Origin of the sequence: Methylorubrum podarium (assembly GCF_040270385.1) — a bacterium.
GTDB lineage: Bacteria > Pseudomonadota > Alphaproteobacteria > Rhizobiales > Beijerinckiaceae > Methylobacterium > Methylobacterium podarium.
This window is the reverse complement of record NZ_JBELQE010000084.1, coordinates 111577-165579: the sequence shown is the minus strand read 5'-3', so window position 1 is coordinate 165579 and position 54003 is coordinate 111577. Positions and strand designations below refer to the sequence as shown.

The following is a 54003-nucleotide window of genomic DNA, read 5'->3' as shown; positions in this document are numbered from 1 at the left end:
CCACGGCGGCGATCAGGGTGGCGCGCCAGTCCCGCAGGAACAGGAACACGACGATGACGGCGAGCGCCGCGCCCTCCATCAGGGTGTGCATCGCCGAGGCGTAGCTGCCCCGGGTCGCCGCGACCGAGGAATCGATCTCTTGGAATTGGATGTCGGGATAGCTCTCGGCGAACTCGGCGATCTTCTTCTCGACGCCGGCGGCGACCTCGGCGTCGCTCGCGCCCGAACCGCGGGAGACGGAGAAGGCGACCACCGACTCGCCGTTGAAGCGGGCGAAGGTGCGCGGCTCCTCGATCGAATCCTCGACCGTGGCGAGGTCGTCGAGCCGCACCTTGCGGCCGCCGGGCAGGACGATGGAGGTGGCCTTCAAATCGCGGATGGTGCGTGAGGCGGCGAGCGTCCGGATCGACTGCTCGCGTCCGCCGACCTCGCCGCGCCCGCCCGCCAGGTCGGCGGAGGTGACGCGCACCTGCCGGTTCACGTCCGCGGCGGTGATGCCGAGGGCGAGCAGCCGGTCGGGCAGCGGCGTGATGCGGATCTCGCGGGCGACGCCGCCGACGCGCTCGACGCCGCCGACGCCCTTCACCCCCTGGAGGGTACGGGCGACCTTGTCCTCGACGAACCAGGACAGGTCGGCGGGCGTCATGGCCGGCGACTTCACCCCGTAGATAAGGATCGGCAGGCCGGTGATCTCGACGCGCTGGATGATCGGCTCGTCGATGGTGCGGGGCAGGTTGATGCGGATCTTCGAGACCGCATCCTTCACGTCGTTGACGGCCCGGTCGGTATTCACCTCGAGCCGGAACTCGACGGTGGTGACAGAGGACCCTTCGGTGATCGCCGAGGTGATGTGCTTGACGCCGCGCACGCCCGCGATCGAGTCCTCGACCCATTTCGTGACCTGGGTCTGCAACTCGGACGGGGCGGCACCGCCCTGGGTGATCGTGACCGAGACGATCGGCACGTCCACGTTCGGCATGCGGGTGACCGCGAGCCCCCGGAAGCTGACGAGGCCGAGCACCACAAGCACGAGGAACAGGACGAGGGGCGCGATCGGATTCCGGATCGCCCAGGCGGAGATGTTCAGGCGCATCGGGGCAACCCGTCAGAGAAGCAATTCGATGGGGCGGAGGCGGAGACCGCCTCAGCGCAGCGCGGCGTCGGCGGTGGCCCCCGGCGAGGGCGCGGACGAGATCGCGGCCGGATTCCGGCCCTGGCGGGCGAGCGCCACGGGCCGGACGCGGTCGCCGTCGCGGAGGAAGCTGCCGGCGCGAGCCACGACCCGCTCGCCCTCCGACAGGCCGGAGCGGATCTCGATGTCGTCGTCGTCGGACAGGCCGGTGCGGACCTCGCGGGCCTCGACCTTGTCGTCCGCCACGACCAGCACGGAGCTGCGCTTGCCGCCGCCGTAGAGGACGGAGGCCTGGGGCACGGTGACGCCGCGGGTGCGGGCGAGTTCGACCGCGCCGCGGGCGAAGGTGCCGATGCGCAGGCGCGGATCGGGATCGAGGCGCACCCGGACCTTGCCGAGCCGGCTCGCCTTGTCGACCTCCGGATAGACCGCGCGGACGCTGCCCGCGACGCGCTCGCCCTCGCCGATCTCGATGAAGGCCGGGGCGCCCTCGCGCAGCAGCGGCAGCTTGGTCTCGATGACCTCCGCCTCCAGCTCGATCTCGCCGCGGGCGATCAGCCGGAACAGCGGCTCGGCCGACGAGGACGTCGCCATGCCGACCCGCGCCGTGCGGCGGCTGACGATGCCGGCTTCCGGCGCGCGGATCTCGGTGCGGGCGAGCCGCAGTTCGAGTTCGTCGCGCACGGCCCTGGCCTGCGCCAGCTCGGCGCGCGCCATGGCGAGTCCGTTGCGGGCGAAGGCCAGCTTGCCCTCCGCCTGCCGCAGGGCGGCGGTGCGGCCCTCCATGATCACGGCGGTGGTGTTGCCGGTCTGGATCAGCTGCTTGGCGCGGTCGTAGGCGAGGCGCGCTTCGAGTTCGGCGGCCTCCGCCTGCTCGATGTTGCTCTGGGCCTGCGGCACGGCGGCCGAGGCCTTGTCGATCAGCGCGTTCTGCTGGGCGAGCTGCCGGTCGATCAGGTCGCGGTTGAGGCGCGCGAGCACCTGCCCCTTCTCGACTCGCATGCCCTCCTCGGTCAGTAGCTCGACGAGGCGGTAGCCGTCGATCTCGGGGGTGACGAGGATCTCGTCGCGCGGCACCAGCGTGCCGGTGACGACGACGCTCTCGACGATCTCGCGCCGCTCGGCCTCGACCACGCTGACGGCGGGCGCCGGGGCGGTCTTCGCCGGGGGTGACGCGGTCTCGGCCCGAGCCGGAACGAATCCCGTCGCGGCGAGCAGGAAGGCAGGGAGGGCGAGGGTGCGTACGGCTCTCATCGGCCGGTCTCCTGGTCGAGCGGGGCCAGGGGAAGCGTGCCGGACAGGCCGGCATCGATCGCGGCCTGGAGCTGCGCCACGGCCGGGCCGGCGTCGTAATCGGCGTTCAGGGCCCGGCTCACGATCATCCCCTTCATCAGCGGTGCCACGGCATCGAACAGGGCGGCCGGGTCGCAGTCCGGCGAGGTCTTGATCGCGTCGAACATCGCGATGAGCCAGGTCCGGCCCTCCTCGTCGCCGCGCTCCACCATCGCCCCGATATCGGGATTGCGGGTCGATTCCGCCCAGACGTCGAGGCGCAGGATCGCCGCCTCGCGGGTGATGTCGTGGAAGAAGCGGGCGAGCACGCCCATGAGGACCGCCCGCTTGTCGCCGGCCCGCTCCATCGCCTCGACGAGGACGGCGCCGCGCTCGCGGTCGCGCTCGGCCAGACCGAGGACGACCGCCTCCTTGGAATCGAAGTAGCGGTAGATGTTGCCCGGGCTCATGGAAGCCTCGCGGGCGAGATCCTGCATCGTCGTGCGGTGGAATCCGTTGCGGACGAAACAGGCTTCGGCAGCATCCAGAATGTGCTCGCGCCGCACCGCCTGTCCGTTGCGGGCGTCGATGACGGCGCCGGCCGCTGCACTCATGACGAAGATCCTACGAAGCCGATGGACGCGGTGCGATCCGGCTCGCCGGTGAGCCGCACGGAGGCGCAGGCCCGCGGCTGGACATCGAGATCGGCGCAGAGACGAGCCTGCCAGCCGTCCGGGCCGGCGCCGGTCCAGCCGATCAGCGCGAACCAGCCGAGGGCCACGACGGCGCAGACGAGCAGGTTGGCCGGGGTGCAGACCGCGCGGACGAGACGAAGCGGGCCGAAGCCTTCCTGCGCCGCCGCGGAGCGATGTTCGACGCCGAGACCGATCGCGGGAGAGAGAGACGCCCGTTCACCGACAATCACGCTCATGGCCTGAACTCCGACGCTGCCGGGGCTTGATAGTGAACGTTCATTCTCGTGTCAATGAACGTTCATTCTCATGAGGTGCGGTCGCGCGCCTCGCGTCGTAGGTGAGGCATCGGCGCCACGCCTCCGGACGGGTCTCGCTCCATTAACGATCCGGTTACCACGCGAGCCTAGCGCATCGATCAAGACGGGCACGCTACTGCAGCCCGCCGACACTGCTTTCGCGAAGGTCCCGACGGACGGCGAGGGCAGAAGCAAGAACAGCCTCAGCGGAACGACCGTCGAAACGAGCAACGGACGCGTCGTTCGAGACCCAAATCATGTCCCCCGCAGATCTCGCCGCCTTTTCGTGGAATGCCGCGCGTGAACACCTCGACCTGTTCGGAAGCCTCGGGCTCTGCCTCGGCTTCGTCGGCGGGATGATGCCGCGGCGAAGTCTGATCCTTGTCACGTCGGCGGCCTGCTCAGCCTGCTTCGCGCTGCATTTCCTGCAACTCGGCGCGCAGACCGGGACGGCGATGTGCCTCGTCTCGGTGATGCAGAGCCTCGTCGCGGCGCGCTGGATCGGGCCGGACGCGCGCGCGGCCTGGGTCGCGCCGCTCTTCCTGGCGAGCAGCCTCGTCGCCCTCGGGCTGACCTTCGCGACGTGGAACGGCTGGCCGTCGGCCTGCGCCGGACTCGGATCGCTGCTCGCGACGACGGCGCGGCTTCAGGGGAATGCGCAGGCCATGCGCCGGGTCTTCCTCGGCGCGTCCTCGTGCTGGGTGATTCACAACACGCTGGTCGGCTCGGTCTTCGGCCTGACCTGCGACCTGCTCACGATCACGGCGCTGGTGATCGCGCTGGTGCGCGGCGGAGCGGCCAAGCCGGTCTCGCAGCCGGCTACCGCCGTCAGCCCGATCGGTCCGCTGCCGGGCGCCGCCTGAGGGGGAGGGGCGGCACCGCGTGGCGCCGCCCCCGTCGCGTTACTGCTGGAAGAACTTCGGATCGAGCGCCGAGAGCGCGAGCAGGGCCGGCGGCATGGCGACGCCGGCCACGCGCATGGAGCGGGCGGCCTCCCGGCAGGCGGCGAGATCGTTGGCGCCGGCCGCCGCCTCGATCTTCTCGACCGTCGCCGGGTCGGGCTTCGGCGACGGGGCGGGCGTCCCCGGAGCGGGGGGATTCTTCGCCTCGGCATTCGCCTTGGCGTGCGGGTTCACCGCCGGGTTGCCGGACTGATTGCCCGGAGCAGGCCCGCTGCCGCTCTCGCTGACGGCACCGCTGAGGCCCGACGTCTTCTGGGGTTCGCCGCCACCCGCGGGCTTGCCGCCCTCGGTCTTGCCGGACGGGTTCGAGACGGCGGTCGCCTGCTGCGGCGGCGTCGCGGCCGCCTTGTTGGCCGGCTCCGGCTGTTTCACGAAGGCGGCCAGTTCCTGGCAGAGATTGGCCGGCTTGCCCGCCGCGATCGGGGCAGCGGCGGGCGGAGCGGGCGGGGTCGCGTCCTGCGCCGCGGCGGCGCCGACGAGGAGCGCGTACGCCGCGAGGCCGCCGGCCAGATGCCGGGTGAGGGGCGAGGGCTTCATCGGGTCACTCCGTCGATCGTTTGCGCTCAGGAGCGCTTCGGCTGCGAGGCCGTTCCCTCGGCCTTGCCGTGCGGCTCGGCCTCCGAGCCGTACTCCTCCGGGGCCGGATCGCCGTTCCAGCGCGGACCGACGAGGTTGGTGCCCGGCTCCGAGACGCGGGCGCCGGAGGTCGCGAAGGCCTGGTAGGCGAATTTCTGGTTGCTCGTGAGCGCGAACATCGCCAGCACCCCGAGGGCGACGGCGGCGATGATGGCGGCGAGAAAGGCTTTCATGGTCGTGTCGTCCCCGGAGACCTCAGGCCTCGATGCGCGCGGGCCGTCGCCCGGTTCGGAGGCCGGCCCGCGCCGCCGGCCTCCCGTCCTGTCACTCGGCCGGAGCCGGATGCCCCTTGAACTGCGGGCCGCTGCCGGTGCGCGCCTGCTCCTGCTCGACCCAGAGGTCGTGGTGCGCGCGCGCCCAGGCGAGATCGACCTTGCCGCTGCCCATGGCGTCGTAGGCGCCCTCCATGCCGAGGGTGCCGATGTAGATGTGGGCGAGGATGCCGGCGATGAACACGATGCCGATCACCGAGTGGACCACCTGCATCACCTGCATCCCGTTGATGTCGGTGAGCGCGAAGGGGAACAGCATCATCAGGCCGGTGACGGCCATCGCCGCGCCGAAGCCGGCGACCATCCAGAACACGCCCTTCTGGCCGGCATTGAAGCGGCCCGCATGGGGGTGACCCTTGCCGATGAGGCCGCCGCCGGCCTTGATCCAGGCCCAATCGACCTTGCTCGGGATGTTGTCCCTGATCCAGAGGACGAACATGAAGGCGACGCCGAGCATGAACGGCCACGCGAGGTAGACGTGGCTGTACTTCGCCCATTGCGCGATGGCGCCGAACGCCTCCGGCCCGATCAGCGGCATCAGCAGCCGCTTGCCGAAGATGTAGTTCAGGCCCGACAGCGAGAGGATGATGAAGCAGACCGCCGTCATCCAGTGGGTGAAGCGCTCGAAGGCGTTGAAGCGCAGGATCTTCTTCCCCGATTCCTGGCTGTGCTCCATCATGATCCGGCCGCGGAACAGGAAGAAGGCGCCGAGCGCGACCAGCATGCCGAGGATGGCGATGGCGCCGATCCAGGGCAGCCAGCGCTCGCGGAAGTTCTGATATTCCCGGCCCTGCGGCTGGATCAGGTTGGCCGACTTGCCGTCGGGGATCGAGACGCGGCCGCGGATCTTGGAATCCTGCTTGAACAGGAATTCCTCGTTGACCGAGTCGGCGGTGGGCCGGGCGCCCATCGGGTTCTGGCCGTCGGCCTGGATCGGGTTCTGCGCGAACGCGGGCGCGAGCGCCGCCGGGGCCGCGACGAGCATCGCTGCCAGAAGAAGGGTGTTGAGGAAGGTCACTGCCCGCCGCATCGGCGTTCCTTTCCAAGTCCTTGTCGAGACGCCGCCGAGCCTGCGTGCGCCGCTTCCGTCCCATCGCTGCTGACCGGCAGCGTCCCATCCGACCCCCTCGTCCTGAGGTGCCGCGCAGCGGCCTCGAAGGAGGGCTCCAGAAGTCTCCGTCATCCCTGGAGCCCACCTTCGAAGCCGACGCTGGCGCGTCGGCACCTCAGGATGAGGTCGAGGTCGGAGAAGGGTCCGAGGGCGTTTGCCCTCGGACCGAGCGTCAGATCGCGACGGTCTCGCGGTAGGCCGTCTTCCAGCCCCAGGCGCCGGAGCCGTAGCCGCGCTTGATCACCCGCTGCTTGTAGATCTCGGCGATCATCTCGCCGTCACCGGCCAGCAGCGCTTTGGTCGAGCACATCTCGGCGCAGAGCGGCAGCTTGCCCTCCGCGAGGCGGTTCGAGCCGTACTTCTCGTACTCGGCGGTCGAGAAGTCCGCCTCCGGGCCGCCGGAGCAGTAGGTGCACTTGTCCATCTTGCCGCGCGAACCGAAGTTCCCGACCCGCGGGTATTGCGGCGCGCCGAACGGGCAGGCGTAGAAGCAGTAGCCGCAGCCGATGCAGATGTCCTTGGAGTGCAGCACCACCGCATCCGCCGTCGTGTAGAAGCAGTTCACCGGGCACACCGCCGCGCAGGGCGCGTCGGTGCAGTGCATGCAGGCCATCGAGACCGAGCGCTCGCCGGGCTTGCCGTCGTTGAGGGTGACGACGCGGCGGCGATTGATGCCCCACGGCACCTCGTGCTCGTTCTTGCAGGCCGTGACGCAGGCGTTGCACTCGATGCAGCGGTCCGCGTCGCAGAGGAACTTCATCCGGGCCATGGTTCGGTTCGCTCCTCTCAGGCCGCTGCGATCTGGCACAGGGTGCACTTCGTTTCCTGCATGCCCGTCACAGGATCGAAGCCGTAGGTGGTCACGGTGTTCACGCTCTCGCCGAGCACCACCGGGTCGGTGCCCTTCGGGTAGTAGTCGCGCATGTCCTTGCCCTGGTACCAACCGGAGAAGTGGAAGGGCATGAAGGCCACGCCCTTGCCGACTCGGTCGGTCACCAGCGCCTTGACCTTTGTCTTCGCGCCGTTCTCGGCGCCGCTCACCCAGACCCACTGACCGTCCTTGATGCCGCGGTCGGCGGCGTCCCCGGTGTTGATCTCGACGAACATGTCCTGCTGCAGCTCGGCGAGCCACGGGTTCGACCGGGTCTCCTCGCCGCCGCCCTCGTACTCGACGAGGCGGCCGGAGGTGAGGATGATCGGGAAGTCCTTGATGACGTTGCGATCGACCGCCGACTTCTGCACCGAGAAGCCGATATTCGGCATGCGCAGCTGCCGCTCGTCGGGCCGCGTCGGGTACTTCGCCACGAGGTCGGGCCGCGGCGAGTAGACCGGCTCGCGGTGGACCGGCACCGGGTCGGGCAGGTTCCAGGCGTTGGCCCGGGCCTTGCCGTTGCCGAAGGGCGAGACGCCGTGCTCGAGGCAGACGCGCTGGATGCCGCCCGACAGGTCGGTCGCCCAGCTCACCGTGTCCGGCTTCTCACCGCCGATCTTGAGGATCGTCGCGAGTTCCTCCGGCGTCAGGTCCCGGTCCCAGCCGAGCTTCTTGAACACCCCGAAGGTGAACTCGGGATAGCCGTCGGTCAGGTCCGAGCCCTTCGAGAAGGAGTTCTCGGCGAGCAGGGTTTGGCCGTTGCGCTCGGTGCCGAAGCGGGCGCGGAAGTTGCCGCCGCCCTCCTTCACGTGGAGGTTGGTGTTGTAGAGGATCGCCGAGCCCGGATGCCGGATCTCGGGCTTGCCCCAGCACGGCCAGGGCAGGCCGTAATAGTCGCCGCCGACCTCCGGATCGTCCTTCGGCGCGCGCAGCGTCACGAGGTCGAACTTGTGCTGGTTGCGCATATGCGCCTTCAGCCGCTCCGGCGACTGGCCGCAATACCCGGTCGACCAGCCGCCGCGGTTGATCTCGCGGAGGATGTCCTCGGCAACGGGAATCCCGTTCTCGACCTTGATGTTCTTGCAGAGCTTGTCGGCGAAGCCGAGTTTTTCCGCGAGGCGATAGAGGACTTCATAGTCGTTCTTCGACTCGAAGGCCGGCTTCACGATCTGCTCGCCCCACTGGATCGAGCGGTTCGAGGCCGTGCGCGAGCCGTCCATCTCCAGCGAGGTGCAGATCGGCAGCAGGTAGGTGTTGTCCTGCCGCGCATCGAGGGCCGCGAAGGTCGTCGGATGCGGGTCGGCGACGACCAGCAGCTCGAGATTGTTCATGCCCTCGATCGCCTCGGGCATGCGGGTGACGGTGTTGCCGCCGTGCCCGAACACCATGAACGCCTTGATCGGGCTGCGCTGGTCGATCTGCTCCGGCGGCAGGTTCACGGCATCGAACCAGCGGGTCGAGGTGATGCCGGGCGCCTCCATGTTCTCCTTGCGGGTGCGGGCCTTGCGGCCGCCCTTCGCCGGAACCTCATCGAAGCGCGACTGCAGCCACTCGTACTCGACCTCCCAGACGCGGGCCCAGTGCCGCCAGCCGCCCTCGACGAGGCCGTAATAGAGCGGCAGCGAGGTGACATCGAGGCCGAGATCGGTCGCGCCCTGCACGTTGGTGTGGCCGCGGAAGATGTTGGCGCCGGTGCCGGGCTTGCCAATATTGCCGGTGGCCAGGCACAGGATGCAGAGCGCGCGCACGTTGGCGGTGCCGACCGTGTGCTGGGTCGCGCCCATGCACCAGATCAGGGTCGCGGGCTTCTCCTTGGCGAATTTTTCCGCCACGCGCTTGAGCTGCTCGCCCGGCACGCCGGAGACGCGCTCGACCTCGTCGGGCGTCCACTTGGCGACTTCCTTGCGCACGTCGTCCATGGCGTAGACGCGCTGGGCGATGAACTCCTTGTCCTCCCAGCCATTCTGGAAGATGTGCCAGAGGATGCCCCACACCACCGGGATGTCGGTGCCGGAGCGGATGCGCACGTACTCGGTCGCGTGCGCCGCGGTGCGGGTGAAGCGCGGATCGATGACGATCATGTTCGCGCGGTTGATCTCCTTGCCCGACAGCACGTGCTGCAGGGAGACCGGATGCGCCTCGGCCGGATTGCCGCCGAGGATGATCATCGTCTTGGCGTTGCGGATGTCGTTGTAGGAGTTCGTCTGGGCGCCGTAGCCCCAGGTGTTGGCCACGCCCGCCACCGTGGTCGAGTGGCAGATACGCGCCTGATGGTCGATCGAGTTCGTGCCCCAGAGGGCAGCGAACTTGCGCATCAGGTAGGAGGCTTCGTTGGTGAACTTGGCCGAACCCAGCCAGTAGACCGAGTCGGCGCCGTTCTTCTCGCGGATCGCCAGCAGCTTGTCGCCGATCTCCTGATAGGCCTGATCCCAGGAGATCCGCTTCCACTGCCCGCCTTCGAGCTTCATCGGGTACTTGAGGCGGCGGTCGGAGGAGACGAGTTCGCGGATCGCCGCGCCCTTGGCGCAGTGCGTGCCGCGGTTGATCGGGCTGGCGTAGGACGGCTCCTGGCCGACCCAGACGCCGTTCACGACCTCGGCCGTCACCGTGCAGCCCACCGAGCAGTGGGTGCAGACGTTCTTCTTGATGACCGTGTCCGGCCCGACGGCCGAGGAGCCGGCGGCCTGCGCCTTGCGCACCGAGCCGAGCTGGATCGTGCCAGCGGCGGCGAGCGCGCCCGCGGTCAGCCCGGACTTGCGGAGGAAGGCGCGGCGGTCGAGCACGCCCGAGGCGAGGCCCGCGGCGACGGCCTGGTGCTTGGTGCGAGCAGCCTCGCCGCTCTTGCGCTTGATCAGCATGGCAGCCTCACTTCGGACCGGTCGACGCCGGATCGGTGTTCTTCTTGAGGGTCTCGTAGCCGTTGGTCCGGTAGAACGCCTTCACGTGGTCGCTCTCCCGATACCGGGCCTTGGTCTCGTCGTTGCCGGGATCGTAGGCCTGAGCCTCGGTTGCCCCCATTGGCGAGGCGACCGCCGCCGCCGCGGCCACGGTGCTCCCGCCGAGCGCCCGAAAGAATTGGCGACGACCGAGCGTCTTCGGATCCTGTCGCATCACCCTCGTCTCCTCCGGCGGCTGCCTGCTCTTAAGGCAACGCGCCTCGATCCCGTTTGTCACGATGCAGAAGCCCTTCAGCCTTCCATGGCGAAGGCTTCCGCCTCGATCTCGATGAAGGCGCGGCCGAGACCCCCGACCGCGCGATAGAAGTGCCCCGCCTTCGCGTTCTCCAGATCGGTGAAGAAGCGCTCGGCCCAGGGTTCGATGTGGCGGGCGAAGAAGCGGGCCTGCATGCCGGGCTCCGCCTCGAACCGATCCGCCGCGAGACCCGCCATCACCTCCAGGAGGATCGCGAGGTGATCCTCCGGCTCGCTCATCGCCTCGCTCCGCTCGATGCCGAGCGCGGCGAAATCCTCGCGCACCCGGGCAAGCGGGCGCTCGTTGAGGAAGCCAGTGAGATAGTAGGAGGCGTAAGGCAGGAGCTCGCCGCGGCCGACGCCGATGAACAGCGCGAAGTACTCGCGCTCCACCGCGTCCGTATCGGTCTCGGCCGCCGCGCGGCGCAGGGCCGCGATCTGCCGGCCGAGGACGCCGTCTCCGTCCTTCAGGGCGGCGAGCGCGGCGAGCAGCGAGGCCTCCGGCGCCCGCCCGAGCAGGGCGGCCAGAAGATCGTATTGCTGCGCACGCAGGTGATCGATGTCGTCCGGCACGCCGCCGACCCCAGACACCTCAACTCCCGGAAGTGCCATCACCGACGCAACCGAACCCATCATGTCCCTCGGGTCCTCACGGAGGACCGCCTTGTTTGGACCGATAATAAAAAGCGTTTGAGTTTGCCGCAATCGAAATGCGCGTGAATTACGAGGGCATCGCGCCTCCATGGCGCCGCAGCCGGGGTCGGGGGAGGGCGGGCTGCGCGACCTCAGGACGGTCACCTGCCAAGTCGGCAACCTGCGGATGCATATCTATGGACGGTACTGCCGGTACCGGTCCGGGAATAGCCTCGGGCTCGGGATCCGCTGCGCTGGCAGACGCAGCGGGATCGTCCTGAGAAGCCGCCGGAACACCTTGCGATTCGGGACCGGCCGCCTCGTCGACTCCGGTGGGGACGCCGTCGATGACCCTTTTCAGCATCGCCTTGACGTCGTCGATCGGCAGGAGCGGTCCGGTGCCCGGCACGCCCCCCGGCGTGTTCCAGTCGTAGGCATAGTCCCGCGCCTCGCTGACGAAGTCGCGGATCGCCGGATCGAGCGACCACATCCGCCGGAGGGCGGCGTTGCGCAGGGCCGTCGGGACGCCGGCCTGGAGGAAGGCGGTGAGGTCGGTGTCCGGCGTCAGGGCATCGAGGGACGGGAGCTTCGCCAGCAGGTCGTCCGATACCGCTTCCGACCGGTCGTCGGTTCGCGCTTCCGCCGGCTGCAGGTTGTCGGAGGCGCCGGGCGACGGCGTTCCGTCGAGCAGGTTCTCGGCCCCGGCCGTGTCCGCGACGGCGGGTGTCTCGGAGCGCTCCGCGGCGCGGACGGATTCCTTGCGGCGGGCCCAGCGCGAGAGGAAGTTCCCGCTCATTCCGGTTTCCCCTGGCTGCCGGGGGCGCGGTGCGCGAGGGCCTCGGGGTCGGCGCGGTCGCGCTTGCGCTTCTCGAACTTGCGCTCGATGTGGAACGCCTCGAAGAACGCGAGCAGCTTGGCCTGCACCTCGGGCGGCATCGGCACCGCCTCGACGATCTCGCCGATGCCCTCGGCCATCGACTCGCCCTCGTAGGGGTCGGCGGTCACGCTCGCGACCTCGTAGGTGTCCTCCGCCGTCGCGTGGAGCGTGACCCAGAGGGACGGGCGGCCGGAGACGAGGTTGTCGCGGTAATGCGCCGTCTCGGCGATGTGCAGCGTCACCTCGTGCGCCCCCGCGTAGAAGGTCGCCTCCTCCTCGGTCTCGGAGAGCTGGGTCCACGGCGCCGCCTGCGGCGCCGCGGGCAGAGCCGCGACGGGAAGCCAGGCGTGGCTCGCCCACGGCCCCTTCAGGCGACGGCGCGCCACGATGATGCCGACCTCGAACCGGTCTTCCGGTAGCTCCCGGGGCGTATCGTTCGGTGTCATGTCCGGCCTCACGCGGCGGCCCGGTCGGCGGCCAGCGGCAATCCGACGACGAGGTTCTGGGGCTTCAACTGCACGGTCTTGTCCGGGCTCATGGCGAGCAGGAGGTAGACGGGCCGGTCCCCGACCCGCGGATCGACGCGGGCCGGATCGGCGAAGGTGAGGCTGAACACGGCGATCACCCGCTCGCGGGCGTCGTCGTCCAGGGCCTCGCCGCGCCACAGCGTGTTGCCGATCCGCGTGCCCTCGGCGTCGAGCCCGACGAACCAGCGCCAATCGGGATCCTCCAGGCGGTCGAGGGGCGCGACCGTGACCTCCGCGTTGAGGAGATGGCGCACGAACGCCTCGATTGCCCGCGCCAGCCCCTCGCGGCTGCGCGTGCTGGAGCCGAGATTGAGCGCCATGGTGAAGGCGTCCGACCGGCTCCAGTAGGTCCAGGCGTTCTCCTCGTTGAGCACGTCGAGTTCGCTCGCCGCCTCCTTGCCGAGCATCGAGACCAGGGGCGAGAGCGGCGCGCCGCCCTCCCGCGCCTCGATCACCTCGGCATCGGCGAGCAGCACCGCGCCCTCGTGCAGACTGACGCGCTGCGAGCGAAAAAATAGCTCGGCGGCGCGCAGCACGAACGGGTCCTCGCACCCATCGAGCGCGTTGCGCAGGATCAGGTGCACCAATTGGGTCAGGAACAGGCCGGGCACGCCCTGCAGCCCGCCGCGCACGAGGGCGAGATAGGCCGCCTCGACGGAGCGGGCCGCGAGCAGGCGGTCGCGGAAGGCGAGCATCACCTCCCAGTTCTCCCGCGCATCCGCATCGGCGATCGCCTCGATATCCGCGCGCGTCACCGGCCGGCGCGGCTCGGCGAGCAGGCTCGCGTGCAGCCCGCGCTCGGCCTCGCAGGCCTCCTCCGGCGGCACCAGTTCGGGCCGCGCCAGATAGGCGAGGATCAGTTCGTCGGTGACGGCGAGGCCGCCGCCCTCCGTGCGCTGCGTCAGGTGATGGCCGCTCGATACCCAGAACTCGGTCATGCTCTCTCAGCCCCAGCGGAGGCGCCGTTCAGGAGTCCGACGAGGTCGGCCTGTTCCTCGGGCCCCTCCTCGTCGGTCTCGACGAAGTGGAAGGCGCGCCCGTGCAGCGGGTCCGCGCCGGCCGGGCGCTGGTGCAGGGTGCGGAACTCCTCCGCGATCTCGCCGCCGCGCTCGCTCCGATGCATCGCGATCACGCTGCCGACCGGCAGGTTGCACAGCGAGGCCGCGACCTCGATCTCTTCCCGCGCCGCGGCGCGGGCGGCGTCGCGGTCCGGTGCGCCGAAGCGCTCGTGAATGTGGCGGGCGAGGTCCTCGATCGCCGCCTCGCGCTCCGCCTCGCTCGCCTCGCTGACGACGACGAGGGTCGAGAAGCCGAGCGAGCCCACCCCGACGAATCCGGAGCGGAACGCCGCCCGGTCCTTTCCGGCGAGGGCCGAGAGGTCGGCATCGAAGAACAGGAACGAGCCGGTCACCGCCCACTCGCCGGGCTCCGCGGCCCGCGCGAAGACGAAGGTGTCGGACGGGTCGAGCCGCAGCGTCCGCGGCAGCTTGCCGGCGCTCACAGCCGCACCCTGCCGGTGCTTGGGTCGCGCCAGGAGGGGGCCGCCAGGGCCTGCAGGAGCGGGAGCGATTCGCTGCGGCCGTCGGCGTGGACGAGCCGGGCATCCCCGTTCGGCTCGATCGTCGCCCGCACGCCCGGCGGCAGCGCGAGGCGGGCGAGGTAGCGCCCCGTCGAGCGCGCGGCGCCGTCCTCGCTCCAGATCTCGAACGCCTTGGTGAGATGGCGGGCGAAGCTCTCGACCAGTGCCTCGCGCAGATCCTTCGGAAAACCTTCTTCCTCCAGGGAGGTCGAGTCGGGCGTCAGACCGGGATCGCCCGCATCGCGCTTCGAGGCGATCAGCATCGCCGAGAAGACGAGCCAGTCCGGCGTCTCGCCCTCGCCGCAGCCCTGCGGCCAGTGCAGCGCGCCGCCACCGAGGCGGGCGCTGTTGAAGCTCAGCGTGTCGGGCCACAGGAAGGTCACCGGGATCTCCGGCGGCCCGAAGGTGCCGACCGCATCCGCCAGCGCCTGCATCCCGACGAAGAAGGCCCGCCGCGCCGTGGCGAGCGGCTCGGTGGGCGCCAGCACGACGGCCAGCGCGATGACGTCGTCGCGCTCCTCCATCAGGAGAGTGCCGGCCTCGGCCTCGCCGGACTCGGCCAGCCGGCAGGCCTGTCCGGCCGCGCCCGGGGAGCCCGCGGTGACGAGCCCGGTGAAGGCCGGCGGCAGGACGAGGGGAGCGGGGCGCAAGCCCGGTGAGACGGTTTCGAGTCGGGAGGTCATGAGCCGTATCGGGCGGGGCGCCTGCGCCCGCATGTCCGTTCGTAGTTTTGAACGATACGAGTATATGGAAGGCAGGCCCCCGCGCGAAGGGGCCTCCCGCTTTCCCAATCGTCTCAGGTTCAATCGTGTCCGATCGTCTCGTGTTCGCCTGTTCCTGCGAGAAGACGATGCCGCTCGATGCCGCGGCCCTGGAAAAGGGCTGCGGCGGTCGCGTGCGCACCGCCGACCAGCTCTGCGGTCTCGAACTCGACCGCTACCGCGAGGCCCTGGCCACGGGCGTGCCGATCACCGTCTCCTGCACGCTCCAGGCGCCGCTCTTCGAGGAAGTCGCCGCCGAGATGGAGGCGGAGGAGCGCGTCGCCTTCGCCAAGATCCGCGAGACCGCCGGCTGGTCGTCGGAGGCCGACAAGGCCGGTCCGAAGATGGCGGCGCTGCTGGCCGCGGCGGCGGAGCCGGTTCCGGTGGCCGGAACCGTGCCGCTGGAGAGCCGCGGCGTCGCCCTGATCTACGGGCGCGACGAGGCCGCGATCGAGGCCGGGCGGCGTCTGGCCGAGCATCTCGACGTCACCGTACTCCTGAGCCGGCCGGGCGAGGTGGCGCCGCTTCACCGCAACGAATTCCCGGTGATCCGCGGCACGGTGCGGGGGGCGACGGGCCATCTCGGCGCGTTCGGGCTTCGCATCGACGACTACGCCCTGCCGGCGCCGTCCTCCCGCACCCGCCTCGTGTTCGGATCGGGGCGCGACGGAGCGGTCTCGACCTGCGACCTGATCCTCGACCTCACCGGCGGCACGCCGCTCTTTCCCGCGCACAAGCTGCGCAGCGGCTACCTGCGCGCCGACCCGCGCGACCCTGCGGCGGTCGAGCGGGCGGTGATGGCGGCCTCCCACCTCGTCGGCGAGTTCGACAAGACCCGTTTCATCGATTTCCGCGGCGAGCTCTGCGCCCATTCCCGCTCGCGCATCACCGGCTGCACCCGCTGCCTCGATGTCTGCCCGACCGGGGCCATCGCGCCCGCCGGCGACACGGTGGCGATCGACCCCTATGTCTGCGCCGGCTGCGGCAGCTGCGCCGCCGTCTGCCCCACGGGCGCGGCCAACTACGCCCTGCCGCCCGCCGACGCGCTGATGCGCCGCCTGCGCAGCCTGATGCGCGCCTACCGCGCGGCCGGCGGCGCGGACGCGGTGGTGCTGTTCCACGACGGCGACCACGGCGAGCCGCTGATCGACGCGCTCGGCCGCTACGGCGACGGGCTGCCGGCCCACGTCCTGCCGGTGCGGGTCAACGAGGCGGCGCAGCTCGGGCCGGAGATCCTGGCCGCCCTGTTCGCCTACGGCGCGGCCGGGGTCCGAGTGCTTGTGCGGGCCCGTCCGAAGCACGACCTCGACAGCCTGCACCGCACCGTCTCCCTCGGCCGGACGCTCGCCGACGCCCTCGGCTACGGCACGGGGACGGAGGCGCCGACGGTCGCCCTGATCGAGACCGACGATCCCGACGCCCTCGGCGCGGCGCTCCGCTCGGCAACGCCCGGCCTCGCGACGGCGGCGCCCGCCGGCTTCATGCCCGTCGGCGGCAAGCGGGAGATGCTGCGCCTCGCCTTCCGCGAGATGCACGCCGCCGCCCCGACCCCCGTCGCCGCCGTGCCGCTGGCCGCCGGGGCGCCGTTCGGCGGGCTCGATTTCCGCACCGAGGATTGCACCCTCTGCCTCTCCTGCGTCGGCGCCTGCCCGACCCATGCCCTGTCCGACAGTGCCGAGCGGCCGCTGCTGGCCTTCGAGGAGAGCCTCTGCGTGCAGTGCGGCCTGTGCGCGGCCACCTGCCCGGAGGACGTGATCAGCCTGAAGCCGCAGATCGACTTCGCGGCGTGGAGCGAGCCGCGCCGGGTCGTGAAGGAGGAGGAGCCGTTCTGCTGCATCACCTGCGCCAAGCCGTTCGGCACCCGCGCGACCATCGAGCGGGTGATCGGCAAGCTGCGGGAGCGGCACTGGATGTTCTCAGGCGAAGCCGGCGAGCAGCGCATCCGCTCGCTGATGATGTGCGACGATTGCCGGGTCGAGGCGGCGCTCAATCAGGGCTTCGACCCCCACGCCGCGCCGCCGGCCAAGCCGCGCACCACCGAGGATTACCTGCGCGAGCGTCAGGCCGCGGAACGGCTGCAGAGCTGACCACAAAAAACGACCCGCCATCGCGTCGAGGGCAGGTCGGGTCAGGGGTGTTTTGTCGCAGGAGAACATCTCGACAAGCTGCGGGGACAAACTCGGTTCCGCGAGGTGCGCCGGAACACGGGGGAGAAACGTCGGGAAATGTAACCGGCTACCGCCAGCTTCACCGCTTCGGCCGCCGTGCTATAGGGCGCGCCCCGCCCCCCATCCCCGAGCCCCGATGTCACCGATCGTTTCGATCGCGAACCTGTCGAAGGTCTACGCCTCGGGGCTGCACGCCCTGCGCGACGTGACCCTCGACATCGCCAAGGGCGAGATCTTCGCGCTGCTGGGGCCGAACGGCGCCGGCAAGTCGACCCTCATCAACGTCGTTTGCGGGATCGTCACGCCGAGCGCGGGCGAGATCCGCGTCGGCGGCCACGACATCCTCAGCCAGTACCGCGCCGCGCGGCGGATGATCGGCCTCGTGCCGCAGGAACTCACCACCGACGCCTTCGAGAAGGTGTGGGACACGGTGAGCTTCAGCCGCGGCCTGTTCGGGCTGGCGAAGGATCCGGCCCATATCGAGCGGGTGCTCAAGGATCTCTCCCTCTACGACAAGCGCGAGAGCCGCATCATGCAGCTCTCCGGAGGCATGAAGCGCCGGGTCCTGATCGCCAAGGCGCTCGCCCACGAGCCGCAGGTGCTGTTCCTCGACGAGCCGACGGCGGGCGTCGACGTCGAGCTGCGCCAGGACATGTGGCGCCTCGTGCGCCGCCTGCGCGAGCAGGGCGTCACGGTGATCCTCACCACCCACTACATCGAGGAGGCCGAGGAGATGGCCGACCGGGTGGGCGTGATCCGCAAGGGCGAGATCATCCTGGTCGAGGACAAGGTCGAGCTGATGCGCAAGCTCGGCAAGAAGCAGCTGATCCTGCACCTGCGCGAGCCGGTCGTGGCGCTTCCCGAGAACCTCGCGCGCCACGATCTCCAGATCGGCGAGGGTGGGCGCACCCTCGTCTACACCTACGACACCCGGCGGGAACGCACCGGCATCACCGGCCTGCTCGGCGAACTCGCCGCCGCCGGCATCGCCTTCACCGATCTCGATACCAGCCAGAGCTCGCTCGAAGACATCTTCGTCGATCTCGTCCGCGAGCGCGCATGAGGGCTGCGTCCATGCTGAACGTCCCGGCGATCCTCGCCATCTACCGCTTCGAGATGGCCCGGTTCTGGCGCACGGCGCTGCAGAGCATCGTCGCGCCGGTGATCTCCACCTCGCTCTACTTCGTGGTGTTCGGCGCCGCCATCGGCGCGCGGATGCAGACGATCGACGGCGTGGCCTACGGCGCCTTCATCGTGCCGGGGCTGATCATGCTCTCGCTCCTGACGCAGAGCGTCTCGAACGCCGCCTTCGGCATCTACTTCCCGCGTTTCGCCGGCACGATCTACGAGCTCCTTTCGGCGCCGATCTCGCCGTTCGAGGTGGTGCTCGGCTATGTCGGCGCGGCGGCGACGAAGTCGATCATCATCGGCCTCATCATCCTCGCCACGGCCTCGCTGTTCGTGCCGCTGCACATCGAGCACCCGATCTGGATGGTGTTCTTCCTGCTGCTCACGGCGCTGACCTTCAGCCTGTTCGGCTTCGTGATCGGTCTGTGGGCCGACGGGTTCGAGAAGCTGCAGCTGGTGCCGCTCCTCATCGTCACGCCGCTGACGTTCCTCGGCGGCAGCTTCTACTCCATCGACATGCTGCCCCCGTTCTGGCGGGCGGTCAGCCTGTTCAATCCGGTCGTCTACCTGGTGAGCGGATTCCGCTGGGCCTTCTTCGGCAAGGGCGACGTGGCGGTCGGCGTCAGCATCGTCGCGACCTTCGCCTTCCTGGCCCTCTGCCTCGGGCTCGTGACCTACATCTTCCGGACGGGATACCGGCTGAAGAGCTGACGGAACAGGAGGGGAGGGGCGGATGGCGCAGGATCCCTACATCGTCCGTCGGGAGAGTCTCGCGGCCGCCTTCCCGCCCGGCCACGAACCGCCCCGCCTGCTCCTCGACTTCGCGGATTGGCTCGACGGCCGGCCCTGGGGCAGCCTCAGCTGCTTCCGGCTGCAGGGAACGCTCAGCGACGAGGCGCCGATCGTCGACGGCAGCGCCCTGCGCAGGGAATTCTCGCTGTTCCTCTACCTGCCCGACGGCTCCCTGGTCGGCCTCTGGCACCCCGACGGCGTGCCGAGGGTGGCGAGCCCCGTCGTCGGTCTCGGCTCCGAGGGCGACGCGGCGGTGCTCGCGGGATCGCTCGAAGGCTTCCTGGCCAAGCTCGCCCGCGATGCGTTCTCTGAGTCGGCCTGGAGCGACCTCGCTGCCTACGAGGACGACGACGAGAAAGACGAGGCAGAGATCGCGGGGGACGATGCGCATTCGGCCCTCGCGGCGTGGCTCGGAGACCGGATCGGCGCGGCCCGCCTGGACGAACTGGCGGGCGAGGCCTGCGACCAGACCGCGTTCGCGGCGCGGATGGATTCCTGGATTCACGAGCGCGAAGCCCACTGGGCCGGGCATCCGATCCTGGCCGAGATCGGGCGCGCCCTTTCCGCCCATCGCCCTCGCGGCAAGTCGCCCTGGGATCGGACGCGCCTGCGGGCGACAATCGTCGGCGCGCTCTGCGAGGTGCAGGTCTATCGCAGCGGTCCGCAGCCGGGTCGCCGAGGCGGCCGTCGTCGAGCCGCTCCTGCGCGCGCTCCGCGACGAGCAGCACCGAGCCGACCCCGATCTCGGCCTGTGGTTCGAGGCGCAGCTGGCGCTCGATGCGCAGGGCCATATCCTGCCCCGCTTCGAGTATCAGGTCCGCCCGGTCATCGGCGGCGCGCCGGCCCCGGTCGCGGAGGCGCGATCCGACCTTTCACGGGCGCCGCGCCCGGCGCGGTGGATTCCGGATTGGCTCTCCGACGCGGCTGGGTGAGGCCGGGTCCGTTCAGAGCGGACGCACGGCGTCGAGCGTCAGCATCCGCGCCGCCGCCCCGCATCCGAGGACGCGCAGCGCGACCGGTCGGCCCACGGCCAGCATCGTTTCGAGGGACTGCTTGACCGAACCGTTGGTGGCGGCGTCGAGAGTGCGGTAGCCGTCCTCGACGTTGATGAAGGTCCGCTGCCCGGATTTCTCCTCAAGGACGACGGACTGGAGGTAGAGACCGTCGCGGCCGAATTCCCGCTTCACGACTCGGCCCGTCAGCTTGGCCGGCAGGCAGCCCTCGTCCGTGGACAGGTTGCTCAGGGCGGCGACCTTGCCCGCGGCGTAGGTGAGTTTCGGCCGTGCCAGGGCCGCGCTGCCGAAGACCAGCAACAGGATGGCGAGCGAGACGAGAGCGGTGGCGAACGCATCCGCCACGACCGAGCGAAGGACGCCGTTCGCGGCGCGCTGTGACGTCTGACTCGGCATGGCCCAAACTCGAAGCGGGCCCGCAGCTTAGAGACGGACCGGACTCCTGGGGCAGTCGGCCAAAGGATCTACTGCCAATAGGTCATGGGCTCGGCCGCATAGCTGCCGAGCCACGGGGCTAGGGGCGCTCTTTGAGGAACTCCAGCACGCCCTGGCGGTGCAGCCGGTCGCCCACGGCGGTGGAATGGTCGCGGTTCGGCAGGTCGAGGGCGCGGGCGTTCGGCATCAGCTTCGCCAGTTCTGGCCCGGAGCCGGCCACCGTGTCGAGCGTGCCGACGGAGATCAGCGTCGGCGTGTCGATCGCCGAGAGCTCGGCCCGCGAGAGCGTCTGGCGCGAGGCGCGGATGCAGGCGGCGAGCGCCCGCAGGTCGCTCTTGGTCTGTTCGGCGAAGAGGCGGAAGGTCGCCGCCGTCGGGTTCGGCGCCGGCGCGCCGGGGGGCGCCTCCAGCGCCTCGGCGATGCCCTGCGGCAGGCCGCGCCCGTCCACGAGGTTGAAGCCGAGGCCGCCGATCAGCAGCGAGCGGACTTCGGCGGAATAGTCGAGCGCCATGTGCGCGGCGATGCGCGCGCCCATCGAGTAGCCCATCACGTCCGCCCGCTCGATGCCGAGATGGCGCAGGAGCCGGACCGCGTCGCCCACCATCTCGCCGGAGGTGTAGGCGGCGGGATCGTAGAGCTTCTCGCTCTGCCCGTGGCCGCGGTTGTCGAGGGCGACGACCCGGTAGCCGGCCTCGGTCAGGAACCGGACCCACAGCGCATTGACCCAGTTCACCGCGTGGTTCGAGGCGAAGCCGTGGATCAACAAGATCGGCTCGCCGTTGCCCGGCGCGCCTTCCTTGCCCGGGACGTCGATATAGGCGATCTGCACGCCGTCGGAGTCGAAGCTCTGCATGGGCGTGTCTTCGGGTGCCGCGGCGCCGTTGTCAAAGGTCGTGTCGGGGCGACAGGCGACAACCGGCGGAATTTGGTGTCGGCCTTCTCCCAATCGCCCCGGATCGGGCTCTCGACTTGCCGCCGCCACAACGGGCTGGCATCACCCCGGCACGATGACCGACACCTCGCCCTACGGCACCTACGCCCCCACCGGCCTCGTCGCGCGGATCGCCGAGCGGACCCAGCGGCTGCCGGAGCAGTCCTGGCGCGCCCGGCGGATGGCGATGTTCCTGCGCCGCCTCGCCATCTCCATGCTGCGCGGACGTCCCCTCGACGTCGAGCGCTACGGGGCGCGGATGCGGCTGCACCCCTACAACAACAACTGCGAGAAGAAGGTGCTCTTCACCCCGCAGTTCTTCGACCCGCAGGAGCGCGCGCTCCTGAAGCAGCGCCTCGCCGACGACGCGGTGTTCCTCGACATCGGCGCCAATATCGGCGCCTACGCGCTGTTCGTGGCGGCCTTCACCGGACCGCGCGCCCGCATCCTCGCTGTGGAGCCGCAGCCCGACGTGTTCGACCGGCTGACGTTCAACATCGGCCAGAACCCGTTCGGCACGGTCAAGGCCATCGCCTGCGCGGTCGCCGACAAGGCGGGTGAACTCACCCTGTTCATTGATCCGCGCAACCGCGGCGAATCGAGCGTGAAGATCGTCGGCACCCACAAGAACGCGACCGTGCGCGTGCCGGCCGTGACGCTGGTGGATCTGTGCCGGTCTGAGCGGATCGAGCGCATCGACGCGATCAAGCTCGATGTCGAGGGCGCCGAGGATCTGATCCTTGAACCGTTCCTGCGCGATGCGCCGGCCTCGCTGCTCCCGTCGCTGCTCATCATCGAGAACGGCGCCGACCAGTGGCAGATCGACCTGCCGAGCCTGCTCCACAAGTACGGCTACCGCCAGATCGCCCGCACGCGGCTCAACCTGATGTTCGAGCGGGGGGAGGCGTCGCGCCCGGCGTGAGGATCGGCACGGGCGCGTCGATCGCGACGCCCTCCGGCCCGACCGCGCAGGTATAGGCGTAGGCCTCGACGCCCGCCGCCAGCGCGGCGCGAAGCGCCCGGTCGAAGGCCGGGTCGATGTCGCGGGCGACGTCGAAGGCCTCCGCCCGCATCTGGATCACGACGATCAGCATCGCCCGGCCGCCCGCTTCGACGACGCGGGCCAGCTCCTCCATGTGGCGGGCCGAGCGGGCGGCCTTGCAATCGGGGAACTCGGCGAGCCCGGCCCGCCGCATCAGGTGGCAGTTCTTCACCTCGACATGGCACGGCGGCAGACCGCCGCCGCTCGCCAGGAAATCGACGCGGCTCGCCTTGCCGTAGGCGACCTCCGGCCGGAGCGTCTCGTAGCCCGCGAGCGGCGCGAGCCGGCCCTCGCGAAACGCCTCCGCGACGAGGGCGTTGGGCCGGGCCGTGTTGATGCCGACCCATTGGGGGCCGCCGGGCAGATCCGCTTCGACCAGCTCCCACGAGAACCCGAGCTTTCGCGCCGGATTGGTCGAGGGCGAGAGCAGCACGCGGAACCCCTCCGCGTTGAGTCCCAGCATCGCGCCGGGATTGGCGCAATGCGCCGTGACCAGCGTGCCGTCGGCCAGCGTCACGTCGGCGAGGAAGCGCTTGTAGCGCCGCACGAGGCGCCCTTCGATCAGGGGAGTGGAAAAACGCATCGCGGCCGTGGGGAGCGGGACGGGCTTTCGCTTTCGCGCATCCGCGCCCTAGCTTCCACCCCGTTCCCCGCCCCCGAGGCTCCATGTCCCAAAGTCCCGACGTCACCGCCGCCATCCTCGTCATCGGCGACGAGATCCTCTCGGGCCGGACCAAGGACAAGAACATCGGCACGATCGCCGACATGCTGACCGAGATCGGCGTGGACCTGCGCGAGGTGCGCATCGTGCCGGACGTGAAGGCGGAGATCGTCGCCGCGGTGAACGCGCTGCGGGCGCGCTACACCTACCTGTTCACCTCCGGCGGCATCGGCCCGACCCACGACGACATCACCGCCGACAGCGTGGCGGAGGCCTTCGGCGTCGGCATCGACGTCGATCCGCGGGCGCGCGCCATGCTGCTGGAGCGGCACCGGCCGGAAGACCTCAACGAGGCCCGCCTGCGCATGGCCCGCATCCCCGACGGCGCCGACCTGATCGCGAACCCGGTCTCGAAGGCGCCGGGTTTCCGCATCGGCAACGTCTACGTCATGGCCGGCGTGCCGCAGATCATGCAGGCCATGCTCGACGAGATCCGCCCGACATTGACCTCGAACGCACCGGTCATTTCCGAGACGATCGAGGCCGGCGCGATCCCCGAGGGCAACTTCGCCGGCGGCCTCGGCGCGATCGCCGCGGCGCATGCCGACGTCTCGATCGGCTCCTATCCCTCGATGACGCCGGAGGGATTCCGCAATCGCATCGTCGTGCGCGGTCGCGACGCCGAGGCGGTGGCGGCGGCGCGCGCGGCGGTGGAGGCGTTGCTCCCGGGGCTTCGGGCGTAGGCACGCCGCAGTCGATCGACCCTTCACGATTTGGTGAAATAAATTTCCAGATGCCGGGAGCGCGCAAGCGCTGCCGTACGTTGGGCTGCGACCAGACGACCACCGAGGGCCGCATGTCCCAAGACACTCGCAGGCAGGAGGATTCCAAGACCCACGGCGCCCATACCCGGGAGAAGGACGACGCCCAAGTCGAGAAGGCGCATCGCCCGGACGCGCTGATCCTTCACGAGATCATCCGCCGCGAGGGCGAGGAGGAGATGCGGCGCACGACGCTGGCGCTCTCCCTGTCGGGCTTCGCCGCCGGGCTCACCATGGGCTTTTCGCTGATCGTGCCCGGCGTCCTCAAGGGACATCTGCCGCACGAGCCCTGGGCCGATCTCGTCGTGAGCATGGGCTACTCGATCGGCTTCCTCATCGTCGTTCTCGGTCGTCAGCAGCTCTTCACGGAGAACACCGTCACACCGATCCTGCCGCTCCTGACCGAACGCACCTTCGGCGCGCTGCTGCGGGTCGTGCGGCTGTGGACCATCGTGCTCGTCGCCAACATCCTGGCGACCATCGTCATCGCCTCGGTGCTTGCCCATACCGACGCGTTCAAGCCGGAGGTGCGGGAGGCGTTCGCCGCCATCAGCCGCCACACCATCGAGGACCCGTTCTGGACCACGGTGATCAAGGCCGTGTTCGCGGGCTGGCTGATCGCGCTGATGGTGTGGATCCTGCCGGCCTCGGGCTCGGCGGCGCCCTTCATCATCATCCTGATGACGTGGCTCGTCTCGATGTGCGGCCTCGCCCACATCGTCGCCGGATCGGCCGACGCCTATTACCTCGTCGCCACCGGCGAGATCGATATCGCGAAATACGTCACCGGCTTCTTCGTGCCGACGCTGCTCGGCAACGTGGTCGGCGGCGTGACCCTGGTCTCGGTGCTGAATTACGGGCAGGTCGCGCCGGATATGGAGGATCAGGGCCGTGCCGGCACCGGCGCCTGACCATGCCTCGACGTCAGCGCCTCACCGCTCGGCCGGCGGGACGGTGCGGTCCTTCCTGGCGACGGTCCGGGCCTTGCGCGCACGCGCCAGCAGGATCGCCGTCTGGACCGCCGCCCGCATCAGCAGCGGATGGGTGCCGGGATTGGCCGTGACCTGGCTCGCCCAGCCATGCCCCGCGACGGCGGCCGCGAGATCGACCGTGTAGCCGTCTGCGATCGGATGCGCCGAGGTCTCGGGCTCCGCGAGATACCGCTCGACCGCCGCGTTCACCTGCTCGTCGGTGACGGCCTTGGCCTTGAAGAGATCCCCGACGGTCAGTGAAGCAGCCATCCTTCGAAGATCCCGGCCGATGCCGATTCGATTTGAGAGAATCAGACGTGAAGGGGTTGCTCGAATGAACGGCGTTCGAGCCGCACGGCGTCGCATCCCGCCGCCAGGCACTTCTCGACCCTGGTCACCTGCGTCGGGTACCAGCGCTTTCCCCGTGCCGACGGGACACCGAGGGCGTTGAGCGCGTTGGCGACCTGTTCCAGCGTCAGCGTCCCCGCGGCGCGGATCTCGCTGAGGATCGGCGCGACATCCTCGGCCCGCTCCCGGCTGCGCTGCGCACTCCCGTTGCGGACCGGGCCTTCGGCCGGCAGGCGGGACCGCTCATGTCCGAAGGCCGCCATACCGGCCCGGCCGGAGGCCGGCCGTGCCCGCCACTCGGCCGTGAAGCGGGTGTAGAACTCGCGGCGGCGTGCCATCGCCTCCGGGGTGCATGGCACGCCCCATCTGTCCTCGGCCTCCGCCAAGGCTGCCATGATGCCGAGCGTGACCTCGCTCGCGTCCGGCCGATCGGCGGCGGCGAAGCGCAGGTCGAGTCGGCGCAGTTCGTCGCTCAAGTGGCGCAGAAACGCGGAATTCCCGCTGAAAGCGCCGAAGTCGGCCATCAACAGCGTTGCGCCGCCGCGGCGGCACAGGCTCAGCGCGTCCTGAAGGCGCGACCACCTCGAGCCCGGCCGATCCTGCCCGGTCTCGACGACCTCTGCGGCGAGGCGCCCGTGCCCGCGGACATGCCGATCCACCGCCGCGCGCTGGATTGCCAGCGCGTCCCCGGATCGGCCCGGACCGGGGAGGCCCGCATGGAGATAGGAGATAAAGACGGTTGAGGGCATCTGAGCGTGGCCGGGATGCATCTGCGTGGCATTGCGTGGGGACGTTGTCCGCCGAGCTACGACAGGTCTCGATGTTTCAGGGTATCTGGTTGTCTACGACAACTGGAGAGCCATCAATATGATCACGGCTGCCGATAGGTTGCCCGTCGCCGTCGACCTCAGGCTCGGCGGCACGGTGCAGATCGGTTCGAACGCGCTCGAGGTGATCGACCTGCTGGAGATGTTCGAAGCCATCGGACGGACCGGCTCGATCAAGGGCTTCGCCGAGAGCCTCGGCCTGTCCTACCGCGCGGCCTGGGCGCGGCTTCAGGCGTACGAAACCGTCCTGGGACAGCCGCTCGTGCGCAAGACCCGTGGCCAGGGCTCGGAACTCACGGAGTTCGGGGCCGCGCTCTCGGAGGCGTTCACCTCGGCGCTCTCGGGACTGGATGCGAGCCTCGGGCGCGAGACCCGCGCCATCGAGCATCGACTGCGGCGTCTGCTCACCGGCCGCGGCGGAGCGCTGCGGCTCGCGGCGAGCCACGATCCTCTCCTGATCGAGGTTCTGCGCGAGATTCCGGCTGAGCAGGGCGCGATCGAGCTGTCGGTGATGGGGAGCAGTGCGGCGGTGAAGCTGCTCCTCGACGGCGGGGTCGATGCCGCCGGCTTCCATTGCGGCGCGCAGGCAACGGAAGAACCGGACAGTCCCTTCTCCGGCGTCAAGGCGAGTGCCGGGCTCGTGCCGCATCCGCTGTTCGAGCGCGAGCAGGGTCTGCTGCTCGCCCCCGGCAATCCGCTCGGCATCCGCGCGCTCGCCGACCTGACCGGGGACGGGGTGCGCTACGTCAACCGCCAGCGCGGCTCGGGCACGCGCGACTGGTTCGACCGCATGCTGGCGGAGGCCGGCCTCTCGCCCTCCGAGATCCAGGGGTACGCCGTGGAGGAGTTCACGCACCAGGCGGTGGCGGCCGTGATCGCCTGCGGGGCGGCCGATGCCGGGCTCGGCGTGCGCGCGGCAGCCGAGCGGCTCGGCCTCGATTTTCTGTCGGTCGGCTGGGAGACCTACTATCTCGCCACGAGCCGCTCGCTCGCAGCCCCGGCGCTGGAGGCGCTGGTCGCCACCGTCAGGGCGCGTGCGGCCCGCACCTCCGGCTACCGCCCCGCCGGACCGGGCGTGGATTGAGTGCGGGACCGTCGAGCGTCTCCGAGCGGCCGCTTGAAATTCTTGGATCACGCGAGCCCGGGCCGTATCGGCGCGCTTTGCCGCGCCCCAGTTCGGGCGAGCCTCCGATGTTGTCGGCTCATACGGCTTCCGGTTGATCGCTTCGGTCTCTAGGCCGTCATTGCGAGGCGAAGCCGTGGCAATCCAGGGCGCGACCTTTCCGGAAAAGTCGAGCCCTGGATCGCTTCGGCTTCGCCTCGCGATGACGGAGTGAGGCCAAACCCGGGTTGATCAGCCGGAAGTCGGATCACGTAACGAATTCCGGTTTCCGGCGAACCGTAACGACCGCGTTCGTTCCGGAGCACACCATGTCCCAGCGCCTCATTCGTACCCTTGCCGTCCTGCTGCCAGCCTTGCTCTTGTCCGGCACGGCGCAGGCACGGCCCGTCGTCCTCGAACTGTTCACGTCGCAGGGGTGCTCGTCCTGCCCGCCGGCCGAGGCGCTGCTCGGCGAACTGGCCGGGAACGCCGACCTCCTGCCCCTCGGCTTCCACGTCACCTACTGGAACCATCTCGGCTGGAAGGACACCGCGTCGTTCGAAGGCGGGACCGAGCGGCAGGCCGCCTATGCCGAGCGTCTCGGTGAGGGCAACTTCACGCCCCAACTCGTGATCGACGGACGCCGGAGCGTCGTGGGGTCGAGGCGCGTGGACGTCGCCGCGGCCGTGGGGCAGGCCAGGGCCGAGATGGGCTCCGAAGTCGCGACGACGGTGTCGCGCCGGAACGGCCGGATCAGCGTCAGGGTCGGCTCCGGTGTGGGCGACGCCCGCGTGATCCTCGTCGGCTTCGATCGATCCGTGCGCACGCCGATCGCACGGGGCGAGAACAGCGGGCGGACCATCCAGCAGACCAACGTCGTGCGCTCGCTGCGCACCCTCGGCACGTGGTCGGGCAAACCCCTGGAGTTCAGCGAGGCTGCGCCTGCCGGGCAGGACGTCGCCGTGATCGTGCAGGAACCGGGCGGCCGGATCGTCGGCGCCGCCCGTCTCACGCCGGAGGGCTGAAACGCCGACGCACGGAAAGGGCTTTCGGCCTTGGCGACACCGGGCGGGATGCTAGCCGCCCGGGCACGAGCCGGATCGTCGGCCGGACGCGGAAAGAAAATCTCCGTGACGTGTAACCGCCGAGGACCTGCCGGCGAAACCGAGTGCAGTGCCACCCTCACGCTCGGCACGCACAGAAGGATGACCCCATGAGCACGTTCCTGCGCATCGCCTCCTCCCTTGTCCTCGCCACGACCCTCGCGGCGGCGCCCGCGGTCGCGGCCGAAACCATGTCGAAGGACAGCATGTCCAGGGATTCCATGGCCAAGGACAGCATGTCGAAGGACGGCATGGCCAAGGATTCGATGGCCAAGGACGGGATGGCCAAGGATTCCATGTCGAAGGACTCGATGTCGAAGGACGGCATGGCCAAGGATTCGATGAAGAAGTAGGCTCGCCCGCGACAGCACGGTGCGGGTGGCCCGGCCGGGCCGCCCGTTCCGCCGGCCCGTCCCCATGGCCTCCGGAACCTTCCTGCCCATGCCCGCTCGGCCGATGGCGTCATCGGGAGAGGCGTCGCTGTCCGCTGCCATGCAGGCGGCTCAGAACGGCGATGCCGCAGCCTATCGCGCCCTCCTGCGCGACTGCGTACCCGTGATCGCCGCCATGGTGCGGGCCAAGGGCGTGCGGGGGGCCGCGGTCGACGACGTCGTCCAGGAGACGCTTCTCACCGTCCATCGGGCGCGGGCCACCTACGATCCGGACCGGCCCTTCCTGCCGTGGCTGCGCGCCATCGCCCAGAGGCGGGCGATTGACGTCCTGCGACGGACCGGGCGACGCACGCGCGAGGTCCACGACCCGCTCGCCTACGAGGCGGGCGTCGACGACGGTCCCTTGCCCGGACATGCCCTCGATGTCGGCGAGCGCGACCGGATCCTGACGGCAGCCGTCGCGCGGCTGCCGGAGGGGCAGCGCCAGGCGATCGAACACATCGCCCTGCGCGAGCTGTCGCTCGACGAGGCCGCTGCCTCCACCGGACGGACGAAGGGAGCGCTGAAGGTCAACTTCCACAGGGCTCTCAAAGCCCTGCGCACATACCTCTCATCTGCCAAGGAGGGCACGGATGCCTGATCCGGCCAGCCACAAACAGCGCGTCACCGACCTCGTCGACGAACTGGCCCAGTCGCTCACGCCTGTCCGCCGGCTGCCTGGACCGGCGATGCGGACCCTGGCCTGGTGTTGCGCGGTGCTGGTCCTGAGTGCGATCCTCCTGCCTCTTGCCGATCTCGGCGGCATGTGGGCCCGCCTCGGCGTGCCGGATCTGCGCTACGCGGCCGTGTGCGCGTTCCTGACCTCCGCCAGCGCCGCCTTCGCGGCATTCCAGAGCAGCGTGCCGGGGCGCAGTCCGGCCTGGGCGCTGCTTCCTCTCCCGCCGCTCGTCCTGTGGATCGGGTTCAGCGGTCTCGGCTGCCTGCGATCGTGGATCGCGCCGGCCGCCAACCTGGCGGAGCCCGAGGAGATGCGCGGCTGCTTCACGTTCCTGATGAGCGTGTCTCTGCCACTGTCGGTACTGCTGGTGACGATGCTGCGCCGGGCCTGCCCGCTCCGCCCGAACCTGACGGCGGCCCTCGGCGGACTCGCGGCGGCGGCGGCGGCGGCGGCGCTCCTGGTGCCGTTCCATCCGCACGATGCCACCGCGATCGACCTCCTGGTCCATCTCGCCGCCGTCCTCATCGTCGTCGGCCTCAACGGACTGCTCGGCGGCCGCCTCCTCGATCGGACCGGCTGATCCGCTGACCGGAGGCGTGGCGTCGGCGTGCCTGCGACGCCGGCCCGAAAAGACAAAAAACACCTGTAACCGCGCCGCCCGGCCCGACGAACTCCCTTCGGCACGGGGCCATCGCGACTTCATCGGGAGCGCGTGTCCCGTCAGCCGGAGAATGCCCTCAACCACGGGGAGCCGTCGCCCGGCATCCCCGCAGGAAGGTTCCCATGTCCTCACCCCCACGGCGGGCCGAGCGCCCGATTCATCCCCTCGCGGTGCGGATCACCCACTGGGTGAACGCGCTGGCCATGCTGATCATGATCACGAGCGGGTGGCGCATCTACAACGCCTCGCCGATCTTCGGCGATTGGGTGTTTCCGAAGGCGATCACCCTCGGCGGTTGGCTGGGAGGGGCGTTGCAATGGCACTTCGCGGCGATGTGGCTGCTCGTCGCCAACGGCGCCGCCTACCTGACCTACGGTCTCGCCTCGGGTCACCTGCGTCGGCGCCTCACGCCTCTGCGGCCGCGCGAGATCGGGCGCGACTTCGTGGCGGCCCTGACGTTCCGGCTTCCTCACAAGCCGGGGGTCTACAACGCGGTGCAGCGCCTGCTCTACGTGGGCGTCCTGCTCGCCGGGATCGTCGCCGTTCTCTCGGGCCTCGCGATCTGGAAGCCCGTCCAGTTCGCGCCACTCACCGCGCTGATGGGCGGCTACGACCAAGCGCGGGTCGTCCATTTCCTGGCCATGGCCGGCATCACCGCCTTCGTGGCGGTGCATCTCGCCCTCGTGCTCCTCGTTCCACGGACGCTGCCGGCGATGATCCTCGGCCGCGAGATCCATCTCGGCTCCAAAGCGCGGTGACGCCATGACGCTCTTCGACCGCTCCCGCCGGCTCGTCCCCGCGCCCCAAGAGACGCGCCTCGCCCGGCCCGACCGGCGCCTCTTCCTGCGCGGCGGCCTCGTCGCCGCCGGCAGTCTCGCTCTGGGCGGCTGCGACCTCTCCGACAACCCGCATGTCGACAACGTCCTCGGCGGGTTCTCGCGACTGAACGATCGGGTTCAGGGCGCTCTGTTCGGCGGGACCCGCCTGGCGCCGACCTTCGAGGTCGCGGACATCACCCCGGACTTTCCGTTCAACGCCTATTATCCGGCGAGCAGGATCCGGGTGATCGACGGCGCGACCTGGAAGCTCGAACTGTCCGGCCTCGTTTCCGACCGGACACCGTGGACGCTCGACCGCCTGAGGGCGCTGCCCCAGGAGGGACAGATCACCCGCCACGTCTGCGTCGAGGGCTGGAGCGCGATCGGGCAATGGTCCGGGGTTCCGTTCCGCACCTTCCTCGAGCGGATCGGAGCCGATCTGACGGCCCGCTACGTCCGGTTCGATTGCGGGGACGATTATTGGACGAGCATCGACATGCCCAGCGCGCTCCACCCGCAGACGATCCTGGCCCTGGACTACGCCGGCGCACCGCTGCCGCCGAAATACGGCTTTCCGGTCAAATTGCGCATCCCGACCAAGCTCGGATTCAAGAACCCGAAGCACATCATGGCGATCACCGTCACCAATGAATATCCCGGGGGATATTGGGAGGATCAGGGATACAATTGGTTCTCGGGATTATAGCATTTTCGAGATGCGATGACGCGGATGGGAACTCCGTCTCCTCATCGCGGGCCTTCGGGAAACCGGGCCGATCGGGGCCGCCCTAGCGCAGCATGAACCGGTCGACCTTGGGCGGTTCGCCTCCGCTCTCGCCGAGCGCGTCGAGGATCGCCGCGTCGGCCGCGTGCAGCAGGGCGTCGAGGGGCAGGTCGTTGGCGTCCGTGCCGAAGGGCTCCTCCAGCTCGTCGCCGAGCGCGTCGAGGCCGAAGAAGGCGTAGGCCACGAGCGCCGCGATGATCGGGGTCGACCAGCCGAGCGATCCGGCGAGCCCGAACGGCAACAGCAGGCAGTAGAGCCAGGCGGTGCGGTAGAGCAGCAAAGTGTAGGCGAAGGGCAGCGGCGTTCCGTGGATGCGCTCGCAGGTCGCCTGGATCGCGGACAGGCCGGCGATCTTGTGCTCCAGGCTCGCGAACAGCACGTCTCTGAGCGCGCCGGCCCTCATCGCCGCGGCGAGGTCCCGCGTCAGGCCGGCGAGCGCCGCGTCGGCACCGCTCGGCCTCTGCGCGAGGGCGGCGCGCTCCTCCGGCGGCAGCCAGGGCGCGAGCGCCCGCGCCTCGTCGAGCCCGCGCAGGCGGGCATGCAGGGCGTGGGCGAAGCCGGCCGCCCGGCGTAAAGCGCGCTGCCGCAGGGCCTCGTGCTCGGGCTCCGGCAGCAGGGCCGGCAGGAGCCGGGCGAGGCCGCGCATCTCGACGATCAGGCTCCCCCAGGCCCGCCGCGCCTCCCACCAGCGGTCGTAACAGGCGCCGTTGCGGAAGCTCAGGAAGATCGAGAGCGCGAGGCCGACCAGGGTGAAGGGGCCGATGCCGGCGGTGACGGGAAACCATGCGGCGTGCCGCTGCTCGACCGCGACCACGAGGACGGAGAGCGCGGCGACGACGATCACCTGCGGCGCGACCTTCGGCAGGACCGAGCCGCGCAGCGCGAACAGGATCGTCAGCAGGCCGGGGCGGGGACGGACGATCATCGCATCGGCGTCAGTCGGCGCAGGCCTCGATCAGCCGGCGCATGAAGGCCTCGCCGCGGGCGAGCTCGTCGAGGGTGATGAACTCGTCCGGCTGATGCGCCTGATCGATCGAGCCCGGACCGCACACCACCGTCGGCAGGCCGGCGCGCTGGAACCGTCCGGCCTCGGTGGCATAGGGCACGGTGATGGTGGCGTTGCGGCCGGCGAGCCGCAGGGCCAGCCGCTCGGCCTCCGAGCCGGGATCGGGCGCGAGCCCCGGCACCGAGACCTCCTCGACCGTCTCGATGCGCCCGTAATCGCCGTAGCGGTTGAGCCGATCCCGCATCACGCGCTCGCAGGCCGCGTCGAAGAGGGCCGGGATCTCGGCCATGTCGAGGTCGGGCAGGCCGCGGAACTCCCAGAGGAAGGTGCAGAGCTTCGGCAGGATGTTGCGGGCGGTGCCGCCCTCGATCACGCCCACATGGACCGTGGTGTTCGGCGGGTCGAACCGGCCGGAGGCGTCGCCGCGGGCGACCATGGCGTCGGCGATGCGGTTCAGCTCGGCGATCAGGTCGGCCGCCGCCATCACCGCGTTGGCGCCGAGCATCGGTTTGGCCGAATGCGCCGCGTGGCCGTGCACGGTGGTGTTGAAGGTCACGACGCTCTTGTGCGCGTCCGCCACCTGCATCCCGGTCGGCTCGCCGACGATCACCGCGCCCGGCCGCGGCAGGTCGGCGCCGAAGCGGGCGATGGTGTCGGCGACGCCGAGGCAGGTGGTCTCCTCGTCGTAGGAGAGCAGGATATGGATCGGCCGCGTCAGCTCGGCCTCCAGGGCCGCCGGTACCAGGGCGAGCGCCACGGCGTCGAACCCCTTCATGTCGACGGCGCCCCGGCCGTAGGCGCGGCCGTCGGCGACGCGCAGGGAGAACGGGTCGGAGGTCCAGGCCTGCCCCGTCACCGGCACCACGTCGGTATGGCCGGAGAGCACGACGCCGCCGTCGATCGCCGGGCCGAGGGTGGCGAACAGGGCTGCCTTGTCGCCGCTCGCGTTCGGCACCCGAACGAAGGGGACGCCCCAGCCGGCTAGGTAGTCGGCAACGAAGTCGATCAGCGCGAGGTTCGATTTCGAGCTCTCGGTGTCGAACGCGACGAGCCGCTCCAGGAGCTCCAGCGGCGTGAGGCGTGTGCCGCGCGAGGGCGCCGTCAATGGACGACGCGGCGCATATGGGGCGAGTCCAGCGAGAAGGCCGGGATCTCCGCCTCGAAGCTCTCGCCGCCGACCGTCGACATCGTGTAGCTGCCGGCCATCAGGCCGTCGGGCGTGGTGAGGGGACAGCCGCTGGTGTAGCTGAACGACTCGCCCGGTTCGAGCACCGGCTGCTTGCCGACGACGCCAGCGCCGCGCACCTCCTGGCAAGCGCCGCGCCCGTCGATGATCCGCCAGTGGCGCGAACGGAGTTGCACCTGCTCGCTGCCGTTATTCACGATCTCGACAGTATAGGCGAAGAAATAGCGGCTCTCTCCCGGCGAGGACTCCTCCTCGACGAATCGGGGCTCCACCGTCACCGTGATGCCGCGCGTCTCGGCCTTGTACATCGGGTGAAAGCATCTCCGTGGACGGCGCGCAGGCCGCATCGCGACATCTGCGACGCGCCGTGGTACGTGGCGCCAGAAACCTCGTCAATCACGGTATCCTACGGTGGGCGGAGGCCGGAGACCACGTGCCGAACGCGTCGCATCGGGGAGAATTGGGGGGAGTCCCGGTGACCGCGCGGCCTGATCGCGCGCCGTTCGCCGTCGGCCCGGCCGTCGCGACGGCCCTGACGCTCGGCCTCGCCCTCGGCTTCGCGTGGTGGAACCCGGCGCAGAACCGCTGGCCGGCCTTCGCGCTGATCCTGGCCCTCGGCCTCGACGCCGCGGCGCGGATCGTCGCCCGCGCGGTGCGTCGGCGGACGGGGGTGCAGACGGAGATCCGCGGCGTGCCCTCGCCGATGCTGGCGCTCGGGAATGCGATGGGGATCGGCGCGGGCGTGGTGGCGGTGGCGTCGGCCCTGCGGCCCGACCTGTTTCCGCTCCTCGCGAGCGCCCTGGCCGGCCTCGTGGCAATGGGGGCCTGCGCCCGGCTGGCGCTCGCGCGGATGGTAGTCGCGATCGAGGCGGCAGAGCGCGAAGCGGCCGAGGCCAAGAAGGCCGAGAAGAGAGGCGAGGGGACGGGACGATGAGCGGAGACAGGTCGGCCGCATCCGGGATCCTGCCGGCGCAGGCCATCGCGGCGCTGACGGAGACCGGGGCGATCCGCCCCGCGACCGCCTACGCCGCCGACCAGATCCAGCCCGCGAGCCTCGACCTGCGCCTCGGCACCCGGGCCTACCGGGTGCGCACGAGTTTCCTGCCCGGAAGCGGGCGCTCGGTCGCCGCCTGCGTCGCGGCCTTCGCGCTGCACGAGATCGATCTGACCCAGGGCGCCGTGCTGGAAACGGGCTGCGTCTACATCGCCGAGTTGCAGGAGACCCTGGCGCTGCCCCCCGATCTCAGCGCCAGCGCCAACCCGAAAAGCTCGACCGGGCGCATCGACGTCTTCACCCGCGTCATCACCGATCGGGCCAGCGCCTTCGACCAGATCGAGGCGGGCTATGCGGGCCAGCTCTACGCCGAGATTTCGCCGCGCACCTTCCCAGTGCGGGTGCGGACCGGCTCGCGCCTGTCGCAGATCCGCTTCCGCCGGGGCGACCCGCGGCTGCGCGAGGCCGAGCTCGCCGCGCTCCACGCCAGCGATCCGCTGATCGACGCGGCCACACCCTCGCTCCAGGGCGGCGTGCCGGTCTCGGTGGATCTCGCCGGTTTCGACGGGCTGATCGGCTATCGGGCCAAGCGCCATACCGGCCTGATCGACGTGGACCGGCCGCGCGGGCACCGCACCCGCGACTTCTGGGAGCCGCTGCCGGCCGACGGCAGCCGCACGCTGATCCTCGATCCCGGCCAGTTCTACATCCTGGCTTCAAAGGAAGCGGTGCGGGTGCCCGCCGACCACGCGGCGGAGATGGTGCCGTTCGATCCCCTCGTCGGCGAGTTCCGCGTCCACTATGCCGGCTTCTTCGATCCGGGCTTCGGCCTCAGCGAGGCGGGCGGCGCCGGGGCCCGCGCGGTGCTGGAGGTGCGCTCACGCGACGTCCCGTTCCTCCTGGAGGACGGCCAGATCGTCGGCCGCCTCGTCTACGAGCGTATGCTGGAGCGGCCCGCGACCCTCTACGGCACGGGCGCCGGCTCGAACTATCAGGCGCAGGGGCTCAAGCTCTCGAAGCATTTCGCCATCGAGCCGGAGCCGGTGCCGGCGGTCTGAGCCGGGAAGGGCTCCCAACCAATCGGCGAATGGCCGGGCCGGTCCAGGGTCCGGCGGTGACGTGGCTTGAGGGAACTCCGCCTCGGCGAGCTCGTTAGACCCCAAGATTGGATCTGTTCTAATTCGCAAAAGCGGCGGCCGAGCCGCCTTAATGCTGCAGGAGCATTCCCATGGCCAACGCCAAGTGTGAGAGCTGCAAGTTTTTCGACGAGCACAAGGTCAACGGCGCGGCCGCGAAGAACGACGAGGGCCTGTGCCGCTTCAACCCGCCGGTGAACCAGCCCGGCCCGGACGCGCACGGTCTCTGGCCGGTGGTCGGCTCGACCGACTGGTGCGGGCACTACACGCCTGAGATGACCGCGGCCGAGTAAACCGCGTCATCCTGAGAGCGACGAGAGGGCAGCCGACAGGCTTGCCCTTTTTTCGTGAGCGGTGCTCGTCTCCAAATGCGGCCGCTTAAGTCTGAGACTTCACCAATCCGAAGCCGGCATCCCGGAAAGCCTCCGGAAGGATGCTCGTCGCAGCGCACCACGCCTCCCGCCTCGCCCCGTCAGGGACGTACCGCGGGCGTCTCCACGGGCAGCGGTGCGGCCCGCGCCGCCAGATAGAGTTCGAGCGCGACGAATTCTGGTGCCCCGTAGCCGAAGGGCTCGGCCCGCATCCCGGTCATGCAGTTGCGCAGGCGGCGCTGCAGCGAGCCCGGGCCCTGCCATTCGAGGCGGTAGAGCGGGTAGCCGGTTGGGTGCCCCTGGGGGATCACGGCCGAACCGAGACGGCGGCCCCAATTCTCGTCATGGCAGATCGCGCAGGACAGGCCGAGTTGGCCCTGGCGCGCCTCGAACAGCGCGCGGCCCTCCGCCCGTGCGGATGCGAGCCGGGGGTCGTCCGGAGGCGCGACGGGCAGGCCGCGCGACTGCGTGGCGACGAAGGCCGTCAGTGCCAGCAGGTCGGGGTTCTCGTAGGCGAGCGGGTCCGCGCCCTGGTGTTCGCGGCGGCAGGCGTTGATCCGGTCCTGAAGGTCGATCGGCCGCGCGGTCCGGGCGTCCCAGGCGGGATAGCGCGCCGCGACGCCGCGCATGCTGGTGGACGCCTCGCCGTGACACCCGGCGCAGGCCGTGCGGCCGGACATCGGCGGCTTCGTCCAGAGCTCGGCCCCGTCCGCGACCGCGAGCATGCCGGGATTGGCGCCGTCGTCCCGCTGCATCGCCTGGATCTCGGCCCCCATCTGGTCGAAGCTTGAGCGCCGGTCGGCCGGCGCGATCGGCTCCGCGCCGGCCGGGGCCGCGGTGAGCAGCAGCGCGACCAGGACGACCGGCAGCGAGGAGCCCGGGCGGTGGGGCATGGCAGGGTTCAGGCCACCGTGATGGCCGCGGTCTCGGTCTGCTCGAAGCCCGCGTCGCCGCGCCAGGTGAAGGTGAAGCGACTGCTCGCCGTCGCGACCCAGGTGAAGGTGAAGTAGGGGTTCGCGGCCGAGGCCGGGAACAGCTCGGCCCGGAAGACCTCCTCGCCTTCGAAGCGGCAGACGAACTCCGTGACGATGTTGCGCGGCAGGATGCGCCCGTCCGCGCCCGGTCGGAAGCCCGTTTCCATCGGGTGCGAGATCAGGGTCTTGATCGCGATGACCTCGCCGGGTTTGGCGGTCTTGGGCAGGTTGATCAGGGTCCGCGCCATCCGGCTCAGCCCTCCAGGCAGGCGGCGAGCGTGACGATCGCGTCGGCGCTCGCCGACCAGTAGCTGCCGTCGCTCATCTCGGCGATCGCGGTGATGCGCTGCGTGTCGGCGAGCCGGATGCGCGTGGCGACCTGGGCCCGGCCGGCGCCCGGCCGCAGATGGAGCGTGACGACGTTCGGCTGCGGGTTCTTCTCGTTGAACACGCCGATACGGCGCACGTGGTCCGCCGGCGTCATCGGACTCTCGACGGAGACCGTGAGCGGCACCGTGTTGCCGTTGTCGACGAGCGGGGGCAGGTCGAGGCTGACGCGGCCCGGCCGGATCGGGTTGTCGCCGGCGAAGCGGCGGATGGCGGATTCGGTCGTCTCGGTGCGGGGCTGCGCCGCCGCGGCCGGCCGCAGGGCGAGCGCCAGCAGCGTGCCCGCCGCGCCGGCGACGACCCGGCGCCGGTCGATCGAGTCCGTCCGTCCCATCGTCATCGTCCTCATGGCGTCCCCTCGGGCTCGCGCAGGCTCGCCAGGAAGGCGACGACGTCCTCGATCTCGCCCGCACCGAGGATCGGGCGTCCCTGCCACGCCCGGCCCACGCGGGTGAGCCCCGCGAGGCTGTAATAGGATGGCATGATCGTGTCCGGGTTCAACGCCCGTCCGTCCACCAGCCGCAGGCGCAATTGCGCCGGGCTCCGGCGGGCGCCGATGCCCGCCAGGTCCGGGGCGAGGTTGCCCTGGAAGCGCTCCTCCGGGAAGGGTCCCGCATGGCAGAGCAAGCAGAGACCGCGCGAGCGGTCCGCCACAATGGCCCGGCCGCGGCCCGCGTCGCCCGCCGCGCCGGTCAGGGGCTCGGGGATCGCGTCGCCGACGATGCGATAGGGGACCAAACCCTCCTCGGCCCGCGCCGCCGTGACGGCGAGCGCCAATACGATCGGGACGAGGCGGGCGGCAGGGCGCGTTCGCTTCACCCGAACACGTCCCGGGTGATCGTCCGGTACCAGCCCTCGGCATAGGCCGCCTCCTGCGCGCGCACCGCCTCGGGCGCGTCGAGCGGGCTGATGCCGCCGGCGCCCGGCACGTCCGCCAGCAGCCCGTTGGTCGGGCGGAACACGCCCGCGATCGAGATGCCGTAATCGGGGGCGACGAGGCTCCAGCAAGTGTTGATGAGTCTCGGATCCTGCGGATCACGGCCAGCCAGAGCGTCGATCACCGCCTGCGCGCAGACCTTGCCCTGCGCATTGGCCGAGAAGGCGGATTTCGGCATCGCCCCGGCGATGGCCGCGTCGCCGATCACGTGGATGCCGGGCACGAGGCGCGACTCGAAGGTCACGGGGTCGATCGGGCACCAGCCGCTCCGGTCGGTGCAGCCCGCGAGCGCGGCGATGCGACCGGCGCGCTGGGGTGGGATGATGCAGGCGACGTCCGCCTTGTACTCGGCGAAGTCGGTGCGCACGATCATCGCCGCCGGATCAACCTCGCTGACCTGTCCGCCCGCGGCGAGCGGCACGTATTCGAGCATGTCCGGATAGAGCTTGGCCCAGGCCGCCTCGAACAGCTTCTGCTTGGAGAAGGTGTCCTTGGCGTCGAGCAGAATGAGCTTCGCGCGCGGCTTCCGCGTCTTCAGAAAATGGGCGATCAGGCTGGCCCGCTCGTAGGGGCCGGGCGGGCAGCGATAGGGGTTGGCCGGCGCCGAGAGGACGACGGTGCCGCCCTCCGGCATGGCGGCGAGTTGCTGCGCCAGGAGCACGGTCTGCTCCCCCGCCTTCCAGGCATGCGGCATGGCCTCGGCGGCCGCCGCGTCGTAGCCCGGCACAGCGTCGAAGCGCAGCTCGATCCCCGGCGAGAGGATCAGGCGATCGTAGGCGAGCGCCGTCCCGTCGCCGAGCCTCACCCGGCGCGCGACCGGATCGACCGCATCGGCGCTCGCGCGCACGAGCCGGAGCGCACGGCCGAGGGCGTCGTAGCCGAAGGTTTGCGCCGCGATGCCGCGCAGGCCCACGACGACCGCGTTGCTGCCCGTGCAGGCGACGTAGCGCTCGGCCGCCTCGACGAGGGTCACGTCGATGCCGCCCGCGGCGAGGCAGCGGGCCGCCGTTGCGCCACCGAACCCGGCGCCGACGACCACGACGCGCGGGGGCGTGCCGCCGAGCGCCGGGCGCGCCACGGCGACGGCCGCGGCCCCGCCGATCAGCGCGCGACGCGTCGGCGCGAAGGGTGTGTCCGGCATCACCGCGATCCCTGCGCCGCGAACCAGGCGGCGATGGCCCGGCTCTCGGCCTCGTCGAAGCCCTTGGCGATGCGGTTCATCAGGGTGGCCGGCCGCGCGCCGCCGCGGAACGCGTCGAGCGCCGCCACGATCTCGGCCTCGGGCCGTCCCTCCAGCCTGCCCATCGCCGCGCCCTCGGTGTGGCAGCCGGTGCAGGAGGAGGCGCCGGGGGGAGGGCGCGTCTCGGCCGCGCCCGCACCCGGCCCGAAGGCGAGCACGGCCAGAAACGCGAGCGCCGGCCGCGCCGCCCTCATGCGCGGCGCAGGTCCGCGTCCTTCAGGGGCAGATGGCGCACGCGCTTGCCGGTGGCGGTGAAGACCGCGTTGAGCACCGCCGGGGCCGCCACCGCGATGGTCGGCTCGCCGACGCCGCCCCAGAAGCCGCCGGACGGCATCAGGATGGTCTCGACCACGGGCATCGCGTCCATCCGCATGACGGGATAGCTGTCGAAGTTGGTCTGCTCGATGCGGCCGTCCTTGACCGTGCAGGCGCCGTAGAGCGCCGCCGACAGGCCGTAGACGAAGGAGCCGGCGACCTGCGCGTCGATCTGCTGCGGGTTGACCGCGTGGCCGGGATCGGTCGCCGCGACGATCCGGTGGATCTTCAGCTCGCCGGCCTCCGAGACCGAGACCTCGGCCGCGCCCGCCACGTAGCTGCCGAAGCCCATCGTCTGACAGAGGCCGCGGTGGACGCCCTCCGGCGGTTTGGTGTCCCAGCCGATCTTGTCCGCCACCGCCTGCAGCACGGCGCGGTGCTTGGGGTGATTGCCCATCAGCTTCAGCCGGAAGGCGAGCGGATCCTGGCCGGCGGCGTGGGCCAGCTCGTCCATGAAGCATTCGAGATAGATCGCGTTCGGGTTCAGATTCACGCCCCGCCAGAAGCCCGGCAGGATATGCGGGTTGCGCATGGCGTGATCGACGAGGATGTTCGGGATCGTGTAACCGATCGCCGCTTCCGGACCGCCCGGGTTGAGCCCCTGGAAGGTGACGGGGTCGCGGCCCTCGACCATGCGCTGGGGCGCGACCGAGGCCAGGATCGACTGGCCGGAGATGCGCATGTGCAGGCCGGTGAGGTTGCCGTCGCTGTCGAGCGCGCCGCGCAGGCGGCACTGCGTGACCGGATGGTACCGGCCATGGATCATGTCCTCCTCGCGGGTCCAGATCAGCTTCACCGGCGTGCCCGGCATTTCCTTCGCGATCTGCACCGCCTGCCGCAGCCAGTCGTGCGTGGCGCCGCGGCGCCCGAAGCCTCCGCCGAGATGGATCTTGTGGACCTCGCAGGCCGTGGCCGACAGGCCGGCGGCCTCGGCGGTGGCGGCGAGCGCCGCCTCGCCGTTCTGCGTCGGCGCCCAGACCTCGCAGCGCTCCGGCGTCCAGACCGCGGTGGCGTTCATCGGCTCCATCGTGGCGTGGTTCTGGAAGGGCACGCCGTAGACGGCCTCCACCACCTTGGCCGCCCCCGTCAGCGCACCGGCCACGTCGCCGGACTTGTTGCCGACGAAGGCCTCCTGCGCGTCCAATCCCTCGCGCAGAGTCGCCGCAATGGTCTCGCTAGAGACCGTCGCGTTCGGGCCCTCGTCCCAGACGACCGGCAGCGCGTTGAGGGCGGTCTTGGCGCGCCAGAACGTATCGGCCACCACGACGACCGCGCTGTCGCCGATCTGCAGCACGCGCTTGACGCCGGGCATGCCCGAGACCGCCGCCGCGTCGAAGCTCTTCACGGTGCCGCCGGTCACCGGGCAGTCCCGGATCGCGGCGTTGAGCAGGCCGGGCAGGGTCAGGTCGATCCCGTAGACCTGGGAGCCGTCGAGCTTGGCCAGGGTGTCGAGGCGCTTCAGCGGCTTGCCGGCGAGCGTCCAGTCCTTGGGATCCTTGAGCACCACTTCCTTCGGCGGCTCGATCTTCGCCGCCTCCGCGGCGACTGCGCCGTAGGTGGTCCTGCGGCCGGACGGACCGTGGGTGATGACGCCCCGCTCGACCCGGCACTCCTCGGCCGGCACGCCCCAGCCCTTGGCGGCGGCGGCGACCAGCATGATGCGGGCGGCGGCGCCGCCCTTTCGGACGTATTCGTGCGACTCGCGGATGCCGCGGCTGCCGCCGGTCGAGTAGTCGCCCCAGATGCGCTTGCGGGCGAGGTTCTGGCCCGGGCTCGGATACTCGGTGGTGACGCGCGCCCAGTCGCAGCCGAGTTCCTCGGCGACGAGCTGGGCGAGGCCGGTGAGGGTGCCCTGGCCCATCTCCGAGCGGGCGATGCGGATCACCACGGTCTCGTCCGGCCGCACCACGACCCAGGCATTCACCTCCGGGACGGCGGGCGCCGCGTCGAGGATCGCGGCCCGGGCCGGCGCGAGGGCCGGAATATGGAAGCCGAGGGTGAACAGGCCGGCGCCGGCCAGCACGGTGCGGCGGGAGGGGCGGGAGGTTTGGCGATCGCTGCGCATCGGTCTTCCCCTCAGCCGGACTGGCCGCGCTCGGCGGCGAGCTTGATGCCCGCGAGCACGCGGTTGTAGGTGCCGCAGCGGCAGATGTTGGTGATCTCGGCGCGGATCTGATCCTCGCTCGGGCGCGGGTTCTGCGCCAGCAGGGCGGCCGAGGCCATGATCATCCCCGGCTGGCAGAAGCCGCATTGCGGAACGTCGAGCTCGGCCCACGCCTTCTGGACCGGGTGATCGGCGCCGGGCGCCAGCCCCTCGATCGTGACGATCTTCTGCCCCGGTTCGACCGAGGAAAGCGGCACCGAGCAGGCGCGCACCGCCGCGCCGTCGATATGCACGGTGCAGGCTCCACACTGGGCGATGCCGCAGCCGTACTTCGTGCCGGTCAGGCCGATCTGCTCCCGGATCACCCACAGGAGCGGCGTGTCCGGCTCGGCATCGAACTCGCGCACGACGCCGTTGACGTTCAGTCGCGCCATGGCATCCCTCTCCTTGGAGTCGTCCTAAGGCATACGGTATCCCTCGGATGCCGGGACATCACAAGGGGTGCCTGCGACGGCCGGGTGCGGGTGACAAGTCATGGCGCTGCGATGGCTCGCTCGATCCTCTCCCCTGTCAGGGTTTACCCGGAACCGAGGTCGTCAAGCGAAGCTGCGTCACGCCGATCCGAGCCGGTCAGGGCCGCAGCAATTCCGCAATCACGCTGGCCTGATCCGCCAATGGGCATCGAGCCGTCCGGCTTCGGCCGCTCGATGGTTCGAGTACGCTGCGAGTTAAATCGAAGACATGGAGTTGCGCGGCTCCACTCGATTTCTTTCAAGCACCGACGCAGTCTCAAGCGATGCCGAGGGCGTAGATGAGCGCGAGGCTGATCATGACCAGCACGAGGAGCGAGCCGGTGACGGCCGCCGTCACGCGGGCGCCGACCCGAGCGAGGACCCGAACGTCCACGCCGAGCCCGAGAGCCGCCATCGCCACGATGGTCAGGTAGCCGGCCACCTGGGTCAGCGACTTCGCGGCCGCGCCGGGGATGAGGCCCAGGGAGCACAGGCCCGCGAGCGTCAGGAAGCCGATGATGAACCAGGGAACCAGCTTGAAGAAGCTCACCCGGCCCGGACGCCGATTGGTCGACAGGCCGTCGCGCGGCAGTAGCGGCGCGAGCAGCGACAGCAGCACGACGACGGGTCCGAGCATGAGCACGCGCACGAGCTTGACCAGCGTGCCCACCTGCGTGGCGATCACTCCGACCGGAACGGTGGCCGCCAGGACCTGAGGCACCGCGTAGACCGTCAGACCGGCGAGGACACCGTACTGGTCCTGGGAGAGGGCGGCGATCGGGACGAAGAGCGGCAGGCCGAGCACCATCAGCACGCCCAGTACCGCCGTGAAGGCGATCGCCGCGGCGACATCCTTGCTGTCGGCTCCGATCACCGGCGCCACCGCGGCGATGGCCGAGTTGCCGCAGATCGCGTTGCCGCACGCGACGAGGAGGGCCATGCGGGCGGGCAGGCCGAGGGCGCGGCAGATGCCGTAGCTCGTTCCGATCGCCAGGATGACGACGGTGACGATGCCGGCAAGGAGCGCCGGGCCGGACGCCAGAAGGGCGCCGACGCTCACCGTCGCGCCGAGCAGCGCGACGGCCACCTCGAGCAATTGCTTGGCACTGAACGCGATGCCGGCTTGGAACCGGGGACTCGGCTGCCAGACCGTGCGGAGACCGAGGCCGAACAGAATCGCGAGGACGAGCGCTTCGATGTAGGGATGACCGAAGCTCCGCTCCGCGAGAGACTGGATGCCCGCCGCGACGACGGTGATGGTCAGGCAGAGCAGGACCCCCGGCAAGAGTTCGGAGACCGAGCCGGCCTTTGCTCGCGGGTTCGCCAGCGCGTCCCGTGCCGCCGTCCTCAGGCTCATGCCGTTCGTCCTGCCCGATGCCCGTCCGAACGACGACGCGTTCTCGGTGGTTGACGCCTGGGCGGAACCGTTTCCGCCCAAGCCGTTCGTAAAAGCCTTGCGGCCCGCTCGCGCCTTCCGCGCGATCGGTCAGGCGAGGCTGGCGGACGGGGCCGAGCGCCGCGCGATATGCGCATTGCGGTAGAGTGTCAGCGCGCCCACGATCGAGAACATCGCGGCACAGGCGAGCCAGAGGCCCGGCATCGCCTTGTTGCCCGATGCATGGATCAGGTAGGTGCAGATCGCCGGAGTGAAGCCGCCGAAGATCGCCTGGGCCAGGCTGTAGGCGAGCGAGAAGCCGGTGGCGCGCACCTCGGCCGGCATGATCTCGGTCAGGGTGACGACCATGACGCCCTGATAGCCGCCGTAGAGGAACGACATCCACATCAGCGTTGCCAGGAGCCGGCCGAAGGACGGGTCCGACACGAGCCAGGCCATGACCGGGTAGGCGGTGATGCCGATCAGCACCGAGAAGGTGAGGAGCACCGGCAGACGGCCGACGCGGTCCGACACCGCGCCCATGACGGGAACCCATGCGAAGTTCGCGAGGCCGACGCAGACCGTGACGATGAAGCTGTCCTGGTCGCTCAGCCCGAGCACTTGGCGCGCGTAGGTCGGCGTGTAGGCCGTGATCATGTAGAAGAACACGCTCGTCAGCGTGACGAGCAGAACGGCCTTGAGGACGATCGCCCAGTTCTGGAGGAGCGAGCGGTAGATCTCGCCGAGCGTGACGCGACGATGCTTGGCGCGCTGGGCGAAGTCCTCGCTCTCCTGCATCGAGCGGCGGATCCAGAACAGCACCGGGATGATCAGGCAGCCGATCAGGAACGGGATGCGCCAACCCCAGCTGAGCATCTGCTCCTCGGTGAGGAGGCCCCGCAAGGTGACGCCGATCACCGCAGCGAACACGACGGCGACCTGCTGGCTCGCCGATTGCCAGCTCACGTAGAAGCCGCGGTTCCCGGGCGTGGCGATCTCGGACAGATAGACCGACACGCCGCCGGATTCGGCGCCCGCCGAGAAGCCCTGGAGCAGGCGTCCGATCAGGACGAGGATCGGGGCAGCGATGCCGATCGAGGCGTAGGTCGGCGTGAAGGCGATCAGGGCGACGCCGACGGACATGATCGCGAGGCTCATGACCAGGCCCGCGCGTCGTCCGTGCCGATCGATGTAGGCGCCGAGCACGATGGCGCCGAGCGGGCGCATCAGGAAGCCGACGCCGAACGTCACCAGCGACAGCATCAACGAGACGAACTCGTTGTCGTTGGGGAACACCGCCTTCGCCACCGCGGCGGCGTAGAAGCCGTAGACCATGAAGTCGAACATTTCGAGGAAGTTGCCGCTGACGACGCGGAAAACGTCCTTCTTCGTCGGCGGCTTTCTCACCGTGGCGTCCATGTTCCCTCTCCCGACAATGGGGTGGTTGTGATCCGGGTCTTCCCCGGAGTCGATGAACAGCACCCGATTGTTCTATTATATGGAACGCCGTATCACCTTTCACTACGCTATTGAATGAGTCCATTCTTCGTCAATCGAAAAAATGCAGCATAGTACCGGCGTTTGTTCACCTGACCGACAATCTTCGTAAGGATTTCGCCAGTTGACCGATCCGCGGCCTTGACGCGCCTCGGCGTTCGGCACTAGCTTCCTGTGGAACGCTGTATCGAATAGTGGAACGATGGACAGCACGCTGATCAAAGGCCTGACGGTTCTCGAGCATCTCGCCGGCAGCGAGGCGCCGCGCGGCGTCAGCGACCTGGCCCGCTCCCTGAACCTCACGAAGAGCAACGTGCACCGCACGCTGCAGACGCTGGTGGCCGCCGGCTACGCCCGCGCCACACCGGCCGGCACCTACGAGTGCACGCTGAAGCTGTTCGAGCTGGCGAGTTCCGTCCTGGCCCGCATCGACGTGCGGCAGGTCGCGGAGCCCTACATGCGGTCGCTGGCCGAGCGGACGCAGGAGACGATCCACCTCTCGCTCCTCGACAAGGCGGATGTCATCTACCTGAACAAGATCGAGAGCCCGCACCCGGTGCGGGCCTATTCCTCGATCGGCGGCCGCGCCCCGGCCTACTGCGTGGCCTCCGGCAAGGCGCTGCTCGCCTATCAGGAGGAGGCGCTGGCGCACCTGCCGGAGGTGCTTCAGGTCCACACCTCCCGGACGATCCCGAGCCTGGACCTCCTGCGCCGCGAACTCGAACAGGTCCGGATCCAGGGATTCGCGATCAATCGCGGCGAGTGGCGTGAGGGCGTCTGCGGGCTCGCCGCCATCGTCCACGATGCGATGGGACGTCCCGGCGCAGCGATCGGCATCTCCGGCCCGGCGGACCGCCTGAACCCGGCCGCCCTGCGCCGATACAGCGATGTTGTCGTCGACGTGGCCCGCAGCCTGTCCCGGGCGCTCGGCTACAATCCCATCACCCTCTCGTCACACCACGCGCCGCGAGCCGTTCAGGGTCACGCGCCCTCGGGCGCGACCGCCGAATTCGCCTGATCGAAGGAGTAAGGCTTTGCGACCGCTTTCCGGTATCCGGGTCATCGAGTTCTGCAGCGTCGCTGCCGGTCCGTTCTGCGCCATGCTCCTCGCCGACATGGGCGCGGACGTCATCAAGGTGGAGCACCCGGACGGTGGCGATTCCATGCGGGCCTGGCCCCCGATCAGCGAGGGCTACAGCGAGAACTTTGCCTCGCTGAACCGCAACAAGCGCTCGGTCACGCTCGACCTCAAGGATCCGGCCGATAACGCGCGGGCGCGCGACCTCATCCGCTCCGCCGACATCGTGCTGGAGAACAACCGCCCCGGCGTCATGCAGCGCCTCGGCCTCGACTATGCGACCGTCAGCGCCGACCGGCCCGCCCTCGTCTATTGCTCGATCTCGGCTTACGGGCAGGAAGGGCCGCGCTCGAAGGAGGCCGGTTTCGACCTGACCCTGCAGGCGATGAGCGGCGTGATGAGCGTGACCGGCGAGCCCGATGCGCCGCCGGTCAAGTGCGGCGTGCCGATCTCGGATTTCGGCACCGGGCTCTACGCGGCCTACGCCATCGCCGCCGCCCTGCTGGAGGCCCGCGCCACCGGCCGGGGCGTGCATATCGACGCCTCGATGTTCGGCGCCTCGCTGGCGATGGGCGCGCTCCAGACCAGCGAGTATTTCGGCAGCGGTCGCGATCCTCGTCGACTCGGCTCCGCGCACCCGCGCAACGCCCCCTACCAAGCCTTTCGCGCCAAGGACGGCTACTTCGCGATGGCGGCGGGCAACAACGCGCTCTATCGCTCGGCCTGCGACGCGATCGAGCGCCCGGACCTGTCCGAGGACCCGCGCTTTGCCTCGACGCTCCTGCGAGCGCAGAACCAGGGCGAGCTCCTCGAGATCCTGGAGACGCTCTTCGCGGACTTCACCTGCGTGGAGCTTCTGGCGCGTTTCCGCGCGGCCGGCGTGCCCTGCTCGCCGATCAACAGCTACTCCGAGGCCCTCGCCGACCCGCAGGTCGCGCATATGGGCTGGGTGCAGCCGGTGAGGCTGCCGTCGGGCGTGGAGACGCGCACCTTCGTCTCCCCGCTGCGGTTCTCCGGCGAAGGATTTCCGATCTACCGCGACCCGCCGGCTCTCGGCGAGCACAACGAGGACGTGTTCGGAGCCGAACGGCCGGCGGCCGCCCTGGCCCGGACGGCCTGAGGAGGATCCGCGATGAGCGAGCTTCTCGTCGAGCGCGACGGCACGACCCTGATCCTCACGCTGAACCGGCCGGACAAGATGAACGCGCTCTCGGCCACTCTGGTCGAGGCCCTGCTCGAACAGGTCGCCGAGGCCGGGCGCACCGGCATCCGCGTGCTCGTGCTCAAGGGCAACGGCCGCAACTTCAGCGCCGGGTTCGATTTCGGCGGCTACGAGGAGCAGTCCGAGGGCGATCTGGTTCTGCGCTTCGTTCTCGTCGAGCAGTTGCTGCAGGCCGTCCGTCACGCGCCCTTCGAGACGATGGCGCTGGCGCAGGGGCGCAACTTCGGCGCCGGCGTCGATCTGATCTGCTCCTGCGGGCGCCGCATCGGTGATCCGGGCGCGACCTTCCGGATGCCGGGGCTCGCTTTCGGCCTCGTGCTCGGCACCCGCCGCTACGCCGAGCGCGTCGGCGAAGCCCGCGCCCGCGCGGTCCTCGGCGACGGCCTCGTCTTCGACGCCGACGAGGCGCTGCAGGACGGCTTCCTGACGGGCCGCGTCGCGATCGCGGAATGGCCGGAGGCCGTCGCGAACGCCGTCGAGGCGGCGTGCCGGCTCTCGCCCGAAGCGGCCGCGGCCCTCTACGGCGCGACCACGGCCGATACGCGGGCGCAGGACCTCGCTGACCTCGTCACTTCCGCCGCCCGTCCGGGGCTCAAGGCGCGCATCGACGCCTACCGCGCCCAAACATCGTCGCATCGGGAGAAACGCCCGTGAGTCTCGGCACGCCGAAGATCGTCCCCCTCAGAGACCTCGCCGCCCGCGTGACCGACGGCAGCTCGCTCGCCCTCGGCGGCAGCTTCCTCCACCGCGGCCCCTTCGCCCTCGTGCGCGAGCTGATCCGCCAGGGGCGCAGGGACCTGGAGGTCATCAAGCAATCCCCCGGCTACGATATCGACATCCTCTGCCGCGCCGGGGCGCTCGGCCGGGCGCGCGCCGGCATCGTCGCGATGGAGGGCAATTTCGGCCTCGCACCGTGGTATCGGCGCGCGGTCGAGACCGGCCAGATCCGCCTGGAGGAGCATGCCTGCGCCAGCCTCACCGCGGGCCTGCGCGCCGCGGCCTTCGGCGTGCCCTTCATGCCCTGCGGCGGGATTCACGGCTCCGATCTGCCCGCCCTGAACGGCTGGAAGACGGTCGAGGACCCCTACGGCAGCGGCGAGACGGTCTACGTCATCCCGCGGATCACCCCGGACTTCGCCGTCATCCACGCCAACGAGGTCAGCGAGGAGGGCGACGTGCGCGTCTACGGCACCTCGCACTGGGATCGCATCATGAGCCGATCGGCCAAGCGCGTCCTCGTCGTCGCCGAGCGCGTCGCGTCGAGCGCGTCGTTCCGCGAACAGCCGGAGCTGACCCTCGTGCCCCATTTCCTCGTCGAGGCCGTCAGCATCGTCCCCGACGGGGCCTGGCCCGGCTCATGCTGGCCGCACTACGCGGTCGATTACCCGGCGGTCGAAGCCTACATGGACGACGCCCCCGGCGTGCTCCAGGCCCATCTCGACGCGGCGCCCGAGGCGCGGGAGGCGGCCCATGTCTGAGTGGTCCCCCTTCTCCTACGTCGTGACGAACCTCGCCCGCTTCGTGCGGCCGAACGAGATCACCTTCAGCGGCGTCAACTCGGCCCTGCCGATGCTGGCCTGCCTGCTGGCCAAGCGCGCCTACACGTTCGCCTTCACCTACATCAACGTGGCGGGCGGCGTGGATCCGAGCCCGTCGATGGTGCCGATCTCCTCCTCCGACCCGGTGCTGGCGGAGGGCTCCCGCTCGATCTTCGCCAACGAGGACTTCTACGACCTCTGCACCCGCGGGCAGATGGATCTCTGCTTCCTCGGGGCGGCCCAGATCGACGGGCTCGGACGCACCAACGTCTCCTGCATCGGCGATTGGCACGCCCCGAAGGTGCGCCTGCCGGGCGGCGGGGGCGGCGCGGTGATGCTGCCGACCGCGCGCCGCGCGGTGACGTGGCGAACCGAGCACTCGCGCCGGACCTTGGTCGAAACGCTGGATTTCGTCACCGCCTCCGGCGGCATGCACGGCGTGGTGACGCCGATCGCCGTCTTCACGAAACGCGACGGCCGCCTCGTCCTGGCCTCCTGGCATCCGGAGGCGAGCCTCGACGAGGTGCGGGATCGGACCGGGTTCCGCTTCGAGGCCGACGGCGCGGCGCCGACGCCGCCGCCGACCCCGGCCGAAGCGGAGGCGCTCGCCGCCCTCGACCCCGACGCCCGGTTCGAACGCGATGCGGCGATCCGGCTGCGCTGAGACAAGAATCTTGACGGGAGGAGCGAGGGCATGACGGACTCGATCAGCGCGCGCCTGCGGGAGGCGATCGCGCGGCATGCGCAGGCCGGCCGGACGGCCATCGCCGGACCTGAAGCCGTCACCTACGCCGAACTGGCTCGGCTGATCGACGGCTACGCCGCGGGGATCCGCGATTGGGGCATCGAGCGCGGCGCCAAGGTCGGCCTCATCGCATCGAAGAGCGTCGCCGCGATCGCCGCCTATTTCGGCGCGATGCAGGCGGGCGCCTGCGTCTGCTTCATCGAGCCCGGACTCGCGCCCGAGGTCGTCGCCGAGCAGGCGGAGACCGTCGGCATGCGCCACCTCGTCGTCGATGAGGGTCTGATCGACCGCTTCGCCGATCGATCGCCCGAGAGCCTTTCGGTGCGGGGTTTGAGCACCCTGAACGGCGGCGGCGCCTTCATCGACGACGGCCTGGGCAGCGACGACAGCGCGATGCTGCTGTTCACCTCGGGCAGCACGGGCCGCCCGAAGGGCGTCGTCCTGCGTCACGGCAGCCTGATCTGCAACGCGGACGGGGTCATGCGCCACACCGGCACGAATCCGTCGGACCGGCTCCTCCACGTCATGCCGCTCTACCACACGAACGGCGTCAACAATCAGCTGATCGTTCCCTTCCTGGCCGGCGCCAGCCTGATCCTCCATGACCGCTTTAGGCCGGAGACCGTCATCGAATCGCTGCGGAACGACGGGCCAACCTACATGACCGGCGTACCGACGATCTACGCGCGGATGCTCCCGCATCTCGAACCCGGCGAACGGTTTGCGACGCTCCGCTTCCTCCGCTGCGGCTCGGCACCGATCACGCCGACGCTTCACCAGCAGATCGAGGATGCTTTCGGCGTACCGCTGCTCGTCTCCTACGGCCTGTCGGAGGCGACCTGCACCTCGACGATGAACCCGCCCGAGCATCGCAAGGTCGGAACGATCGGCACGGTGCTGTCCGGGCAGACCGTCCGACTGTTCGATCCCGCCACCAACGCCGAGGTGGCGCGTGGAAGCGAGGGCGAGATCCGGATCTCGGGGCCTGCCCTGATGTCCGGCTATCTCGGGAGCACGGAGCAGCCGATCGTCGACGGCTGGCTGCGGACGGGCGACCTCGGGCGGTTTGATGCGGACGGCTTCCTCTCGATCACCGGTCGCATCAAGGACGTGATCATCCGCGGCGGCGAGAACATCTCGCCCGCTCTGATCGAGCGTCACCTGACGACCCATCCGGCCGTCCGCGACTGCTGCGTGGTGGGCGCCCCGGACGCCGATCTCGGCGAGGTGCCGGTCGCCTTCGTAGTGCTGAAGGAGGGGGAACGCCTCGACGAGCCCGCCCTCAAGGCTTTCGTGAAGGGTTCGCTCGCCCGCATCTACGTCCCTGCCGAGATCCGAGGCGTCGACGTGTTGCCAACGAACAGCGTCGGCAAGACCGACCGGAAGGCTCTGCGGACCGTCCTGGCGATCGAACCCCATCGCTGACTAACAAAGTCGGTTGATCGCCTCGGTCTCTCCTCCGCCTCACGATGACGGGGTGGGGCAGGGCCCGAGGTGATCGACCAAAAACCGCCTCAGGCGATGCGAAGGACGTGGATCAGAACAAGGCTGACGGCCAGCAGCAGCGCGAGGGAGCCGGTCACGGCCAGGGTGACCCGGCCGCCGACGCGGGCAAGGACGCGAACGTCCACGCCGAGGCCGAGGGCGGCCATCGAAATGACCGTCAGCAAGCCCGCGGCTCGCGTGACGAGGGGCACGACCGCTTCCGGAACGAGGCCGAGCGAGCGGAGCGCGGCGAGCACCAGGAAGCCGATGATGAACCAGGGGACGAGCTTGGAGAAGCCGAGTCGCCGCGGGCCGGCCTTGCTCGTCGCCCCTTCGACCGGCAGATGGGGGGCGATGAGGGCGAAGGCGACGACGACGGGGCCGAGCATCAGCACCCGCACGAGTTTGACGAGCGTTCCGACCTGCGTGGCGAGCAGCCCCACCGGCACGGTGGCGGCGAGAACCTGCGGGACCGCGTAGACCGTCAGTCCCGCCAGCACCCCGTACTGGTGCTCGCTGAGACCGACCAGCGGCACGAAGAGCGGTAGGCCGAGCACCATCAGGACGCCGAGGACGGCGGTGAAGGCGATCGCCGCCGTCACGTCCCGGGCGTCGGCGCCGATGACCGGCGCGACCGCCGCGATGGCCGAGTTGCCGCAAATGGCGTTGCCGGCCGCCACCAGGATGGCCATGCGCGCGGGCAGCCCGAGGCATCGGCAGATGCCGTAGCTGGCCCCGATCGTCAGGAGCACCGTCGCGACGATTCCGGTGAGAAGAGCCGGGCCGGATGCCACGATCGCTCCGAGGCTGATCGAGGCACCGAGCAGCACGACGGCGACCTCCAGCACCTGCTTGGCCGAGAACGCCACCCCGGCGCGAAAGCGCTCGCCCGGGACCCAGAAGGTCCGCAGGGCGATCCCGAGGAGGATCGCGATGACCAGAGCCTCGATGTAGGGATGGCCGGTGAGATGCTCCTCCACCGCTTGTACGGCGAGCGCCGCCACCGTGATCGCGAGGCAGACCAGAAGACCGGGAAGCAGCGAGGAGGACTTGCCGACGAACACACCGGGCAGCCCGTCCTTCGCCCAGGCTCTGGCGCTCATCGGCCGAGCCTCGCGGGGGGGAGAGAAAAAAGTTCTTCTGTGCTCATTCATGGAAGAACGGACATCTCCATTCCTGCGAAAATTCGAAACGTCGCGTCCATTGCTGCAGGCGGCCGCGGACGCGATATTTGAAATCATGCGCACGCCCCTCGATCCGTCGCCGTCAGCCTACGATCCGTTCGGTGAGCCGATCGATTCGCGCTGCATCGATGCGGTCGCGCCGGTGCGGCATCGGGCCCGAAACGTCGCCGTTGCGGTCTTCTGGAGCTTGGCTCTCCTGTTCGTCGTCGGGCGCATCCATTTCGGTGCTCATCCCATTGCGCCGGTGGGCGCGACCATGACCGCGAGCGTTCAGACCGAGGCGCCCGTCGAGAGCCGGATCCGCTAGAGCGGCACTCGCCGACACGGCCGCAAGGCCCGTCTTCACCGCCGCCGAACCGGCAGCGCTCCGGTTTCAGCCCCGTCGGACCTGATCAGCGCAGGACCGAGAGGTAGTGGATGTCCTGGGTCAGGCAGGTCGAGAGACGCCACTCGACCGGCCGCTCCTCCAGATCGACGGCCACGCGGTCGATCTCCAGCGCCGGCGTTCCCTTCGGAGCCTGAAGCAGTCCAGCCTCCCGTTCCGCCAGCGCGACCGCCTTCAGGCGCTCGTTGGCGGTCGCGATCGTGATGCCGTAGCGGATCGCGTAGAGGCTGTAGAGGGTGTTGGGCAGTTCGAGTTCCGCGATGCCGGGAAACAGGCTCGCCGGCACGCTGATCGTCTCGCTGACGCAGAGCCGCCCGTCGATGGAGCGCACGCGCTCGATCCGCACGACGCGGGCGGTGCGAACGAGGTCGAGACGCCCGCGCTCGTCCGCGCTGGCCGCGGCCTCGGTGATCGACAGCACCTGGCTGGTCGGCATGCCGGTGCCGTCGCCGTCCGGCCGCAGCTTGAAGAAGCGGAAGACGCTCTGCTTGTCGTCGTGGTCGGCCACGAACGTGCCGCGGCCCTGGCGGCGCACCAGCAGGCTGTCGGCGGTGAGGGCATCGAGGGCCTTGCGCACGGTGCCCTGGCTGACCCCGAGCTCGGCGGCCAGCTGCCCCTCGCTCGGGAGGATCTGGCCGGGTTGCCAGACGGCGTCGGCCAGACGCTTCAGCAGCGTGTCGTAGACCTGCCGGTAAAGCGGCCGAAAGCCGACCGCATTGCCACGCCCTGAACCCGCCTGCCCGTCCCCTGACCGTTCCATCTCGTGACGACGCCGAGCCCCACCTGCGGGTAGAGCGTCGAA

General features: G+C 70.1%; 60 protein-coding genes (1 of these 60 only partly in view). 24 read left to right on the top strand and 36 right to left on the bottom strand.

Annotated features, from left to right (window positions below; all coding sequences use genetic code 11):
• The 4 genes in view from ABS772_RS15800 to ABS772_RS15785 are tightly spaced (at most 51 nt apart) and all read right to left on the bottom strand, a layout consistent with a single transcriptional unit that may run on beyond the window.
• Positions 1 to 1093, bottom strand: partial view of an efflux RND transporter permease subunit gene (locus ABS772_RS15800; protein WP_350395788.1) — the 5' portion only. It extends 2006 nt beyond the left edge of the window; 1093 of the gene's 3099 nt are visible here — the first part of the coding sequence; the start codon lies at positions 1091 to 1093; the stop codon falls past the left edge of the window.
• A 51-nt stretch (positions 1094 to 1144) separates the two neighbouring features.
• Positions 1145 to 2386 carry an efflux RND transporter periplasmic adaptor subunit gene (locus tag ABS772_RS15795; RefSeq protein WP_350395787.1) on the bottom strand — a complete coding sequence of 414 codons (1242 nt, stop codon included), beginning with the start codon at positions 2384 to 2386 and terminating at the stop codon, positions 1145 to 1147.
• Positions 2383 to 3018: a TetR/AcrR family transcriptional regulator gene (locus ABS772_RS15790; protein ID WP_350395786.1), complete on the bottom strand. Its 636-nt coding sequence runs from the start codon at positions 3016 to 3018 to the stop codon at positions 2383 to 2385. Before ABS772_RS15790 ends, ABS772_RS15795 begins: the two co-directional genes overlap by 4 nt.
• Positions 3015 to 3335 carry a hypothetical protein gene (locus tag ABS772_RS15785; RefSeq protein WP_350395785.1) on the bottom strand — a complete coding sequence of 107 codons (321 nt, stop codon included), beginning with the start codon at positions 3333 to 3335 and terminating at the stop codon, positions 3015 to 3017. The genes ABS772_RS15790 and ABS772_RS15785 overlap by 4 nt, the downstream gene beginning before the upstream one ends.
• A gap of 317 nt (positions 3336 to 3652) precedes the next feature.
• Here ABS772_RS15785 and ABS772_RS15780 point away from each other — a divergent pair, with 317 nt between their 5' ends.
• Complete coding sequence (locus tag ABS772_RS15780; RefSeq protein WP_350395784.1) at positions 3653 to 4258, top strand: YgjV family protein; 606 nt, start codon at positions 3653 to 3655, stop codon at positions 4256 to 4258.
• Between the two features lie 39 nt (positions 4259 to 4297).
• Here ABS772_RS15780 and ABS772_RS15775 read toward each other — a convergent pair whose 3' ends face one another.
• The 12 genes from ABS772_RS15775 to ABS772_RS15720 all read right to left on the bottom strand — a co-directional run bounded on the left by ABS772_RS15775 (position 4298) and on the right by ABS772_RS15720 (position 14737).
• Positions 4298 to 4894: a hypothetical protein gene (locus tag ABS772_RS15775; protein ID WP_350395783.1), complete on the bottom strand. Its 597-nt coding sequence runs from the start codon at positions 4892 to 4894 to the stop codon at positions 4298 to 4300.
• A gap of 26 nt (positions 4895 to 4920) precedes the next feature.
• Complete coding sequence (locus ABS772_RS15770; RefSeq protein ID WP_350395782.1) at positions 4921 to 5166, bottom strand: hypothetical protein; 246 nt, start codon at positions 5164 to 5166, stop codon at positions 4921 to 4923.
• A gap of 91 nt (positions 5167 to 5257) precedes the next feature.
• The gene (locus ABS772_RS15765; protein ID WP_238254466.1) at positions 5258 to 6295 is read right to left on the bottom strand and encodes a formate dehydrogenase subunit gamma; all 1038 of its coding nucleotides are present in this window, start codon (positions 6293 to 6295) and stop codon (positions 5258 to 5260) included.
• A 253-nt stretch (positions 6296 to 6548) separates the two neighbouring features.
• Positions 6549 to 7145 (bottom strand): formate dehydrogenase FDH3 subunit beta, encoded by a 597-nt coding sequence (fdh3B, locus tag ABS772_RS15760; RefSeq protein WP_108938525.1) that lies wholly within the window; start codon positions 7143 to 7145, stop codon positions 6549 to 6551.
• Positions 7146 to 7162: 17 nt separating this feature from the next.
• The gene (locus ABS772_RS15755; RefSeq protein WP_350395781.1) at positions 7163 to 10105 is read right to left on the bottom strand and encodes a formate dehydrogenase subunit alpha; all 2943 of its coding nucleotides are present in this window, start codon (positions 10103 to 10105) and stop codon (positions 7163 to 7165) included.
• Between the two features lie 7 nt (positions 10106 to 10112).
• Complete coding sequence (locus ABS772_RS15750) at positions 10113 to 10358, bottom strand: formate dehydrogenase (protein ID WP_003601742.1); 246 nt, start codon at positions 10356 to 10358, stop codon at positions 10113 to 10115.
• 77 nt (positions 10359 to 10435) lie between these two features.
• Entirely contained in the window at positions 10436 to 11071 is a 636-nt protein-coding gene (locus tag ABS772_RS15745) for a TorD/DmsD family molecular chaperone (RefSeq protein ID WP_350395810.1), read from the bottom strand.
• Between the two features lie 88 nt (positions 11072 to 11159).
• Positions 11160 to 11867, bottom strand: a complete 708-nt coding sequence (locus ABS772_RS15740; protein WP_350395780.1) for a DUF3306 domain-containing protein — start codon at positions 11865 to 11867, stop codon at positions 11160 to 11162.
• Complete coding sequence (locus ABS772_RS15735) at positions 11864 to 12394, bottom strand: DUF3305 domain-containing protein (protein WP_350395779.1); 531 nt, start codon at positions 12392 to 12394, stop codon at positions 11864 to 11866. Before ABS772_RS15735 ends, ABS772_RS15740 begins: the two co-directional genes overlap by 4 nt.
• A gap of 8 nt (positions 12395 to 12402) precedes the next feature.
• Positions 12403 to 13413 carry a DUF6352 family protein gene (locus ABS772_RS15730; protein WP_350395778.1) on the bottom strand — a complete coding sequence of 337 codons (1011 nt, stop codon included), beginning with the start codon at positions 13411 to 13413 and terminating at the stop codon, positions 12403 to 12405.
• Positions 13410 to 13976 (bottom strand): DUF6505 family protein, encoded by a 567-nt coding sequence (locus ABS772_RS15725; protein WP_350395777.1) that lies wholly within the window; start codon positions 13974 to 13976, stop codon positions 13410 to 13412. The genes ABS772_RS15730 and ABS772_RS15725 overlap by 4 nt, the downstream gene beginning before the upstream one ends.
• Positions 13973 to 14737: a biotin/lipoate--protein ligase family protein gene (locus ABS772_RS15720; RefSeq protein ID WP_350395776.1), complete on the bottom strand. Its 765-nt coding sequence runs from the start codon at positions 14735 to 14737 to the stop codon at positions 13973 to 13975. Before ABS772_RS15720 ends, ABS772_RS15725 begins: the two co-directional genes overlap by 4 nt.
• 167 nt (positions 14738 to 14904) lie before the next feature.
• On the opposite strand from ABS772_RS15720, the gene ABS772_RS15715 reads away from it, so the two are divergent.
• From ABS772_RS15715 to ABS772_RS15705, 3 genes are all read left to right on the top strand, one after another.
• Positions 14905 to 16902 (top strand): 4Fe-4S binding protein, encoded by a 1998-nt coding sequence (locus ABS772_RS15715; protein ID WP_350395809.1) that lies wholly within the window; start codon positions 14905 to 14907, stop codon positions 16900 to 16902.
• Between the two features lie 217 nt (positions 16903 to 17119).
• On the top strand, positions 17120 to 18046 hold the full coding sequence (locus ABS772_RS15710; RefSeq protein ID WP_350395775.1) for an ABC transporter ATP-binding protein: 927 nt from the start codon (positions 17120 to 17122) through the stop codon (positions 18044 to 18046).
• A complete protein-coding gene (locus tag ABS772_RS15705) occupies positions 18043 to 18822 on the top strand; it encodes an ABC transporter permease (RefSeq protein WP_350395774.1) in 780 nt (259 codons plus the stop codon). Before ABS772_RS15710 ends, ABS772_RS15705 begins: the two co-directional genes overlap by 4 nt.
• Before the next feature lie 1025 nt (positions 18823 to 19847).
• On the opposite strand, the gene ABS772_RS15700 is transcribed toward ABS772_RS15705, so the two are convergent.
• Both ABS772_RS15700 and ABS772_RS15695 read right to left on the bottom strand, forming a co-directional pair.
• On the bottom strand, positions 19848 to 20312 hold the full coding sequence (locus ABS772_RS15700; RefSeq protein ID WP_350395773.1) for a hypothetical protein: 465 nt from the start codon (positions 20310 to 20312) through the stop codon (positions 19848 to 19850).
• Between the two features lie 118 nt (positions 20313 to 20430).
• Positions 20431 to 21204 (bottom strand): alpha/beta fold hydrolase, encoded by a 774-nt coding sequence (locus tag ABS772_RS15695; RefSeq protein ID WP_350395772.1) that lies wholly within the window; start codon positions 21202 to 21204, stop codon positions 20431 to 20433.
• A gap of 154 nt (positions 21205 to 21358) precedes the next feature.
• Here ABS772_RS15695 and ABS772_RS15690 point away from each other — a divergent pair, with 154 nt between their 5' ends.
• On the top strand, positions 21359 to 22204 hold the full coding sequence (locus ABS772_RS15690; RefSeq protein WP_350395771.1) for an FkbM family methyltransferase: 846 nt from the start codon (positions 21359 to 21361) through the stop codon (positions 22202 to 22204).
• Here the strand turns inward: ABS772_RS15690 and sfsA are convergent.
• Complete coding sequence (gene sfsA / locus ABS772_RS15685; RefSeq protein ID WP_350395770.1) at positions 22161 to 22907, bottom strand: DNA/RNA nuclease SfsA; 747 nt, start codon at positions 22905 to 22907, stop codon at positions 22161 to 22163. The two genes, ABS772_RS15690 and sfsA, sit on opposite strands and share 44 nt — an antisense overlap.
• A gap of 83 nt (positions 22908 to 22990) precedes the next feature.
• On the opposite strand from sfsA, the gene ABS772_RS15680 reads away from it, so the two are divergent.
• Both ABS772_RS15680 and ABS772_RS15675 read left to right on the top strand, forming a co-directional pair.
• The gene (locus ABS772_RS15680; RefSeq protein WP_350395769.1) at positions 22991 to 23728 is read left to right on the top strand and encodes a competence/damage-inducible protein A; all 738 of its coding nucleotides are present in this window, start codon (positions 22991 to 22993) and stop codon (positions 23726 to 23728) included.
• Positions 23729 to 23841: 113 nt separating this feature from the next.
• Positions 23842 to 24717, top strand: a complete 876-nt coding sequence (locus tag ABS772_RS15675; RefSeq protein ID WP_350395768.1) for a formate/nitrite transporter family protein — start codon at positions 23842 to 23844, stop codon at positions 24715 to 24717.
• Between the two features lie 21 nt (positions 24718 to 24738).
• On the opposite strand, the gene ABS772_RS15670 is transcribed toward ABS772_RS15675, so the two are convergent.
• Both ABS772_RS15670 and ABS772_RS15665 read right to left on the bottom strand, forming a co-directional pair.
• A complete protein-coding gene (locus ABS772_RS15670; protein ID WP_350395767.1) occupies positions 24739 to 25047 on the bottom strand; it encodes a hypothetical protein in 309 nt (102 codons plus the stop codon).
• A 41-nt stretch (positions 25048 to 25088) separates the two neighbouring features.
• Positions 25089 to 25874, bottom strand: a complete 786-nt coding sequence (locus tag ABS772_RS15665) for a serine integrase family protein (protein ID WP_350395766.1) — start codon at positions 25872 to 25874, stop codon at positions 25089 to 25091.
• A gap of 118 nt (positions 25875 to 25992) precedes the next feature.
• On the opposite strand from ABS772_RS15665, the gene ABS772_RS15660 reads away from it, so the two are divergent.
• The 7 genes from ABS772_RS15660 to ABS772_RS15630 all read left to right on the top strand — a co-directional run bounded on the left by ABS772_RS15660 (position 25993) and on the right by ABS772_RS15630 (position 31452).
• Positions 25993 to 27036 (top strand): substrate-binding domain-containing protein, encoded by a 1044-nt coding sequence (locus ABS772_RS15660; protein WP_350395765.1) that lies wholly within the window; start codon positions 25993 to 25995, stop codon positions 27034 to 27036.
• Positions 27037 to 27383: 347 nt separating this feature from the next.
• On the top strand, positions 27384 to 28079 hold the full coding sequence (locus ABS772_RS15655) for a DUF1223 domain-containing protein (protein ID WP_350395764.1): 696 nt from the start codon (positions 27384 to 27386) through the stop codon (positions 28077 to 28079).
• Positions 28080 to 28267: 188 nt separating this feature from the next.
• The gene (locus ABS772_RS15650; protein WP_350395763.1) at positions 28268 to 28510 is read left to right on the top strand and encodes a pentapeptide MXKDX repeat protein; all 243 of its coding nucleotides are present in this window, start codon (positions 28268 to 28270) and stop codon (positions 28508 to 28510) included.
• Between the two features lie 103 nt (positions 28511 to 28613).
• On the top strand, positions 28614 to 29189 hold the full coding sequence (locus tag ABS772_RS15645; RefSeq protein WP_350395762.1) for a sigma-70 family RNA polymerase sigma factor: 576 nt from the start codon (positions 28614 to 28616) through the stop codon (positions 29187 to 29189).
• Positions 29182 to 29847, top strand: coding sequence for an NrsF family protein (locus ABS772_RS15640; RefSeq protein WP_350395761.1), 666 nt, complete (start codon positions 29182 to 29184; stop codon positions 29845 to 29847). Before ABS772_RS15645 ends, ABS772_RS15640 begins: the two co-directional genes overlap by 8 nt.
• Positions 29848 to 30050: 203 nt before the next feature.
• Positions 30051 to 30686, top strand: a complete 636-nt coding sequence (locus ABS772_RS15635; RefSeq protein WP_350395760.1) for a cytochrome b/b6 domain-containing protein — start codon at positions 30051 to 30053, stop codon at positions 30684 to 30686.
• A 4-nt stretch (positions 30687 to 30690) separates the two neighbouring features.
• A complete protein-coding gene (locus ABS772_RS15630; RefSeq protein ID WP_350395759.1) occupies positions 30691 to 31452 on the top strand; it encodes a molybdopterin-dependent oxidoreductase in 762 nt (253 codons plus the stop codon).
• An 82-nt stretch (positions 31453 to 31534) separates the two neighbouring features.
• Here the strand turns inward: ABS772_RS15630 and ABS772_RS15625 are convergent, their stop codons facing one another.
• From ABS772_RS15625 to apaG, 3 genes are read right to left on the bottom strand one after another with little or no spacing between them, the layout of a single operon-like run.
• Positions 31535 to 32455: a bestrophin family protein gene (locus tag ABS772_RS15625; RefSeq protein WP_350395758.1), complete on the bottom strand. Its 921-nt coding sequence runs from the start codon at positions 32453 to 32455 to the stop codon at positions 31535 to 31537.
• Between the two features lie 10 nt (positions 32456 to 32465).
• A complete protein-coding gene (argE, locus tag ABS772_RS15620; protein WP_350395757.1) occupies positions 32466 to 33641 on the bottom strand; it encodes an acetylornithine deacetylase in 1176 nt (391 codons plus the stop codon).
• Positions 33638 to 34030: a Co2+/Mg2+ efflux protein ApaG gene (apaG, locus tag ABS772_RS15615; protein WP_350395756.1), complete on the bottom strand. Its 393-nt coding sequence runs from the start codon at positions 34028 to 34030 to the stop codon at positions 33638 to 33640. Before apaG ends, argE begins: the two co-directional genes overlap by 4 nt.
• Positions 34031 to 34197: 167 nt before the next feature.
• On the opposite strand from apaG, the gene ABS772_RS15610 reads away from it, so the two are divergent.
• The 3 genes from ABS772_RS15610 to ABS772_RS15600 all read left to right on the top strand — a co-directional run bounded on the left by ABS772_RS15610 (position 34198) and on the right by ABS772_RS15600 (position 36145).
• Positions 34198 to 34656, top strand: a complete 459-nt coding sequence (locus ABS772_RS15610) for a hypothetical protein (protein ID WP_350395755.1) — start codon at positions 34198 to 34200, stop codon at positions 34654 to 34656.
• The gene (locus ABS772_RS15605; RefSeq protein WP_350395754.1) at positions 34653 to 35774 is read left to right on the top strand and encodes a 2'-deoxycytidine 5'-triphosphate deaminase; all 1122 of its coding nucleotides are present in this window, start codon (positions 34653 to 34655) and stop codon (positions 35772 to 35774) included. The genes ABS772_RS15610 and ABS772_RS15605 overlap by 4 nt, the downstream gene beginning before the upstream one ends.
• 170 nt (positions 35775 to 35944) lie before the next feature.
• Positions 35945 to 36145, top strand: coding sequence for a hypothetical protein (locus ABS772_RS15600; protein ID WP_350395753.1), 201 nt, complete (start codon positions 35945 to 35947; stop codon positions 36143 to 36145).
• Between the two features lie 179 nt (positions 36146 to 36324).
• On the opposite strand, the gene soxA is transcribed toward ABS772_RS15600, so the two are convergent.
• From soxA to tcuC, 10 genes are all read right to left on the bottom strand, one after another.
• Positions 36325 to 37116 (bottom strand): sulfur oxidation c-type cytochrome SoxA, encoded by a 792-nt coding sequence (gene soxA / locus ABS772_RS15595; RefSeq protein WP_350395752.1) that lies wholly within the window; start codon positions 37114 to 37116, stop codon positions 36325 to 36327.
• A gap of 8 nt (positions 37117 to 37124) precedes the next feature.
• Complete coding sequence (locus ABS772_RS15590) at positions 37125 to 37445, bottom strand: thiosulfate oxidation carrier complex protein SoxZ (RefSeq protein ID WP_350395751.1); 321 nt, start codon at positions 37443 to 37445, stop codon at positions 37125 to 37127.
• 5 nt (positions 37446 to 37450) lie between these two features.
• A complete protein-coding gene (locus ABS772_RS15585) occupies positions 37451 to 37918 on the bottom strand; it encodes a SoxY-related AACIE arm protein (protein ID WP_350395750.1) in 468 nt (155 codons plus the stop codon).
• An 11-nt stretch (positions 37919 to 37929) separates the two neighbouring features.
• On the bottom strand, positions 37930 to 38403 hold the full coding sequence (soxX, locus tag ABS772_RS15580; protein ID WP_350395749.1) for a sulfur oxidation c-type cytochrome SoxX: 474 nt from the start codon (positions 38401 to 38403) through the stop codon (positions 37930 to 37932).
• Positions 38400 to 39662 (bottom strand): FAD-dependent oxidoreductase, encoded by a 1263-nt coding sequence (locus tag ABS772_RS15575; RefSeq protein ID WP_350395748.1) that lies wholly within the window; start codon positions 39660 to 39662, stop codon positions 38400 to 38402. Before ABS772_RS15575 ends, soxX begins: the two co-directional genes overlap by 4 nt.
• Positions 39662 to 39955: a c-type cytochrome gene (locus ABS772_RS15570; protein WP_350395747.1), complete on the bottom strand. Its 294-nt coding sequence runs from the start codon at positions 39953 to 39955 to the stop codon at positions 39662 to 39664. The genes ABS772_RS15575 and ABS772_RS15570 overlap by 1 nt, the downstream gene beginning before the upstream one ends.
• Entirely contained in the window at positions 39952 to 42141 is a 2190-nt protein-coding gene (locus ABS772_RS15565; RefSeq protein WP_350395746.1) for a xanthine dehydrogenase family protein molybdopterin-binding subunit, read from the bottom strand. Before ABS772_RS15565 ends, ABS772_RS15570 begins: the two co-directional genes overlap by 4 nt.
• Before the next feature lie 11 nt (positions 42142 to 42152).
• Positions 42153 to 42614 (bottom strand): (2Fe-2S)-binding protein, encoded by a 462-nt coding sequence (locus ABS772_RS15560; RefSeq protein ID WP_238256341.1) that lies wholly within the window; start codon positions 42612 to 42614, stop codon positions 42153 to 42155.
• A 355-nt stretch (positions 42615 to 42969) separates the two neighbouring features.
• Positions 42970 to 44049: a YeiH family protein gene (locus tag ABS772_RS15555; protein WP_350395745.1), complete on the bottom strand. Its 1080-nt coding sequence runs from the start codon at positions 44047 to 44049 to the stop codon at positions 42970 to 42972.
• A 129-nt stretch (positions 44050 to 44178) separates the two neighbouring features.
• Positions 44179 to 45486, bottom strand: coding sequence for an MFS transporter (tcuC, locus tag ABS772_RS15550; RefSeq protein WP_350395744.1), 1308 nt, complete (start codon positions 45484 to 45486; stop codon positions 44179 to 44181).
• A gap of 280 nt (positions 45487 to 45766) precedes the next feature.
• Between tcuC and ABS772_RS15545 the strand changes: the two genes are divergently transcribed.
• Genes ABS772_RS15545 through ABS772_RS15520 form a run of 6 tightly spaced genes read left to right on the top strand, consistent with a single transcriptional unit; the run spans position 45767 to position 51572 of the window.
• Positions 45767 to 46582 (top strand): IclR family transcriptional regulator, encoded by an 816-nt coding sequence (locus tag ABS772_RS15545; RefSeq protein WP_350395743.1) that lies wholly within the window; start codon positions 45767 to 45769, stop codon positions 46580 to 46582.
• Between the two features lie 16 nt (positions 46583 to 46598).
• Positions 46599 to 47762, top strand: a complete 1164-nt coding sequence (locus tag ABS772_RS15540) for a CaiB/BaiF CoA transferase family protein (RefSeq protein ID WP_350395742.1) — start codon at positions 46599 to 46601, stop codon at positions 47760 to 47762.
• Between the two features lie 12 nt (positions 47763 to 47774).
• The gene (locus tag ABS772_RS15535) at positions 47775 to 48518 is read left to right on the top strand and encodes an enoyl-CoA hydratase/isomerase family protein (RefSeq protein WP_350395741.1); all 744 of its coding nucleotides are present in this window, start codon (positions 47775 to 47777) and stop codon (positions 48516 to 48518) included.
• Entirely contained in the window at positions 48515 to 49342 is an 828-nt protein-coding gene (locus ABS772_RS15530) for a CoA transferase subunit A (RefSeq protein WP_350395740.1), read from the top strand. Before ABS772_RS15535 ends, ABS772_RS15530 begins: the two co-directional genes overlap by 4 nt.
• Entirely contained in the window at positions 49335 to 50066 is a 732-nt protein-coding gene (locus ABS772_RS15525; RefSeq protein WP_350395739.1) for a CoA-transferase subunit beta, read from the top strand. Before ABS772_RS15530 ends, ABS772_RS15525 begins: the two co-directional genes overlap by 8 nt.
• A 30-nt stretch (positions 50067 to 50096) precedes the next feature.
• A complete protein-coding gene (locus ABS772_RS15520; RefSeq protein ID WP_350395738.1) occupies positions 50097 to 51572 on the top strand; it encodes a class I adenylate-forming enzyme family protein in 1476 nt (491 codons plus the stop codon).
• Between the two features lie 89 nt (positions 51573 to 51661).
• Here ABS772_RS15520 and ABS772_RS15515 read toward each other — a convergent pair whose 3' ends face one another.
• Entirely contained in the window at positions 51662 to 52735 is a 1074-nt protein-coding gene (locus tag ABS772_RS15515) for a YeiH family protein (RefSeq protein ID WP_350395737.1), read from the bottom strand.
• Between the two features lie 49 nt (positions 52736 to 52784).
• On the opposite strand from ABS772_RS15515, the gene ABS772_RS15510 reads away from it, so the two are divergent.
• Positions 52785 to 53123, top strand: coding sequence for a hypothetical protein (locus ABS772_RS15510; protein ID WP_350395736.1), 339 nt, complete (start codon positions 52785 to 52787; stop codon positions 53121 to 53123).
• A gap of 85 nt (positions 53124 to 53208) precedes the next feature.
• Here the strand turns inward: ABS772_RS15510 and ABS772_RS15505 are convergent, their stop codons facing one another.
• Positions 53209 to 53961 (bottom strand): GntR family transcriptional regulator, encoded by a 753-nt coding sequence (locus tag ABS772_RS15505; protein ID WP_350395735.1) that lies wholly within the window; start codon positions 53959 to 53961, stop codon positions 53209 to 53211.
• Positions 53962 to 54003: the final 42 nt, after the last annotated feature.

Coding starts and splice junctions, on each gene's coding strand:
- ABS772_RS15675 (WP_350395768.1), top strand. CDS start 23,842: ATGTCCCAAGACACTCGCAGGCAGGAGGATTCCAAGACCCACGGCGCC.
- ABS772_RS15560 (WP_238256341.1), bottom strand. CDS start 42,614: ATGGCGCGACTGAACGTCAACGGCGTCGTGCGCGAGTTCGATGCCGAG.
- ABS772_RS15585 (WP_350395750.1), bottom strand. CDS start 37,918: ATGGGACGGACGGACTCGATCGACCGGCGCCGGGTCGTCGCCGGCGCG.
- ABS772_RS15555 (WP_350395745.1), bottom strand. CDS start 44,049: ATGAGCCTGAGGACGGCGGCACGGGACGCGCTGGCGAACCCGCGAGCA.
- ABS772_RS15730 (WP_350395778.1), bottom strand. CDS start 13,413: ATGACCGAGTTCTGGGTATCGAGCGGCCATCACCTGACGCAGCGCACG.
- ABS772_RS15660 (WP_350395765.1), top strand. CDS start 25,993: ATGATCACGGCTGCCGATAGGTTGCCCGTCGCCGTCGACCTCAGGCTC.
- ABS772_RS15510 (WP_350395736.1), top strand. CDS start 52,785: ATGGAAGAACGGACATCTCCATTCCTGCGAAAATTCGAAACGTCGCGT.
- ABS772_RS15635 (WP_350395760.1), top strand. CDS start 30,051: ATGTCCTCACCCCCACGGCGGGCCGAGCGCCCGATTCATCCCCTCGCG.
- ABS772_RS15535 (WP_350395741.1), top strand. CDS start 47,775: ATGAGCGAGCTTCTCGTCGAGCGCGACGGCACGACCCTGATCCTCACG.
- apaG (WP_350395756.1), bottom strand. CDS start 34,030: ATGTACAAGGCCGAGACGCGCGGCATCACGGTGACGGTGGAGCCCCGA.
- ABS772_RS15590 (WP_350395751.1), bottom strand. CDS start 37,445: ATGGCGCGGACCCTGATCAACCTGCCCAAGACCGCCAAACCCGGCGAG.
- ABS772_RS15655 (WP_350395764.1), top strand. CDS start 27,384: ATGTCCCAGCGCCTCATTCGTACCCTTGCCGTCCTGCTGCCAGCCTTG.
- ABS772_RS15650 (WP_350395763.1), top strand. CDS start 28,268: ATGAGCACGTTCCTGCGCATCGCCTCCTCCCTTGTCCTCGCCACGACC.
- ABS772_RS15770 (WP_350395782.1), bottom strand. CDS start 5,166: ATGAAAGCCTTTCTCGCCGCCATCATCGCCGCCGTCGCCCTCGGGGTG.
- ABS772_RS15785 (WP_350395785.1), bottom strand. CDS start 3,335: ATGAGCGTGATTGTCGGTGAACGGGCGTCTCTCTCTCCCGCGATCGGT.
- ABS772_RS15780 (WP_350395784.1), top strand. CDS start 3,653: ATGTCCCCCGCAGATCTCGCCGCCTTTTCGTGGAATGCCGCGCGTGAA.
- ABS772_RS15690 (WP_350395771.1), top strand. CDS start 21,359: ATGACCGACACCTCGCCCTACGGCACCTACGCCCCCACCGGCCTCGTC.
- ABS772_RS15735 (WP_350395779.1), bottom strand. CDS start 12,394: ATGACACCGAACGATACGCCCCGGGAGCTACCGGAAGACCGGTTCGAG.
- sfsA (WP_350395770.1), bottom strand. CDS start 22,907: ATGCGTTTTTCCACTCCCCTGATCGAAGGGCGCCTCGTGCGGCGCTAC.
- ABS772_RS15670 (WP_350395767.1), bottom strand. CDS start 25,047: ATGGCTGCTTCACTGACCGTCGGGGATCTCTTCAAGGCCAAGGCCGTC.
- ABS772_RS15680 (WP_350395769.1), top strand. CDS start 22,991: ATGTCCCAAAGTCCCGACGTCACCGCCGCCATCCTCGTCATCGGCGAC.
- ABS772_RS15710 (WP_350395775.1), top strand. CDS start 17,120: ATGTCACCGATCGTTTCGATCGCGAACCTGTCGAAGGTCTACGCCTCG.
- ABS772_RS15645 (WP_350395762.1), top strand. CDS start 28,614: ATGGCGTCATCGGGAGAGGCGTCGCTGTCCGCTGCCATGCAGGCGGCT.
- ABS772_RS15575 (WP_350395748.1), bottom strand. CDS start 39,662: ATGCCGGACACACCCTTCGCGCCGACGCGTCGCGCGCTGATCGGCGGG.
- ABS772_RS15715 (WP_350395809.1), top strand. CDS start 14,905: ATGCCGCTCGATGCCGCGGCCCTGGAAAAGGGCTGCGGCGGTCGCGTG.
- ABS772_RS15605 (WP_350395754.1), top strand. CDS start 34,653: ATGAGCGGAGACAGGTCGGCCGCATCCGGGATCCTGCCGGCGCAGGCC.
- ABS772_RS15505 (WP_350395735.1), bottom strand. CDS start 53,961: ATGGAACGGTCAGGGGACGGGCAGGCGGGTTCAGGGCGTGGCAATGCG.
- ABS772_RS15745 (WP_350395810.1), bottom strand. CDS start 11,071: ATGGGTTCGGTTGCGTCGGTGATGGCACTTCCGGGAGTTGAGGTGTCT.
- ABS772_RS15525 (WP_350395739.1), top strand. CDS start 49,335: ATGTCTGAGTGGTCCCCCTTCTCCTACGTCGTGACGAACCTCGCCCGC.
- ABS772_RS15630 (WP_350395759.1), top strand. CDS start 30,691: ATGACGCTCTTCGACCGCTCCCGCCGGCTCGTCCCCGCGCCCCAAGAG.
- tcuC (WP_350395744.1), bottom strand. CDS start 45,486: ATGGACGCCACGGTGAGAAAGCCGCCGACGAAGAAGGACGTTTTCCGC.
- ABS772_RS15740 (WP_350395780.1), bottom strand. CDS start 11,867: ATGAGCGGGAACTTCCTCTCGCGCTGGGCCCGCCGCAAGGAATCCGTC.
- ABS772_RS15600 (WP_350395753.1), top strand. CDS start 35,945: ATGGCCAACGCCAAGTGTGAGAGCTGCAAGTTTTTCGACGAGCACAAG.
- ABS772_RS15695 (WP_350395772.1), bottom strand. CDS start 21,204: ATGCAGAGCTTCGACTCCGACGGCGTGCAGATCGCCTATATCGACGTC.
- ABS772_RS15720 (WP_350395776.1), bottom strand. CDS start 14,737: ATGACCTCCCGACTCGAAACCGTCTCACCGGGCTTGCGCCCCGCTCCC.
- ABS772_RS15700 (WP_350395773.1), bottom strand. CDS start 20,312: ATGCCGAGTCAGACGTCACAGCGCGCCGCGAACGGCGTCCTTCGCTCG.
- ABS772_RS15705 (WP_350395774.1), top strand. CDS start 18,043: ATGAGGGCTGCGTCCATGCTGAACGTCCCGGCGATCCTCGCCATCTAC.
- ABS772_RS15545 (WP_350395743.1), top strand. CDS start 45,767: ATGGACAGCACGCTGATCAAAGGCCTGACGGTTCTCGAGCATCTCGCC.
- ABS772_RS15665 (WP_350395766.1), bottom strand. CDS start 25,874: ATGCCCTCAACCGTCTTTATCTCCTATCTCCATGCGGGCCTCCCCGGT.
- ABS772_RS15750 (WP_003601742.1), bottom strand. CDS start 10,358: ATGCGACAGGATCCGAAGACGCTCGGTCGTCGCCAATTCTTTCGGGCG.
- ABS772_RS15565 (WP_350395746.1), bottom strand. CDS start 42,141: ATGCGCAGCGATCGCCAAACCTCCCGCCCCTCCCGCCGCACCGTGCTG.
- soxA (WP_350395752.1), bottom strand. CDS start 37,116: ATGCCCCACCGCCCGGGCTCCTCGCTGCCGGTCGTCCTGGTCGCGCTG.
- ABS772_RS15755 (WP_350395781.1), bottom strand. CDS start 10,105: ATGCTGATCAAGCGCAAGAGCGGCGAGGCTGCTCGCACCAAGCACCAG.
- ABS772_RS15625 (WP_350395758.1), bottom strand. CDS start 32,455: ATGATCGTCCGTCCCCGCCCCGGCCTGCTGACGATCCTGTTCGCGCTG.
- fdh3B (WP_108938525.1), bottom strand. CDS start 7,145: ATGGCCCGGATGAAGTTCCTCTGCGACGCGGACCGCTGCATCGAGTGC.
- ABS772_RS15515 (WP_350395737.1), bottom strand. CDS start 52,735: ATGAGCGCCAGAGCCTGGGCGAAGGACGGGCTGCCCGGTGTGTTCGTC.
- ABS772_RS15570 (WP_350395747.1), bottom strand. CDS start 39,955: ATGAGGGCGGCGCGGCCGGCGCTCGCGTTTCTGGCCGTGCTCGCCTTC.
- ABS772_RS15775 (WP_350395783.1), bottom strand. CDS start 4,894: ATGAAGCCCTCGCCCCTCACCCGGCATCTGGCCGGCGGCCTCGCGGCG.
- ABS772_RS15765 (WP_238254466.1), bottom strand. CDS start 6,295: ATGCGGCGGGCAGTGACCTTCCTCAACACCCTTCTTCTGGCAGCGATG.
- ABS772_RS15795 (WP_350395787.1), bottom strand. CDS start 2,386: ATGAGAGCCGTACGCACCCTCGCCCTCCCTGCCTTCCTGCTCGCCGCG.
- ABS772_RS15520 (WP_350395738.1), top strand. CDS start 50,097: ATGACGGACTCGATCAGCGCGCGCCTGCGGGAGGCGATCGCGCGGCAT.
- ABS772_RS15790 (WP_350395786.1), bottom strand. CDS start 3,018: ATGAGTGCAGCGGCCGGCGCCGTCATCGACGCCCGCAACGGACAGGCG.
- ABS772_RS15640 (WP_350395761.1), top strand. CDS start 29,182: ATGCCTGATCCGGCCAGCCACAAACAGCGCGTCACCGACCTCGTCGAC.